Source organism: Porphyromonas crevioricanis (genome assembly GCF_900476255.1).
GTDB classification, from domain to species: domain Bacteria; phylum Bacteroidota; class Bacteroidia; order Bacteroidales; family Porphyromonadaceae; genus Porphyromonas; species Porphyromonas crevioricanis.
Window position 1 is genome coordinate 1,410,758 of record NZ_LS483447.1, and the last position, 57,671, is coordinate 1,468,428.

Below are 57,671 nucleotides of genomic sequence, written 5' to 3' on the forward strand. Positions count from 1 at the left end.
GTGTAGGCTTCGATCATGTATTGGGCTATCTTGGCAGAGGCTTTGAGAGCTGGCTTGCTTCTGGCAAGCAGATCGATAGGGTAGAGCGTATCTCTGCCGAGCAGTTTGCCCACACAGTTGATTTAGGCATTGATCTTGTGATAGATGTACGCAAAGAGAGCGAGTTCCTTTCTGAGCACGTAGAGGGAGCTGACAATAAGCCTCTGGATTACATCAATGACTGGATTGGCAAGTTACCACGAGACAGACACTTCTATCTGCATTGTGCCGGTGGTTATCGCAGTATGATTGCTGCAAGCATTTTGCAAGCACGAGGTTATCGCAATTTTACGGACATAATCGGAGGCTTTTCCGCTATTGCTCAGACCAATATTTCTAAAACTGATTTTGTATGTCAAAGCAGAGTATCAAAAAAATAGTATTAACCATCGTATATATATCAATCGTATTTATCATGTTCGGATTATTCAAGAATCTTTTCGGCCAGCCAGATAACAATCGTTTGGCACAGGCTATACAAGAAGGTGCTTATCTCGTAGATGTTCGTACTCCTGGAGAATTTGCCTCTGGCAGTGTGCGGGGAGCTGTAAATATCCCATTGGATCAGATTCAGGCCCAGATCGACAAATTCAAAGACAAGAAGACTATTGTTGTTTTCTGTCGTAGTGGAGGTCGAAGTTCGCAGGCCAAGAGCATACTTGAGCGAAATGGATTTGACAATGTGATCAATGGAGGAACTTGGGAGAATGTAGCCTCTGTCAAACAAATCTGTAGAAGCCAATAAGGAGGCCTTGTTTCTTGATGTGAGGAACAAAAAGGGAGGTCATAGAGAAGTGCACCCTGAAAGTTTTTCGTCCAATTTTTAGGGTTCACTTCGTAGTCCGAAAACTTAAAGTTTGAGTAGTGCTCTCGAATATGAAGATGCTCAAAGTAAATGTCTGATGCAGTTGCGAGTTAGATCATTGCTAAATTTTTTCGATCAAAATAGAGGATCTTCTTTTATGCTTTTACTTTTTCGAGAGGGGGTAGTCCAATTTTCTATATATTTGTCTCGGCTGAGGAATCAAACTCTCTGATGAATAGGGGTGGATTGTTTACGAGAGCGGTCTCTCGTAATATGGTTTAATTCTCGTTATCCTTGTTGTCGAGAGAGGTTGCTTTCTCTTCTTTTGTCTTATCGCCTCGCAATTATCTGAGAAATAGAGGAGCTCTGAGAATTGAGCAGAGGTGGTGATATAATTATCCTTTTGAGTGTGGACTCCTCTATCTAGTGATCGAAGAAAAACTATTCTAAAAATTGAAGTGAGATGAGCAAATCTACAATTTCTCTTGCCAAGTTTTTTGGCATACTGTTGTCAGGCCTGTTCCTGATGACAACTTATTCTTATGCAGTAGAACCAGTAGTAACTTTGACGGTGAACGATACGTCCGGTGAATGGGCATTCAGTATATCTGCTCGAGATGAAGATAAGAAAGATTGTTGGATCGACTGGAACAACAATGGTCAAAAAGATGGTGGTGAGGAAATTGATCAACAAGAATGGGAGGATATTATTAGACGTCCTATTACAAAGACAACAATTAAGCTGCATGGTAAGCTTTCTACTTTTGAATGCACCAGAGTCAATCAACTTTCTGCAGTATCTTTTTCCGAAAGTGAAGATCTGTATGAAGTTCTGATAGAAAATGGACAGCTGACAAGTTTAGATGTCAGTCCTCTAAAAAGACTTCAGGCTTTGCACTGCACGAACAATAACCTTTCTTCATTAGATGTTTCTTCTAATGAGTCTCTGGAGACACTTATGTGTCGAAAGAATCAAATAACCTCATTGAAGCTCCCTTCTTCGGATGACTTTACTACACTTACTTGTTCTGAGAATTATCTTGAGTCGATAGATCTGTCAACAGTTCCTTATCTGGAAATTTTTGGCTGCTCCGACAATAGAATATCTGAGATAATTATAGATGGTTTTGAGAGTATGGAGGAACTGGACTTGAGTAATAACAATCTTAGTAAAATAACTCTGAGTAATCTCCCTTCCTTGACAGCTCTGCATATAAGCAAGAATGGACTCGAAAAAATAGATCTTTCCTCCCTTAGCAAGTTGGAGAAGCTTGAGTGTGATAACAATAAGTTGAGTGAGATTGATTTGACTAAGAACCCACAGTGTCGAATCCTTAAATGCTACGGAAACCGAATTGGAGATGAATCTAAGATGGAAAAGTTGATATCTTCTCTTGGAGCTAAAACAGATGATCTTCCCGGTCTTTTTGCAGTTGTGGATACGAAGAATGCCAACGAAGGCAACAGAATTACTCCCACACAGGTACAGGGAATGAAAGCAAAGAAATGGAGAGTATTTGATCATAAGGGAGGCGCAAATGATGGTAAAAATGAATATGATGGAGATGGGACGGAAACACCTAAGTTTAGTGTAACTCTGGATTTTGATCCACAGTTTGCTACAATGCGTATCGAACAGGATGTTGATTTGAAATCAGTTGAGAGAGACACTGAGTTGAGTGTAATTATTGACTATAAGTTCCAAGGTATATATCTGTCCGAACTTACTGCCAATGGTGTGGATATTCGTGATAAAAAGAAATTTGTAGTGAGAGAAAATACGGTTGTAAAAGCAACTTTTGGAAGATTGGTTTACCCTGTAACAACTAAGGTTATAGGAGAGGGGGATGTTGTTGTAAAAGGATTTCATGATCTAAGCAAAGTCCCAGTAGGAGAAAAACTTACCGTTGAGGCCACACCTAAGGCTGGTTGGGCTTTGCAGAGTATCAAAGTCGGTAAAGAGGATATTACCGAGAATAAGGAGTTTCATCTAAAGGAAAAGAGCGAAGTGGTAGTGACATTCGTACAAGGTGGGGCTGCTGAAATCGTAGAAAATCCTTCTTTGAAACTCTATCCCAATCCCGTTGCAAGCTACATAACTCTTACTGGAGCGCGAGCACAAGCTGAGATACGTATCTTCTCGATTGATGGTAGCCCTGTATATACAGGACTGGCAGATACTCAGGGGCACGCTCTTATTGACTTGTCTGGCTTGTTGAATGGATTTTACTTAGTACAGGTGGGTAAAGATATTCAGACCATAGAGGTGCGTCATTGATCTTCCTTCCAATTTTTTAATACTAAATTCAGATAGAGAGTTCCCTTCCCGAGGAGATTAACCTTGGGGAGGGAACTTTTTTATTGTCTCTGTCTTGAGGCTTCTGATTCTTTTGAGACTGTTGCGTTAATGAGCATATGTAATGATCTCTTTTGTTTTTGATTTTCTCTCATGAAACTGCTTGAGAAAGCTGTTTCAACACTCTTTTCTGAGACTAAAGAATAAGTCTTAATAAGAGTCCATGAGTCGAAATAAAAGGCTACTTTTGCGAAGCAAAGGCCGATACAACGTGCCTTAAAACCTAAAACAACAATATGTTATGAAGCTTCCTTTTTCCGAATCTTACCGCATCAAAATGGTAGAGCACATTCGCAGAAGTACCCGTGAGGAACGTGAAGAATGGATCAAAGATGCGCATTACAATCTTTTCCAACTCAAAAGTGAGCAAGTATTTATCGATTTGCTTACTGACTCCGGTACCGGAGCGATGAGTGATCGTCAGTGGTCTGCCATGATGTTAGGTGATGAAAGCTATGCAGGAGCCAGTTCATATTACAATATGAAGTCGGCAATCAAAGATATTTTGGGGTTTGATTACTTCTTGCCTACTCACCAAGGGCGTGCGGCTGAGAATGTCCTATTCTCCACTATATTGAAGGAGGGAGATGTGGTGCCCGGTAATTCTCACTTTGATACGACTAAGGGACATATCGAATTCAGGCGTTGTGCTGCGCCGGACTGCACGATAGATGAAGCTGCAGATACTCAGTTGGAAATCCCTTTCAAAGGAAATATGGATCCTGCCAAATTGGAGAAAATCCTCAAAGAAACTCCACATGACAAGCTCCCCTGTGTGGTATTGACCGTTACAAACAATACGGCTGGAGGGCAACCTGTTTCTATGAAGAATATCAAAGAGGTTGCTGCTTTATGTAAGCAGTACGATGTACCTCTTTTGATGGACTCCGCTCGATTTGCCGAGAATGCATATTTCATCAAACAAAGAGAAGAAGGCTATGCGGATAAGACAATAAAGGAAATCGTAAGGGAGATGTACCAATACGCTGATATAATGACGATGTCCAGCAAGAAAGATGCGATCGTAAATATGGGCGGATTTGTTGCTTTCAAGAGCAAAGACTTATGGCATAGGTGCCAAATGTTCTGCATTATGAATGAGGGCTATATCACCTACGGTGGAATGAGCGGACGTGACATGAACGCTTTGGCTCAAGGATTGGATGAGGGGACCGAGTTCGATACTTTGGATTCTCGCATTCATCAGGTTGCTTATTTGGGTGCCAAATTGGATGAATATGGCATCCCTTACCAGCGACCAGCAGGTGGACATGCCATATTTCTCGATGCAAAAAAGATCCTTACGAATGTCCCCAAGGAAGAATTTATTGCTCAAACATTGGCTGTAGAGCTTTATCTCGAAGCTGGCATCCGAGGCGTGGAGATTGGTTCTATTTTGGCAGACCGTGATCCGGTTACAAGAGAGAACCGTTATCCTCGTTTGGAATTGTTGCGCTTGGCCATCCCGAGACGCACCTATACGGACAACCACATGGACGTAGTGGCTGCTGCCGTGAAGAATGTATATGACAGACGAGACAGCATCAAGAGAGGATATGTGATTACAGCAGAATTGCCAGTGATGCGTCATTTTACGGTGGAGCTGGACAAGGCCAAATAAGTGCGAACTTATCAGTATTACTACATAAAAATAACAGATTAAGTACAATGAAGAAGGACAATGTAATCTTCGACCTGATTGAGAAAGAGCATCAGCGCCAACTCAAAGGTATTGAGCTAATCGCTTCGGAGAACTTTGTAAGTGATCAGGTGATGGCTGCGATGGGTAGCTACATGACCAATAAATATGCTGAAGGATACCCTGGTAAACGGTATTATGGAGGTTGCGAAGTGGTGGACCAAAGCGAACAAATCGCCATAGATCGTATCAAGCAACTCTACAACGCCGAATGGGCGAATGTGCAGCCTCACTCGGGAGCTCAAGCCAATATGGCAGTGTTGCTTGCTTGTTTGGAGCCGGGGGATACTTTTATGGGGCTCAATTTGGCGCATGGCGGACACCTTTCGCATGGAGCTCCAGTCAATAGCTCTGGTTTGATTTATCGTCCTTGTGAGTATAACGTAGGCGAAGAGGATGGCCGTGTAGACTACGATATGATGGAACGTGTGGCTTTGGAGAAAAAGCCTAAACTGATCATTGGTGGTGGTTCGGCTTATTGTCGTGAGTGGGACTACAAGCGTATGCGTGAGATAGCAGACAAGATTGGTGCAATCCTCATGGTAGATATGGCACACCCTGCCGGGCTGATTGCTGCGGGTCTGCTTGAGAATCCGCTCAAATATGCCCACGTTGTAACTTCTACTACACACAAAACACTCCGTGGCCCTCGTGGTGGAATTATTTTGCTTGGCAAAGACTTTGAAAACCCATGGGATAAGAAAACACCTAAGGGGGAAATCAAGAAAATGTCTGCACTTTTGGATTCTGCTGTATTCCCAGGCGTGCAGGGAGGTCCTTTGGAACACGTGATTGCAGCCAAGGCTGTTGCTTTTGGAGAAGCTTTGCAGCCTGAGTTCAAGGCTTACCAACAGCAGGTTAAGCTCAATGCTTCTACCATGGCCCAAGCTCTCGTAGATAAGGGTTATAAACTCGTTTCTGGCGGAACGGATAACCACTGTATACTGGTAGACTTGAGGACTAAGTTCCCCGAGCTGACAGGAAAGGTGGCAGAGAAAGCTCTTGTGGCAGCCGATATTACTTGCAACAAGAATATGGTACCCTTCGACACACGTTCTCCTTTCCAGACCTCTGGGATCCGTCTGGGTACACCGGCGATCACTACCCGTGGGGTGAAAGAAGACCAAATGGGAGTAATTGTAGAAATGATCGACCGTGTGTTGTCTTCTCCAGAGGATGAGAAAGTCATAGCAGCCGTACGAGCAGAGGTGAACAAGATGATGTCGGCCTACGAATTGTATGCCTGGTAATTCTCTCGCAGTAAAGTTATTGCTCAATGAATGATTAAAAGCCCTCGCAAATCGTTTGATTTGACGAGGGCTTTTGGGTATATGAAATCTGTAGATTCTCTATATCTGACCTACAATTTAGAATTAAAGACAGAGGCTTGGCCGAACGAGACTTTGCCTCAAAACATCGAAGCGATATGATGAAAAATGAAGAGCTGAAAAAAAGCGGCTTTGCTACCCGCGCCATCCATGCCGGATCTGTAGAAAATGAGTTTGGTACATTGGCTGCTCCTATCTACCAAACTTCCACTTTCGTGTTTGAGAATGCTGCCCAAGGAGGTAGACGTTTTGCATTGGAAGAAGAAGGTTATATCTATACCAGACTCGGCAATCCCACTTGTACCATGGTGGAAGAAAAGTTGGCCATGCTGGAAGGTGGAGAGGCTGCGTGCAGTATGTCTTCTGGAATAGGAGCTATTAGCTCCGCTATCTGGGTCCTGGTTAAGGCTGGAGATCACATTGTAGCAGGCAAGACCCTCTATGGTTGTACCTTCTCTTTCCTGGAGCATGGTCTTAGTCGCTATGGAGTAGAGGTCACATTTGTAGATATGCGCGATCCAGAAAACGTGCGTAAGGCCATGAGACCCAATACTAAACTTGTGTACATAGAGACTCCTGCCAACCCCAATATGTACATCACGGACATTGATGCGGTAGCTAAGATCGCCCACAGTCAAGAAGGCGTGCAAGTAATGGTGGATAATACCTACGCCACTCCTTATCTCACTCGCCCATTAGAGCATGGCGCAGATATGGTAGTTCATTCGGCAACAAAATATCTCAATGGGCATGGTGATGTAATCGCCGGATTTGCAGTGGGGAAAAAGGAGTATATCGATCAAGTGCGTTTGTTGGGAGTAAAAGACCTGACTGGAGCTTCCATGAGCCCGTTCGATGCTTGGCTTATCAACCGAGGAATGAAGACTCTTGAGGTTCGCATGGATCGTCATTGCAGTAATGCTCAAAAAGTGGCCGAGTTCCTTGAGCAGCATCCCGCTGTGCAAAATATCGCCTATCCGGGTCTGAAGAGCTTCCCTCAATATGACTTGGCTAAAAGGCTTATGGATCAGCCCGGTGCGATGATTGCTTTTGAAGTCAAAGGCGGACGAGAAGCCGGTATTACTCTTATGGATAGCGTGCAACTTTGTTCTCTTGCTGTCAGTCTTGGAGATACTGAAACATTGATACAGCACCCGGCCTCTATGACTCACTCTCCTTATACTCCCGAAGAGCGTGCCGCCAGTGATATTTCCGAAGGTCTTGTGCGGCTTTCCGTCGGTTTGGAAAATCCGGAAGATATCATAGCTGACCTTAAACAAGGGTTAGACAAACTGATCTGATTATATCCCTATTTTCCCAAGCCTCTTTAGGCAGGATTTTTTTAGGACATTTATGTTGCCCCCCAATCGTGCTCGGTTGGGGGGCTTGTGTTTGGGAAAGTGCTCAAAGCAAATTTGTTATCTTCGCAGACAATAGTAATTCCTTTCTGTCTCACTAATCAAAACAACAAGTATGAAAAAAACGCTTTTAGCTTTAGCTCTGTTAGTTATGGTATCATCATGTACACAACGGGCAAAGCAGGGCGAAGAAAATCCCTTGCTCCGACCTTCCGAGCTGTTCATGGGTGCGCCCGACTTTGCCAGTATCAAAAATTCCGATTTTAAGCCGGCTTTCGAAGTGGCCATGAATGAGCAATTGGCCAAAATTGACTCTATTGTAAACAACGGTGAAAAACCAAGTTTCGACAATACGGTATTGGCTTTGGAACTTTCCGGTAAGTCTTTGCGCAGAGTATCGGCTGTCTTTTTTGGCTTGGTCTCGGCTCATACCAATGATGAGTTGAAAGCCATTGAATCTGAAATGATGCCCAAACTCTCTGATCATAGCGATGCGATCTTTCTGAATGAGGCTCTTTTTGCTCGTATCAAGAAAGTCTATGAAACACGCTCTGAGGCATTGGAGGGAGAAGACAAACGCTTAGTTGAGTATTATTACAATGATTTTGTCCGTGCCGGGGCTAATTTGTCGGCTCAGGATAAAGCAGAGTTGAAAAAGATCAATGCTCAATTGGCTTCTCTTTCTACTGAGTTCGGGCAGAAGCTGACTGACGCAACTTATGCCAATTATATTTTGGTTTCAGACAAAGATTCATTGGCTGGACTTACGGACATAGAGATTTCCTCTGCAGCTGAAGAAGCCAAGAAAAAGGGGCATGAAGGGAAATATCTGCTCCAGCTCACTAATACAACACAGCAACCTCAGATGGCTTTCCTCGAAAACCGAGAGGTGAGGCGTCGTTTCTACGAAGCTTCGGTAAATCGTTGCTCCAAAGGGGATGTCAATGATACAAGAGATATTATTCGTCGTATTGCCAAATTGAGAGCACAAAAAGCAAAGTTGCTTGGGTACAACTCTTTTGCCGCATGGAAAGTAGAAGACCAAATGGCTAAGACTCCTGAGCATATCTATGATTTGCTTGGTACCCTTGCAGCCGGTTATAGCAAAAAAGTTAAGACCGATGCAAATGAGCTTCAGAGCTATATGCAGAAGCTCACCGGAGATAAGAGTATGAAGCTCGAAGCCTGGGATTGGGCTTATTATGCCGAGAAGCTACGTAAGGAAAAGTACGATCTGGACGAAAATACACTGAAGTCGTATTTTGTGCTTGACAGCGTATTGCACAATGGTGTTTTCTATGCAGCCAATGCCCTCTATGGATTGAGCTTCAAGGAGAGAGATGACTTGCCTGTATATCAAGAAGATGTGAGAGTTTTTGATGTGTTTGACAAAGGTGGCGAACAGATAGCTTTGCTCTACACTGACTTCTATAAACGTCCATCTAAGAGTGGCGGAGCATGGATGAGCAACTGGCAAGAACAAAGTACAGTGGAGGGAACCAAGCCCATCATATACAATGTCTGCAACTACACCAAGCCGGAGCCAGGCAAACCTTGTCTATTGACTTTTGATGAAGTAGGTACTCTTTTCCATGAGTTTGGACACACCCTGCATGGGTTGTTTGCCTCGCAGAAGTATGTATCTCTGTCCGGTACAGCCGTACCTCGTGATTTTGTGGAAATGCCTTCGCAGTTTAATGAACACTGGGCCGTTGAGCCTTCTGTGCTGACTCATTATGCCAAGCATTATCAGACGGGAGAAGTTGTGCCAGATTCTCTATTGACAAAAATGGAAGAGGCTTCTCATTTCAATCAGGCATATAGCTTGGGTGAAAATCTTTCTGCTGTGACTATCGATATGGCTTGGCATAGCATTTCGGCTGATACGGACATAAACGATATAGAGGCTTTTGAAGCCGAAGCATTGAAGAAAATGGGGATATTGAATGCCCAGGTTCCTCCTCGCTACAAGTCTCCTTATTTCCGCCATATTTTCTCCATTGGCTACGCTGCCGGCTATTATGCTTATTTGTGGTCGGAAGTTTTGGATCAAAACATCTACACATGGTTCAAGGCTAACGGAGGAATGACAGCTGAGGGAGGGCAGCGTTTCCGTGAAATGATTTTGTCTAAAGGACATACGGAAGATCTAGCCAAGTTGTTCTCTCTTTTCACTGGTCTGGAAAAGCCTAAAGTGGAAGATCTGTTGAAATCGAGAGGGGTGATGTAGTCAGTCCTTTTCTTGAGCTCAACAAAAACGACTCAAAAAGATAGAGAGAGTCTGCCCGAGAAGAAGGCAGGCACTCTCTATCTTTTTGATAGGAAAGGATTTGTTGGTTCAGCTTTTGGAGTCCGTCGTATGGGCATTCAAAATCTCTTTGCCTCGACTGTTTGATTGTATATGTTTTGTAAACTCTTGTGCCCTGTAAGAATTGGAAAAAGAGAAAAAAGAGAGACCTTTTTTAGGAAGTAAACAGCAGCCTTTTTTATGCATTATATCGACCTCTCAAAACCCCGATGAATAGGGTGTTCTGAGAGGGTCAAAATTCTCTCCTGAGAGAAATTTTGCTAACACAGGAGAAAAAGTTTGCTCTCACGGGAGAGAATTTTCGTTCTCTCCCGTGTTAGCAAAAAACGGCTCCCATGCACATCAAAAAAAGAGCAGAAAAACTCAATGAAGGACCTCTGATTTGAGTAGAGAAAACCTCTCAGATAGGAAACAATAGAATATAAAAATAAACAGAAGGAAGCATCTTGGAAAGAGCCTTGTGGAATGCAGATGAGACGAGAAAAATGCAGCCGAAAATCCGCATATAAAAGATTGCACAATCCGGAAGAGAGTGGATTGTGCAATACTCTCAAAGAGCTATGCGACTTTGAGACTGGAATGCTTAAGCGAATTTCCTTAGTATTTCTTTTTTCGCGAAAGGGTATAAGAGGATTTGTGTAGGATAAACACCGGCAAAATAGAGCCAACTCCCAAGGTGAAAAGTACTGTTACAGCAATAATCATATTCGTTTGGAAGTCTTGCATATACTGAATAGCCAATGCGCCCTCTTTGTGGTGTATCACAAAGCGTACCAAACTCAACACGGCATTGTAGGCATACATACCGGGTATCATGGGTAGAAGAGCTGGAATGTAGAGTACTGTCATGGGGCAGTGGGTCCACCAACGGCCAAATACATAACTACCAAACCCGATAAGGATAGAGGCTAAGAGAGAGGCTCCTACAATATCCACTCCCAAACGGTTCATTAGGAACCAGCGGAGTCCGTGCCCCAAAGCTGCTAATATGATAATTGGAGGAAAAGATCGGCGGGGAGGAACGGATACGGCTGCAAATCCAACTGCAGCCATGCCGGCAAAGAAAGCATCGAGTAAAAGAGGGGTGAGGAAGTCCATAAGCGATTATATTTGGGCTATAGTTCCCGTGGTGATTAGTAGGGTGATGGCCATACCGCAGGCTATACTTAGGATGATGAGAGCACTGTGAATGAGTCGAGAGGTTCCCGAGAGAGTATGCCCCTCCACAATATCTATAATACCATTGATCAGGGGAACTCCGGGGATAATGTATAGGACAGAGGTTGCGAGAGCTGTGCCAGGAGTCGTTGTCGGATATCCGAGATAAAGGGCCAGAGCCGGCAATCCGGAGGAGATCGCAGCGGCTATTGTTATGGCTACATAGGCATTCAAGCCTCGTTTCTCAATCAAATACTTACGAACATAGAAGCCCGCTGCTGTTGCGAAAGCAACCAGTATGCAGGCAAAAAAATCTCCACCGAAAAGAGCACAAAAACATGCATTGGATAGAGAGATCAATAGCCAGGCTTGCCAGAATTTTTGCCTGTTCGACTTGAGCAGCACTTCTTCATACCGCTCCTGCGCCTGATCTATAGAGAGCTTTTTGTCGTGTATTTCCCAGCTGAGTGCACTTAGTTCGGAGTTTAGTACGAATTTTATTGGGAGTGTGGGTATATCGATCACTTCAGTGATAATATCTCCGCTCTCTTGATCACAGACCGTGAGAGTCATGGTTTTCATCGAGAGGTTTAGGTGAACTTCCGCTCCGAGGGCATTCCCTATGCGTTTCGTATTGCGGACTGTCCGTGAAGTATGAACACCGGAGCCAATGAGTCTGGCAGAATATTCAGCCAAAAAAGTGGCGATTTGTTTGAGGTGGTTAATAGTCATTTTGCTATCTGTGCGGTAATTCCATAAAACAGGGCAGGATGTATATAAAATCGTATTACATAGACAAATAAATCCATATGAGGGTTGTTTTGTCGATTATCCTTTTGTAATCTTGGCAGAATAGCTTCCAGACAGGAATTTCTATCACCCAACTCTGAACATCAACACTGACCAATACAACCTCAATTTTACCTACACCCTTCCCAGCCTTGCCCGGGAAATTGATAAAGATTGTTAGGTCTCTTCCCAACTACCCCGACATACTTGTTTGGTGCAGCAAAGATAGCTCCTTTAGTTGTTTGGCAAGCGATCAAATGGAGGACATTTCTCGCACGGAACAGTTCAGACACTGTGAGGTTTTGCTTACTTTTGTAGTGCTCAAAACGAACAGTTAAAAGCAAATACATCTTAATAAACATATCCATAATGAACGTATTACAAGAAATTATCAACCGGGCAAAGGCCATGCCTCAGCGCATTGTCCTACCGGAGGGTAATGAATCCCGTACATTGCAGGCGGCTGACAAACTGTTGGCTGACGGCGTAGTGAAAGTAATATTACTGGGCAAATCAGCCGAGATAAAAGTCAAGGCTGATGAGTTGGGCCTGAAACATATCGGGCAAGCTGAAATCATAGACCCACAGAATAATCCTCACAAACAGACCTACATAGATCTTCTGGTTGAATTGCGCAAATCAAAAGGGATGACCCCCGAACAGGCTGCTAAGCTGGTCGAGGATCCTTTGTATATGGCTTGTTTGATGATCAAGAATGGAGATGCAGATGGAGAAGTAGCCGGTGCCATCAACACTACTGGTAATGTACTTCGTCCTGCCCTACAGATTATCAAGACAGCTCCGGGCTTTAGCTGTGTGAGTGGTTTCTTTATGCTCTTTACCAAGGCCGAAGATTTGGGCGAAAAGGGTATGATCTGCTGTGCTGACTGTGCAGTGATCCCCAACCCCAGTGCCGAGGAGTTGGCACAGATAGCAGTAGCTTCTGCTCAGTCTGCTCGCGTTCTGGCCGGCATCGAGCCTCGTGTGGCTATGTTGAGCTTCTCCACAAAGGGAAGTGCCAAACACGAATTTGTAGATAAGGTGGTAGAAGCAACCAAACTTGCTCAGCAGAAAGCCCCTAATGAAATGATTGACGGAGAATTACAGGCCGATGCGGCTTTGATCAAAGAGGTGGGTGAGCTGAAAGCTCCAGGCAGCCCGGTGGCAGGTAAGGCCAATGTGCTGGTTTTCCCGAGTCTGGAAGTCGGAAATATCGGATACAAGTTGGTGCAACGGTTGGGTCATGCCGAAGCGATTGGCCCGGTACTTCAGGGAATGGGGGCTCCGGTGAACGATCTCAGCCGTGGATGTTCTGTGGATGATATATACAAGCTCGTGGCTATCACGGCTAATCAAGCTATTGCTTTGAAAAAATAATTGATTGAATTTTCTTTAGACAGATATGAAGATATTGGTTCTTAACTGTGGTAGCTCCTCAGTAAAATATAAGCTTATAGATATGCCTCAGGGCAGTGTGTTGGCCGAAGGTGGAGTGGAGAAATTGGGCTTGCCCGATAGCTTCCTAAAGCTCAAACTTCCCAATGGAGAGAAGGTTGTGCTGGAGAAGAATATGCCTGAACATACTGTGGCTGTAGGATTTATTCTTGAGACATTGCGCAGTGAGAAATATGGCTGTATCAAGGATTACAACGAGATAGAAGCTGTTGGCCACCGTTTGGTACATGGCGGTAGCAAATACGCCAATAGTGTGGAGATCGATGTGAATGTGATTACGACTCTCCAAGAGTGTACAGATTTGGCTCCAGCACATAATCCTGCCAATATCAAAGGGATAGAGGCTATTAAGGCCATCCTCCCCAATATCCGCCAGGTAGGGGTATTTGATACGGCTTTTCATCAGACGATGCCGGACTATGCCTACATGAGTACTTTGCCATACGAGATGTATGAGAAACATGGAGTACGTCGCTATGGCTTTCACGGAACCAGCCACCGCTATGTAAGTCAGAGAGCTTGCGAGATACTCAACTTGGATATCAACAAAGTGAATATCATTACGGCTCACATTGGTAATGGAGCTTCTATCGCCGCTATCAAGCAGGGCAAGGTTATTGATGTATCATTGGGTATGAGTACAGTGTCCGGTCTGATGATGGGAACTCGCTGTGGAGATGTAGACCCGGGTGCCTTGACTTTTGTTATGGAGAAAGAAAACATGACTCTGGCTCAGCTCTCCGAGATGATCAATAAAAAGAGCGGTGTCTTGGGTGTAAGTGGTGTATCAAGCGATATGCGTGACATAGAAGGAGCCATCAAGGCCGGTAATCCTCGTGCGATATTGGCAATGAAGATGTATGACTATCGTATTAAGAAATACATCGGCTCCTACGCTGCTGCTCTCGGTGGTGTGGACGTGATTGTCTTCACCGGAGGGGTAGGCGAAAACCAATGGACAACTCGTGAAATAGCTTGCGAAGGGCTTGAGTTTATGGGAGTCAAGATTGACAAGTCCGTCAATACCAATATGCGTGGTGAGGAGAAAGTGATCAGCTCTTCTGACAGTCGAGTGAAAGTGATTGTCGTTCCTACAGACGAAGAATTCTTGATAGCTAAAGATACAATGGAGATATTGGGGTAATGTAAGCCCCTTCCTCTCGAATTTATAGATAAGAGGCGCGCCAAAATATGATTTTTTGGCGCGCCTCTTATTTTTTTGTTTTTATGGAGGACAGTCTTGCAGAAACTGTTGCTCCTTTTTTATGCAAATCATATTCTATGAAAAAAATCTCTCACTACCGAAATACCAGAGATGAGAGACTTTTTGTGGATTGCAGAGCCGATTGCAAACTCACTTATTCCATTCGTACTCCCATTCGTTGTGCAGCCCCATCTGTTCTATCATAGCCATATCATGAGCTACCTGTTCTCCGTCTGTGGTGAGCATATCTCCAGTGATAGCAGCATTGATCCCTATGTATATAGCCTTGCGTTGCTCCTCATCGGAGAGCCTTTTTCGGCCACCTGAGAAGCGTAAATAAGCTGTAGGATTGACAAATCGGAAGTAGGCAATGGTGCAGAAAATCTCATCTACAGACAGAGGGGGTGCTGAGCCAAGAGGAGTACCGGGTATAGGTTGTAGAATGTTTATTGGGATAGAGAGAGACCCGATGGAACGCAAATAGAGAGCCAGCTCGATGCGTTGCCGGGCGGTTTCGCCCATACCGATAATGCCACCTGAGCATATTTGCATTCCTACCCGGCGAGCGGCCTCTATCGTTGCAAGTTTGTCTTGCTGAGTATGAGTGGTGCAGAGTTGTCGGAAAAAGGATGGAGCCGTTTCCATATTGCAGTGATAAGTCTTCACTCCAGCCAAATAGAGCTTGGATAACTGTTCTTCATTAAGCAGTCCGAGCGAAGCACAGCACTTGATATCAGTAACTTGGGCAATGGCTTTGTATGTTGCCGATAGATGTTCGATTTCCCTGTTTGAGGCTTTTCGTCCACTGCCAACAAGGGAAAAACGGCTGATGCCGTTTTGTCGATTGTAGCGGGCTAGTTTGACTGATGGCTCGTCGGACAGTAGAGCATAAGCCTCTGCTTGAGTGCTGTAGTGGGCACTCTGTGCACACCATTTACAGTCTTCCGGACAATTACCGCTTTTGCAGTTGATGATGGAACAGGTGTCAAATCGCACTCCATTAAGACTCCGGGTGATGCGGTGAGAGGCCTCGTAAAGCCTTTCCCGAGCTGCTTCTTTACCTTGCTCCACATAGTCGAGTAGTGCGTAAGCTTCTGACTCTGATATAAGGCCGCCTTCTATAATTCTCGAGGCTAAAAAATCGATCATGTTATTCAGAAGGTATATGAGTTGTATCCTCGATTAATGAGGGTGGGTAATGAATTTGAGTTGATGGGAATTTCATTACCCTTCTCAACTCTCATTGCCCTCTATACGTCGGATACTTCCTGTTTCCGGGTCGAAATAGATCTGTATGGATCCTCCCTTTCGAGGTTTGAACATACGAGGAGCCAGAGCTTCCCTATGGCCGAATTGGACTATCGGAAGTCTTGTCTTGGCTATTTCTTTCCCATCCAGACTGAGTCGAACAATAGCTAAGCCTGGTACATTGTAAACAACCCCTTTGAGCTTTCGGTCGTGTTTGATTTCCTCTTCTGCCCGTGCAAAGGAGGAGTTTTCGACGATTTCCAGATCCAATCGTACCGGTCTGCCACTCAAATCGTCTGAGGTTGTGAGTCCCCATTCTTCGGAATAGCGGAAAAGAACTCTGTTGGAGATTGCATCTCCCGGCTGTATTCTTGCACGGAAATGTTTGTATTCTTTTTTCTCTTGGCCATAGAATAGCTGCATCGATGCTTCTTCTTGCTCGCTAAGGGCGTCTATGGCCAACTTGAGAGATGCTCCGTCTTTGGGCATGCTCTCCACATTCCCTTTCATCAAGTCTATCTTGGCTTCTCGTATCTCATAGAGATACCGGGCTGCAATCTCAGCCTGTCTGGATTGCGAACCTGCAATTGCAAATTCTTGAGGGAGAGAAGGTTGTATGGGGTTTTGTCTTTCTTGATGATTGAGTGAGTTCAAGTCGAAAGGTTCAGATTCTCTCAGAGGCCAATTGTGAATTTCGGAACTGCCGGCGTTGATGGCGCAGATGAGCCCACGATCGTTGAGAATTACGTAGGGGGCGAGTGTTCCCGATCGAAACTCCACCTTGTAGCTGTGGTTCGGGTCGGGTACCCCTTTGGAGGATATTTTGATGTCTTTAATATGGTATTGTTGCAAAGGCTGGGCCTTGGCTTCAGATCCGAGTAAGGATGATGCATAGATTGCCAAAGGACCTGGCTGATAGCTGGTGTGTTCGACTAAGACATCTACCACAATCTCCGATTGAGGCAAGGTATATGTCACTCCGTAGTCGTTGTCCTTTTCTGCTGTTACTTTGCTGACATGAGTTTGAGCCTGCATGGATAAATCCCCACATAGAGACAGGAAAGACAAGCAGAGCCAACTCCATATGATTATGGTTCGTTGCATATCGGTAGAAGTCTTGTTCCAAGTGTCGCAAAGCTAATACAATCTTTTTGGCCTGATTACCCTCTGTCTTTTCAAAGTCCGATTTTGAGAGATCGAGGTATAGGGATTGAGCCTATTTGATTCAAAGGTTTGGGTGAAATTAAACATTCATACCCTTTTGTGATCTGAGGAATAGGCGAGCGATCGTAGTGCTTATTATTTTTCGCTCTATTTGATTGTTTGATAATTGCGATAGATAAAAACTGTAAGTATGAAAGTAAACTTTTGGACACTTCTTATCCTCCTCCTTTGTGCCTTTTCCCCCTGGGGAAATGTATCTGCCCAAAATGACCTGCATACAGCTACCGGTTTGGTGTTGGATATGCAAGGTGAAGCCATTATCGGAGCACACGTACAGCTCAAGAATGATCAGAAAACATACGGTGCTGCCACCAATACTAACGGTTTTTTTTCGGTCAAGAATGTGCCGGCCGGCAAATATCGGCTTTCGGTTTCCTACATAGGGTACGCAACCGTGGACAAAGAGGTTAGGTTGAGCCGGACAAAAGATTGGCAACTGGGAAATATAAATTTGCGGGAAGATGCTTTGCATTTGCAAACTCTGACTGTGAAGGCCTTAGCTGCGGATATGCAGGTGCGAGGAGATACGCTGGAGTTTAGTGCAGCTAATTATGGCCTTTCCGAAGGATCTGTGCTTGAAGATCTCATCAAGAAACTTCCTGGAGCGGAAGTGGATGAGTCGGGGAAGATTAAGATAAACGGGAAAGAAATCTCCAAAATCTTGATAGACGGCAAGGAGTTTTTTGCCGGGGATCCCAAGGTAGCCGGCAAGAATCTGCCGACAAATATGATTGATAAGTTGCAAGTATTGGAGAGACTCTCCGACATGGCTCGTATGAGCGGATTTGATGACGGAGAAGAAGAAACGGTGATCAACCTGACCACAAAGAAAAGTCTCAGGAAAGGGCTTTTCGGGTCTGCTTATGGGAGCTATGGAACGGTCTCCAGATATGAGGCTGGTACTATGATTAATCGTTTCAGCGGAGACAGTCAATTCACTTTCATTGCTGCTGCCAATAATACCAATAATCAAGGCTTTTCTGACCTTGATTTGGATATGTCACAAGCATCCTTTATTAATCCAAATTCTGGAATGGGGCGTCAGAGAGGGGCTGTTGCTTCTCCAATGCAGGTACCTCGGATTGATCCGAGTAAGGGGCTTACTGAGTCTGTGGTTGCAGGAGTCAATGCTGCGACTGATCTGTTTTCCCAACTCTCTCTCAACGGGAATGGTCAGTATGGATATGCAGATCAGTTTGTACGTACAGATCGGTCTATTATCAACATCTTGCCAGACGGAAAGAACACTCATCAGACGGAGCACAGCTTAGATCGGAGTTACAGGCACAATGCTGGGGTTGAGTTACGCTTGGTGTGGAAACCCGATTCGCTCACCGAGCTTATATACAGACCCTCTTTGCGCATGAATATCGGGCGACGGCTTTATGATGTCGATTATCGTACAACCCCCGAGGGTAGTGAGACCTTGATCAATGAGGGACATTACGCAATGAAGGAGGACAGCCGTCTGTGGTCCACATTCCATTTTCTCAATTTCAGTCGCCGGCTCAATAGCCGAGGACGCACGATTTCTTCGATGCTTAGTTTCAATTATAGGGGAGAAGATCGTGAAGCTGATCACCAATCGGAAGGAATGCCTTTCAGGAAAGACAACAATGATATTTCCAGATATGGTTATCGTTTGTGGTTATCCTATGTAGAGCCTGTTTGGAGTAGCTTTTTTCTGCAAGGAACGTATTCGTTGAGGCAGCAGCAACAGGAAAACAATAGAAGTTGGGATCGATTTGTATCCAACGATGTGAAAACATCGAATGGGGAGTTCAGCAACCGTTTCACAAGCCAAAAATTGGGTGTCAATCTGAAGTACATCCGTAAGTTCAGTGATTTTACATTGGGTTTTAGTGTCGATCCGAGCCAGACCCATAGCAAAAGAGTCGGTAGCTCAGAGATTTCTGCTTTGGACACAACTATTAGGGCTCTCAATTTTGCTCCGATAATGAGCTTTACTTATAACCCTCGGAAGCAAACCTCCGTGCGCTTGACCTATAGAGGACGGAGCTTGCAGCCCGGACTTGAGCAGTTGATCCCAATACCTGATGACACCAACCCTTTGCTTGAGATTGTAGGTAACCCGACTCTTAAACCCGGATTTGCTCATAACTTATTTGCTCGCATACAGCACTATAATAGTGCTTCTAAATCTTCTATCCGGAGTTCTCTTTTTGCTTCATACTTTATGAATGCCATTGTCCCTTATTCTCAGTATGATCCTAAGACTGGTAAGCGAACATTGAGCTATACAAATGAAAGTGGTGGCTATATGCTCCATGGCAATGCTTCTTACACCAGACCTTTGGGAAATCGTGGGCTTAGCTTGAGGATGAGTTTGAGTGGTGCCTATTCGCAAAATCCCAGCTTTGTAAACGGACAAAAGAATACATCCAAAGGGTTGAGAACAAATAATCGTCTGACTCTCGCCTATCAAAACAGCTTCCTCTATACATCATTGAACGGTAGACTTGGATGGAGCTATGTGACGAATACGACAGCCGGGAAAAATGAGATCAATACACAAGACTACACATTCAATCACGAAATCACTCTTAATATACCTTGGGGATTGAGTTTAGGTTCGGACATGAATTATAATGCCAACTCCGGATTTAGTCAGGACTTCAGAAATAGAGCTGTTAATTGGGATACGTTTGTGTCTTATAGCTTCCTCGCAGAGAAGAGAGCTACACTTCGTCTCAAGATATATGATATGTTGGATCAGGGAGCAGCTGTTTCCTCAGTCAGCACCCCTTTGACACTTTCCGAGGAAAAAGTGAACTCGATGGGACGGCATGTAATGTTGCATTTTATATATAAGTTCGACTCGTTTAGTGGCGGAGCTTCCCATAAGGATATGAAGCTTCCGGCTTCGACGATGCCCGGTCCTCGTCGTCATTGATTTACCTCCAATAGATTATCTTTGCGAGTGGAGGGTACTAAGTTCGGTACTGCAATGTTGTAATATTTATAAACACAGGAAAAATGGGAAAAGTCTTGATAATAGGCGCCGGAGGAGTCGGTACTGTAGTCGCTAAGAAGGTGGCAATGAACTCCGATATATTCACTGAGATTATGCTTGCCAGTCGCACCAAATCGAAGTGCGATAAGATAGTCGCAGAGATCAAAAATGTACACATACGAACTGCTGCTGTAGATGCAGATAACGTTGATGAACTTTGCCGACTGTTCGATGATTTCAAGCCCGAGCTCGTTATCAATGTGGCTTTGCCATATCAAGATCTCAGTATCATGGAGGCCTGTCTCAGGTCGGGAGTAAATTATTTGGATACTGCTAATTATGAGCCTTTGGACGAGGCCAAATATGAGTATAGCTGGCAGTGGGCATACCACGATAGATTCCGTGAAGCCGGCCTTACGGCTATTTTGGGATGTGGTTTCGACCCTGGATGTACCAGCGTGTACACGGCTTATGCAGCCAAGCACCATTTCGATGAGATTCATTACTTGGATATTGTGGATTGCAATGGTGGCGATCATCACAAGGCTTTTGCAACGAACTTCAACCCTGAAATTAACATCAGAGAAATTACCCAGCGAGGAAAATATTATGAGGATGGAAATTGGCATGAGACAGACCCTCTGTCCGTACACAAGACTTTGAATTATCCCAATATCGGGCCTCGGGAGTCTTATCTGATGTATCACGAAGAATTGGAGAGTCTGGTCAAGAATTTCCCCTCTATCAAGCGTGCTCGTTTTTGGATGACTTTCGGGCAGGAATATCTTACTCACCTCAGAGTATTGCAAAATGTTGGGATGACGAGAATCGATCCTGTGTTGTACAATGGAATGGAGATTGTTCCCATCCAATTCTTAAAGGCCGTATTGCCAGATCCTGGAGAGTTGGGAGAGAATTACAGTGGAGAGACCTCTATTGGCTGTCGTATCCGAGGAGTGAAAGATGGTAAGGAACGTACCTACTACATTTGGAATAACTGTAGTCACCAGGCCGCTTACCAAGAAACTGGAGCTCAAGGAGTGAGCTATACGACGGGAGTCCCGGCTACAACCGGGGCTATGATGTTCTTCCGTGGATTGTGGCGCAAGCCGGGTGTGTTCAATGTGGAGGATTTCGATCCGGATCCCTTTATGCAAGAAGTTGCAAAACAGGGTCTGCCTTGGCATGAGGCTCATGATCTGGATTTGGAGCTATGAGCAAACAGCATACAGTGCTGATCGTAGATCCACAGATTGATTTTGTAAGTGGTTCACTCGCTGTGCCCGGAGGGGACAAAGCACTTGATTGGCTAGCTGTCTATCTCCGGGAGCATTGGGCGGATATAACCCAAGTGGTAGTAACCCTTGACGAGCATACCGCCGATCATTGCAGTTTTTTGTCCCAAGGAGGGGAATGGCCGCCTCATTGCATCCGATATACCGTGGGGGCAGCTATTTATCCTCCTATATCCGATGTCTTGGCTTTCTTTGTTTCCAAGGGAATCCCGATTCTTTATTTGGAGAAGGCGACAGATAAAGATGTTGATGCATACAGTGCTTTTGAAGAGGTTGTCCCGGAATGTCTTCGTCAAGCAAATCGCATTTGTGTAGCCGGATTGGCTGGAGACTTTTGCGTGAAGAAGTCGGTAGAAGACCTGAAAAAGTATGGGCTTGGAGATAAGATAGAGCTACTGCAGCGTGGGATTGCTTATATCAATTCAACAATATTGTAATTATATATGAGAAAGAGACTGTGTCGTAATTGATTTATGGCACAGTCTCTTTTTTTGTTTTCTCGAAGGAATAATATGCTTGATATCAAGACTGATACGGAGGAGAAGATCCTCACCCCGGTTTGTGTGGTTCCACTTGGTCCCGGAAATCCCGAGGATTTAACCTTGGGTTGTTGGCATAAATTGCAGGCAGCCGATCTGATATTCTGTCCCTCTACGCTTTCCGGAGAGAGCAAAGCTCGGCAGATCATGCTTGCTGTAGGTATCAAACCGGAGCAAATACGGGCTTATCCTTTGCCGATGTCGAAGGATAGGACAGCTGCTCTGCGTGCATACGACAAGGTTACAGAGGAGGCTGCCGAAAACTATCGTCTTGGACTTCGAGTGGTAATTACAGCGGAGGGAGACGCCGGCTTGTATAGTAGCTCGGGCTATATCTTTAGCCGACTGGATCAATTAGGGGTGCAGACAGAACGGAAGGCTGGCATCCCAGCTTTTGTGGCTGCAGCAGCCTTGTCGAAGGTAATTCTTACAGAGGGGGATGAATCTTTGTTGATTCTCCCGATTGTGAAATCTGCCGAGAGTTTACTCAATCAAATAGATCAGGGTGCCACTGTTGTTTTGATGAAATGTTCGCAATCAGTGGAAACCATAAAGTCAGCCATTCGAAAAAGACCGGATTTGAATTGGCACTATTTTGAATCTGTCGGATATGCACAGGAGTACTGCACCTCTTCTGTCGAGGAGATAATAGAGAGATCTTTCCCCTATTTTTCTCTTATCATTGTTCGGAGGTGAAGCCTTCTTGAGTGGCTGCAATTTGTTTCTTCTCGGTTTCATAATGGGAGCCGTGTAGTGCTCTTCTCGAGGTTGGTAATACACTTTCTTAAGGGTGTTTACATCCAAATCGCAGGAAAATCCTCCATCGACTCTCTGGCACAAACTGACTACCGCAAGAGAACTATTAGAGATAAAGCATTCGCTTGAGGGGGATGTTTCTGCTCCATTTAGGTGCCACGCAAAAGAAGTTGCCGAATGGTGGCCCAAAAGATACCGGGCGATCGCAAGATCGCTCGGTATCTTTTTATTGATTGCTCAGTATCCTTTCTGGGAAACTTCTAATTAGTGCATCAAAAACTCCGAACCTTTTGATTGATTGCTTGGCACATTTTTTTAGAAAGCACCTGATGAGAGTATCAAAAGCAATAAAGCTTTCAGACAAAAGCAATAAAGCTTTCAGACAAAAGCAGCTAAGCTTTCGAGCAAAAGCAACTAAGCTTTCAGACAAAAGCAACTAAGCTTTCAGACAAAAGCAGCTAAGCTCTCACGCAAAAGCAATAAAGCTTTTGATTGATTGCTTGCCGGCTTTCTCCAAATTGGTAATACGCTTTCTCGAGATTGGCAATACATAATCTTAAGGCTGCTTACATCTAAATCACAGGAAAATCCTCTATTGACTCTCCGACAGACATCAACTGACTACTGCAGAAGAGCTATTGGAGATAAAGCTTTCGTTCGGGGGATATTTCTGCCCCATTTAGGTGTCGCTCAAAAGAACTTGCCAAATGGGCAACTTGTCCAAATCCTTAGTCCTTCCGTTACAGTTTGGATAACATTTCTAAATTCTTCCCTCAAGAGCTGAGAGCATACCGCAAGCCGCAGCTATGTCTTCTCCTCGTGATTGACGGATCGTTACGGTATGTCCCTTTCGCTCCAACATCTCTTTGAATTGGATTAGTCTGTCTTCATCGGTGGAGGGCAGGTCGACATTCGGTATTCGGTGGTATCGGATCAAGTTGATCAAGGCCGGCAGTCCCTTGAGGAGAGCGGATAATCTGTTTGCGTGGTTGAGAGTGTCATTGAGTTTGCCAAAGACGATATACTCAAAGCTTAATTTTCGTTGCCCTCCAAAGTTGTGCTGTCTTAGCAGTTCTATTGTTCGTTCAATAGGGAAAGCCTTTTCGGTGGGCATTATTTGTGCTCGCTCTTCCGGAATTGCATTGTGAATGCTGATAGCCAAATGACAGTTGCATTCTTTGAGGAATGTCTCCAAGGCCTTTGTCACTCCAATTGTGCTGAGAGTTATTCGTTTGGGACTCCAAGCAATTCCCCAATTAGAAGTCAATATGCTTATGGATTTCATAACAGCCGAAAGGTTGTCAAGCGGTTCGCCCATACCCATGTAGACGATATTGGTTAGCAGTGAAGCTTCTTCTACTGAGAAGATTTGGTTGATAATTTCTGCAGCCGAGAGATGACCACTGAACCCCTGTTTCCCTGTCATGCAGAATAGACAATTCATTTTGCAACCGACTTGAGTGGAAATACAGAGGGTATATCGCCCTTTATCCGGTATCATTACGGATTCTACATATTGTCCCTCCTTGATGCGAAACAGATATTTACGAGTACCATCTGCGGATTGCTGTACGTATTGGGGAGCATATCGTCCTACTGTGTATTCTTGGGATAGTTTCTCTCTATTACTCAAGCTCAAATTAGTCATTTCCTCTATCTGAGAAATTCGTTTTACATAAAGCCAATCGGCTATCTGTTTGGCAGTGAATTTGGGCATTCCTGACCGGATAACGATCTCTTGTAATTCTTGTAGAGAAAGGCCTAAAAGAGGTTTCTTATTCTGCTCCATATGGCTCTTGGTGAGAAAGACTTTGTTGTAACCAATGAAAAGATTGAGATGTATATTCTTTACTTGCTTGCTTTGAGACGAGCTTCCAGCTTGTGCAGCTCATCTCTAAGCCTTGCTGCCTCCAGAAAATCCAGCTCGGCTGCTGCATCGAGCATCTTCTTACGTGTGAGCTCTATCAGATCTTTCAGTTTATCAGAGGTCAGCTTGTCTACTATCGGATCGGTAACTCGTCCTGCTGCGGGCTCTACATAGGCATGAAGCCCTCCCATATCTTTGTCATCTAAATCTCTGTTATCCAGTATGGATTTGAGGTTCTTGACAACTTGTTTGGGCGTGATACCATTAGCTCGATTGTATGCCATTTGCTTCTCTCTCCTGCGCTCCGTCTCGTCAATGGTGCGCTGCATACTTTCTGTGATTTTATCTGCATAGAAGATTACTCTGCCGTTGATATGTCTTGCAGCACGTCCGGCTGTTTGTGTCAGAGAGCGATGAGAGCGAAGAAAACCTTCTTTGTCTGCGTCAAGTATTACTACAAGAGAGACTTCCGGCAGATCCAACCCTTCGCGGAGCAGGTTTACCCCGACAAGCACATCGTACACTCCTCTGCGAAGATCTTCCATGATACGTATTCGCTCCAGAGTATCCACATCGCTGTGAATATAGGCTGTGTTGTAGTTGTGTTCGGATAGATAGTCGGACAGCTCTTCTGCCATGCGTTTGGTCAGGGTTGTTACCAATACGCGTTCTTTCCGTTCGATGCAACAGCTTATTTCCTCTTCCAAGTCGTCTATCTGATGCTCTGTGGGACGAACTTCGATGATCGGATCAAGCAAACCAGTGGGTCGAATCACTTGCTCCACCACTATGCCTTCGGATTCTCCCAGCTCATAATCTGCCGGAGTGGCACTGATATAAATTGTCTGATGAGTGAGGGTACAAAACTCTTCAAAGGTCAAAGGCCTGTTGTCCAGAGCTGCCGGAAGACGGAAACCATAGTGTACCAAGTTTTCTTTTCGAGAACGGTCCCCTCCGTACATGGCTCGTACTTGAGGGATCGTCACGTGGCTTTCATCTATCACCATGAGGAAGTCTTTTGGGAAATAGTCGAGTAAGCAAAATGGGCGTTCCCCGGCTTTCCTGCCGTCGAAGTAGCGAGAATAGTTCTCTATTCCCGAACAGTAACCCAGCTCTCGGATCATCTCAAGATCATAGGTTACTCGCTCATACAGACGCTGAGCTTCGAGAGCTTTGCCTTCTTTTTCGAGGAATGCCTTTTGAGTGCCCAAGTCTACGTCTATCAGGCTTACAGCTCTGTCTACCTGCTCTTTGGTTGTGACAAAGAGGTTAGCTGGATGTATTTGCAGACTGCTCATCGGGCCGTATTCCTCTCCACTGATCGGATTGAATGAGGCTATATGCTCTATTTCGTTGTCCCAAAATTCTATTCTATAGGCCATTCCCTCGTATCCCTCAATAGCCGGAAATACGTCTATCGTATCTCCTCGTACACGAAAGTCCCCACTGTTGAATTCTATTTTGTTGTTTGTGTAGTAGCTCTCTACCAGTTGTCTCATCAATATATTTCGAGAGAGCTTCTGACCGATCCTCAGATGAATAACTTTTTCTTCAAAAGCCTTTGGATCGGCCATTCCATACAAACAGCTTACAGAAGATACCACTATCACATCTTGTCTGCCACTCAATAAAGCGGCAGTAGCTTTCAAGCGAAGTTTCTCTATTTCAGCATTGATTGCCATATCCTTCTCTATGTAAGTATCACTTACAGGTATATAGGCTTCCGGTTGGTAATAGTCGTAGTAAGAAACAAAATACTCGACAGCATTGTCGGGGAAGAAGGATTTGAATTCACCATAGAGTTGTGCTGCCAAAGTTTTGTTGTGACTGAGCACTAAGGTTGGTTTATTGATTTGAGCTATTACGTTCGCCACAGTGAATGTTTTGCCCGATCCCGTTACCCCCAGCAAGGTCTGTGCAGCGTCTCCATTCCGCACACCTGCTACTAGTTGAGAGATGGCCTGAGGTTGATCCCCGGTCGGGACAAAAGAAGATTTGAGTTCGAATTTCATTTGTATGTAGGGAGGTGTTTATATGGCATCGACATCGAAGTGTATCTTGCACTTTTTGGAGTCTGGAACGGAGATGGAAAGCTCATTGTAAGCTGCGATAATCGCTTGACGCTCGGCATTTGAGTTCATGAAAGTAGGCCTGCGAAGTATAATTTGCCGGATGTAGTAGCGATCTATACGCTCAATGTCGGGAGTATGGATGTCGGTGATCAGTTCATGTGGAAGGTTTCGATTGATAATGGTTGCAAATTGTCTTGCAACATTGGATACAACAGACCTATCCAAGGCTCTTATAACTACTGTTGTGAGTCTGGTAAAGGGAGGAAATTGACAGGCTTGACGTTCTTGAAGTTGCTCCTCAATGAAAAGCCTGTAATCCCCGAGAGACAAGGCCTCTATAAAAGGGTTTTGAGGATCATTCGTTTGCAATATCATTCTTGTATTTCCCTCCTTTACTCCGAAGGAAGAACGGATAGCAAGTTGATACAGAAGTTGATAGGCTTTTTCGTCTGCTCTAAAGTCTGGAAAGGCTAAAATGCTGTCCAAGTTTATCACTCCAATGAGATCGATATCGTGCCAGATCGGGAGAGCAGCCATCATCTGTGTTCCTACTATAATGTTGACATTGCCAGTTTCTATCTGGTTGAGCAGAGTTTCCAGCCGCTTCTTGCTTTTCGCAATATCGGAGTCTATGCGGAGTATTTGGGCCTGAGGGAACAGCTTCTTTATTTCTTCGGCCACCCTCTCTGTGCCAAAACCATATGGCTGCAACTCTTCTCTATTGGGGTTTCCACAGCTCGGACAAATGTAAGGAAGCAGCTGTTCGTACCCGCAGTAGTGGCAGCAAAGTTTTTCACTCTGTTTGTGGTATGTAAGGCTTACGGAGCAACGAGGGCAACAGAGACTATTGTTGCACTTCTTGCATTTGACATACATTCCGTATCCTCGCCTGTTTTGTATCAATACTACGCGCCGCCCTTTTTCCAAGATTGATTTTACAGCAGTTTCAAGCTGTGGAGAGATCGTTTCGTCCGATTGAAGACGTCTTTGACGGTAGAGTGTTTTCATGTTTACCGTTTCTATGTCTATCGGTCTGGGCTGGGGTTGTTCTTCTCCTTGTAGGAGATTTTTCCATTTCCCTATTGACATATTGTATAGCGTCTCGGCAGATGGAGTCTCGGAGGTGATGAGCACCTTTGCCCCTTTCAGTTGTCCTAACATGATAGCGGCATCTCGGGCATGGTATCGAGGTGCCAGGAGTTGTTGTTTATAGGCATATTCTTGTTCCTCATCGATAATGATTAACCCCAGACGTTTCATTGGCAGAAAGAGAGCAGAGCGATTTCCAATCACAACAACTGGTATATCTTGTTGAGCAAGTTGCTGAAAAAGAGTGATACGTTGGCTGGCTGTTTGTCGAGAGGAATAGAGCTGACATCTATCTCCATAACGTAGACAGAGTCTTTCGGTAAGACTGTCAGCCGATGGAGGGTATTGAGATTCAGGACTAAGAAGTAACACTTGTTTGCCCTCTGCATATGTTTGGCTTATCTGCTGCTCCAAAAAAAACTCCTTACGCTTAATACTCTCTTGATAGTGGACAGATACGCCCTCCGGCAGGATTATTTTCTCTTTTGGATTTAGTGGAGAAGTAGGAAAGACCGATCCAACAGTTTTAGTCAGTTTTCTTAGTCTTTCTTTTCGGATCAGAATACCTTTCCTGATCAGAGCTCTCAGGGTAGTAGCTTCATTCGCATTATTGCCACAGAGAAGTCGCAAAGGAATTTCTCCATGAGGGAATATGTCTTGAGAATCTAATAGAGCAATCAGTTTTTGCAATAGCTTTTGTTGTTTTGGTGCTCGGTGCAGGAGGTCTATTTGCTTCATCAGAAGCATTTCATCCTCAGCTAACGAGTCTGCTAAGGCAACCGTTTGTTCGTGTTTCCCTTTTGTTCTAATGTTAAGCTCTTCTTTCAGCTGTATGGCTCCTGATTTTACCAAACGTAAAAAAGAAGGTAGGGCAGGGCGACCGATACTTTTCTGTATTTCGGCTATGGATAAGGATTCTTTCCCTCTTTTGATAATGAGATCTAAGATGTTTAAGTCTGCACAAGGGAGAGGCTCCGAAGCTTCGTATTCAGGGTTTGCGATAACTTCTGTATGACTTTCAGGTAAGAGGGCAGAGGGCAGAGCTGTCCGGAGGACTTCTCCTTCAGTACACAAATAGTATTTGGCTATCCATGTCCAAAAAGCAATGTCATCACTACTGACCAGCGGAACTTCATCCACGACAAAAAGGATCGGCTTGATTTCTTTGACTCCCTCAGGTGGTAGTTGATCGATCCTTATAACAACAGCCGTATAAAAGCGTTTGCTGCCCAAGGGCACTGCTACTCGCATACCTACCTTTATCTTTTCTTCCAAATCCTGTGGTATGGAGTAGTGATAGCTCCCGGGGATAGCCAAAGGGATGAGGACGTTGGCGTACATTGTTCTTTGGCTGATCATAGAATGACTCTTTCCCCCAAAGCTTGGGCGAAGGACGCTTTTGTGTTGTTTAGGTCTTTTAACTCAGAGAGAAGGTCCAGTATTTGCTCGGATTCGTTATTTCGTTGGGCGATTACTATTTCTCGTTGCACTTCGTGAATCCGTTTTATTACAAATGCGTTTTGGAAAATCTGTATCGCTCGCACACACTGATCTGCCAAGCGTTTTTGTTCTTTCAAGGCTTCTGCTTCTTGCTCTTTTTCCATATCCTCATCCGATTTAAGCAGGTCACTCAGTCGATAACGATCGGAAATTAGATCCATAGCCAGGCAGTTGATTTCCTCTTGTGGATGGTGAATGAAGTAGGATTGACTGTTGAAGTCTCTATTTTCACGAGTCTTCATTGCGGCCTCCTCCAGTATTTGTCGGACAAGAGGCGTGGTAAAATCCAAAATTCCATCAGAGGCAAGTTCTTCATAGACAAAAGAAGCCAATACGATGCGATTTGCCGGTTTCCCATCCCTATCCAGAAAGAGGATATCTTCTCCTCCATGCTTTACCACAAGTCTGATAAGCTCCAGTTCTTCCTTTTTGGGAGGTTCTTTTTGTTTTGTCTCTTCCCGAGTTTGGAGAAGGGTTTCTTTTTCATTTGTCGTATTCTCTCTCGGAGTATTGTGAGCGGTGTATTTGCTATTTCTATGTTTCTGGACTTCGATCAGTAGCAGCTCTTCTGATATTTCAAGTTTTTGAGAAGTAGCTTGCACATAGACGGACCGATTGATGGCATCCGGTATTATGGATATGCTGTGCACAATGTCCGAAATGACTTTGGCTCGTTGCATCGGATCACTTCCCGAGTCATGCAACAGAAGATTGGTTTTGAAGCTGATGAAGTCTTGTTCGTTTCTCTGCAAATAGGTTTGAAACTCCTCCGCAGTATGAGATTTGGCGTAAGAGTCTGGGTCTTCCCCCTCCGGAAGCAGTACAACCTTTATGTTCATCCCTTCGGCCAGAAGCAGATCTATTCCTCTTAATGCAGCTTTAATACCTGGTGCATCACCATCGTACAAAACAGTGACGTTCGATGTAAACCTCTGTATTAGACGAATTTGAGGGATTGTAAGAGCTGTGCCGGAGGAGGAGACTACATTCTCAACGCCGGATTGTGTCATTTGGAGCACATCGAGGTAGCCCTCCACCAGATAGCATTTATCCAGCTTTGATATGGCTCGCTTGGCTTGGTGTAAACCATAGAGCTGGTAACTTTTGTCGTATATGATGCTCTGTGGAGAGTTGACATATTTGGCCAGTTTGTCGGACTTTTTGAGAATGCGTCCTCCAAAGCCCACTGGCTTGCCACTGACCGTGTATATCGGGAATATTATGCGCCCTCTGAACCGGTCTGTAAGGAGTTTCCCAGCCTGCGTTTGGGAAGACAGCCCAGTAGTGATCAGAAGTTCGGTTGAGAATCCTTTGTGTATGGCAGTTTCTGAGAAAAGATTCCATTCGTCCGGAGCATACCCCAGGCCGAAACGTTCTATTGTATCCGGTCGGATTCCCCGTTCTTGGAAATAGGACAGACCGATGCGTTTCCCCTCATCACTTTCCAATAGATATTTATGGAAATATTTAGCAGCAAATTCGTTGAGGATAAAAAGACTTTGTCGTTTGTCAGCCTCTCTTTTTTCCTCGTCGGTGAGTTCTCTCTCTTCTATGGGAATGCCATACTTGCGAGCCAGATACTTGAGAGCCTCTGTATAGCTCATTTGCTCCAGCTTCATCAGAAAGTTGATAGGATTTCCTCCCTCTCCGCAAGAAAAGCATTTGCAGAAGTTTTTCCCTGGAGTGACATAAAAAGAAGGGTTGCGATCGGCATGGAAAGGGCATAGTCCCACGTAGCTTGCTCCGCGTTTTCGTAAGGACACGAAGTCGCTCACCACATCTAATATTTGTGCGGCATCTGTGATTTTCTGTATGGTAACAGGATCTATCACGATTATTGCTCTGCTTTCAATTTTTCTATAGCAAGAGAGAGGTCTTCTGCTGTGTCTATGCCTATTGTCTCTTCTTCGGCCTGCAGCACACGTATGCAGTAGCCTGCTTCTAACCAGCGGAGTTGTTCCAAACTCTCCGCTTGCTCTAATGGGCTGACGGGCAGGTCTGTCAGTTCTCTCAGTATATTAGCACGAAAGGCGTACAGCCCTATGTGTTTGAAAAAGACATGAGAACTGGACCACTGTGTCGGGTCTACATTCCTTAGATATGGAATGACCGATCGGCTAAAGTAGATAGCATTACCAAATGAATTGACAATCAACTTTGGGGAGTTGGGATTAGACAGATTCGCAAAGCCACAGTCAGCAGGGAATGGTATAGCAGTAGTAGCTATATCTACCTTGTTGTCCTCAAAAGAAGAGGCCAGTCTTCGTATGAGTTTGGGGTCGATGAAGGGTTCATCTCCCTGCAAGTTGATTACGATATCTGCTTCTTCTCCCAATTTGTCGAGAGCTTCCCGACAGCGGTCCGTGCCAGACTTACAGCTCTCGGATGTGAGTATTGCTGTCCCTCCAAAACTCTCTACTGCGGAGATTATACGCTCGTCATCGGTAGCAACGATTACTCGTTCTACAGCTTTGCTTGCTTGCTCTACAACTCGCTGTATCATGGGCTTCCCAAGCATGTCTATCAGAGGTTTCCCAGGCAATCGAGTCGAAGCATACCGGGCCGGGATGATGGCTATTACCTTATCCATATGTGCAAAGGTACTATCTTTGGGTCACCAAGTTATTAAGTAACCGTCCTTTCTGAATATGAAGAAGACTTTGATCATAGTAGCTCATCCCTCTTTGAGAAAAAAATCAGTTATCAATAGCGCATGGTGTAATGCACTTAGTGGTCATGAATCCATAACAATTAGGGATCTCTATGCCGAATACCCTGACGGGAAGATAAACATTGCAAAAGAACAAGCTCTGGTAGAGGCACATGAGCGCATCATATTTCAGTTCCCCCTATGGTGGTATGCTGCTCCGGCTTTGCTCAAAGTTTGGTTAGACGAGGTTCTTACAGAGGGTTGGGCCTATGGAGCCGGAGGAGATAAAATGTTGCCCAAGGAAATCGGTGCAGCTGTTAGTTGCGGTGGGAAAATAACAGATTTTCAAGAAGGAGCCGCTCAGCGTCATACATTGGCCCACTATCTCGATGTCTTTGATGGTGTGGCTGCTTTCACTCGTTGTAAATACATTGGTTTCCACGCTGTGTATGACACTTACAATCCCGAAACCGTTGCTCATATTGATGAGAATTGCCGTGATTATCTCTCTTTTTTGGAGCGCTGATGTCCCCCCATTATGATATTCTTACCACGTATCTTTTTTTGCTTATACGCTGAGGCGTGGTTGAGACTTGTGTAGAATTTTGCTCATAGCGAATCTAAGATATGAATTCCACCAAAAAGAAGTTTATTTCCAAGCATCCTATTTTGTCTAGCTTGCTGCTCATGCTCGTATTATCTCTTTTGATTGTATTTGTATTGGGTTCGTTCACGGACATTTATACCTCTCATGGACAGGAGAGAGAGGTTCCCATGCTGAAAGGATTGACACAACAGCAAGCTGTCGAAAAGCTTGAGACTCTGGACCTGAAATGTGAGGTTGTTGATTCGGTTCATTTGGGTTATAATCGGAATGTCCTACCGGGTGCCATTGTTGAGAGTGTACCCGAGGCCGGATCAAAGGTGAAACCCGGGCGTATCATATTTCTCACGGTTAATGCCTTTTCTCCCCAAAAGGGGACTATCCCGGACCTCAAAGATTTGTCTTTGAGACAAGCAGTATCTGTCCTGAAGTCTATTGGATTTACCAATGTAAGGCAGAGGTATATTAGTGGAGATTTCTTAGATCTGGTTTCTGCGGTGGAGACAGCAGATGGGCGTGAGATACGCCCGGGAGATCGAATAGCCCTTTCGGATCCTCTTGTATTGGTCGTAATACGAGGAGGTTTTTCTCTTGTTGATTCTCTACAGCCTGAGCTAGAATCTGTTCCCGATTCTATGACCGTTGAGGAGGAAGGACCACGCAAGAACGATCGGGAAGAAAATGAATCTTGGTGGTAATTCATATTCAGATTTGGAGGAATGTTTGTAGAAGAATCTGAAAGAGTCAGTGTTCCGGATTCGGATTTGGATGAAGATCTGGATTGGGATTCCGAGCAACTAGCCGATACATCTACCCCTCTCTACGAGCATTACCGGTTTGTTGCCGACCCAGGACAGACTCCTGTCCGTGCCGACAAATTTTTGTTCGATAGGATAGGGCGTATTTCCCGCAATCGTATACAGTTAGCAGCCGAAGCAGGCTGCGTATTTGCTGGTGATAATCCTATCCGTAGCAGTTATAAGGTAAAGCCAGGGGATGTGCTGACTATCCGGATGGAACGCCCTCGGAATGAACTGGAGATACTTCCGGAAGATATATCTCTGGATATAGTATATGAAGACGATTCGCTTTTGGTGGTAAATAAGGCAGCCGGGATGGTGGTGCATCCGGGACACGGCAATTTTACCGGGACTTTGCTCAATGCCTTGGCTTATTATCTGCGTCATGATAACAATTTCGATCCTACCGATCCCAGGTTAGGCTTAGTACACCGTATAGACAAGGATACATCCGGATTGCTTGTTATTGCCAAAAATCCAGATACCAAAACACATCTGTCGAGGCAGTTTTTCAACAAAACGACACAACGAACTTACCGAGCTCTTGCTTGGGGACGATTTGAGGAGAAAGAGGGAACCATAGAGGGAAATATCGGTCGAGACTTGCGTAACAGAACCGTTATGGCTGTTTATCCCCCGAATTCAGAAGAAGGAAAACCGGCTGTCACACATTATAGTGTGTTGGAGGAAATGGCCTTTGTCAGCTGGATAGAATGTCGTTTGGAAACTGGTCGTACGCATCAGATACGCGCTCACATGAGTCATATAGGACACCCTCTATTTTCAGACGAAAAATATGGCGGTACTTGTATATTGAGAGGGAATAATACACCTAAGTATCGCCAATTCATCAATAATTGTTTCGATATTTGTCCTCGTCAGGCTTTGCATGCCAAGACTTTGGGTTTTGAACATCCGATTACAGGCCAATGGATGAGTTTCGACTCGGAATTACCTACGGATTTAGAAAAACTCCTCTTGCGTTGGCAGGCCTATACACAAACTCTTTTTGATAAATGAAACCTCATGTTATTGCTGTTGTAGCCGGTGGTTACTCCGGGGAGGCAGAAGTATCGCTTCGCTCTGCACAGTCTTTGATGGGCTGGATCGACAGAGATTACTGTAGCCCTTATTTGTTGAAGGTAGACCGGGAAAGCTGGACCGTATTGAATGGTCCTGATGGAGAGCCGGTGGATAAGCCGGTGGATAGAAATCTTTTTGGTTTTGAGGATGCAGACGGCAATTCAATTAAGTTCAAGTATGCGTTCATCACAATACATGGTACTCCCGGAGAGAATGGGCTGCTCCAAGGATATTTGGATATGATGGCTGTGCCATACAATACCGGAGGGGTGCTTACTGAGGCTCTCACTTCGGACAAGTATACTTGCAATAGATATTTATCCACTTTTCCCGATATTCATACAGCGCAGTCTGTCCGAATATCTTGTGAGGAACATCCGTTGGAAATAGAAGACTTGGTTTCCCAATTGGGGCTTCCTCTTTTTGTCAAGCCTAATACGGGGGGGTCGAGTATTGCTACATCTCGTGTAGATAAACTGCAGGATTTGTCGCCGGCTATTGATAAAGCCTTTGAAGAAACACCAGATGTTTTGGTGGAATCATTGCTCTCCGGTACGGAGCTTACTTGTGGCTGCTATATGTCATCCGAGGGTCTGCGGGCTCTTCCTGTGACAGAAGTTGTAAGCAAGAACGAGTTTTTTGACTACGAGGCTAAATATCAGGGAGCGGTGGAAGAAATTACCCCTGCTCGCATATCTCCAGAGTTGACTCTGCATATACAGGATCTTACGAAGAAGATATACAAATATGTTTCGGCGCACGGGATTATACGTGTAGATTACATCGTCTCTCCAGAAGGAGTTCCTTTTTTGTTGGAAGTAAATACAACCCCGGGGATGACCTCTACAAGTTTTATCCCCCAGCAGGTGACAGCTGCCGGTCTTTGTATGAAACAGGTGCTCACTGATATTATATCCCAAGATTTGGGCCGGAAAGAAAATTAAGCATAGGAAGATACTTATGGTAGACTGTAATTTCGATGATATTCGCCCCTTTAGTGATGAAGAGGTCCCTTCAGCAATGGATGGCTTGCTCAAGGATCCTGAGTTTGAAAAATTCCGTTCGGTAGTTTTGTCTGGGTTGTCCTCTGAGGAGTTTTCTTCCTATTGTCGCCAGTTTGTTACGGGCAAAGGCTTTAAGGAAAATGTAGGATACATGGTGGTAAACCATATTGTTGAACAGTCGGCTTTTTCCTTGGATGCTTCTGGGCGCAGTCGATTGAAAGAAGACAAGCCGTTTACCTACATCAGTAATCATCGGGATATCATTCTTGACTCAGCGTTTCTTAATGTTTGCCTGAAAAACATTGGTCATCGTATGTGCCAAATAGCAATTGGAGACAACTTGCTCAAACGGCCTTGGATCAAGACTTTAGTAAAACTCCTGGGGAGTTTTATTGTTAAGCGAAAACCTGATATTAGAGAGATGCTGCACGAGAGCAATAAGCTCTCCTCCTACATCCGAGCTTGTATCACGGAGCTGGATGAGTCTGTTTGGATTGCGCAAAGAGAAGGACGTGCCAAGGATTCAGACGACCGGACCCAGACGGCTCTTCTCAAGATGCTTGCCATGTCCGGCGAAGGTGATTTGCTTGATCGTTTCAGAGAACTAAACATAGTCCCTGTTTCGTTGAGTTACGAATACGATCCCTGCGACTACCTCAAAGCCCGAGAGCTTCAGGCCAAGCGAGATAATCCGCAATATGCCAAGTCTCCCATGGAGGATTTACTCAACATGTCCACCGGATTGAGAGGCTACAAAGGGCGAGTACATATCACATTCGGTTCTCCTTTGAACAATGTTTTGGACGGTGTAAATAAGAGCTTACCCAACAAACAGCAATTGGAAGCTGTAGCCGACTTGATCGATAGAGAAATACATAGGCATTACAGGCTATATCCTGGAAATTATGTTGCCTTGGATTTGTTGCACGGTGATGCGAAATACAGTGCCCATTACAGCGAGGACGAGAAAAGTAGATTTATCGAATACGTATTGCGACAGGTACATAAAATAGTTTTTGAAGACGGAATGGCCAAAGACGAAGCCTTTTTACATCAAGCCATCCTCAGAATGTATGCCAATCCTGTCATCAACCAGTTAGTTAGTCAAGGAGTAGATTGAAGAAACCAGATGGATACTCTTGCACGATATATTGATTAAGATCCGTTATTGTCAAACAAGGGAGGAAAGCAGATACTGTTTCCCTCTCTTTTTTTTGTCCTTGTGTCTCTTCTCTTTTGTATCGACCATTCTCATATTGATAAATGCCGTCATTTTGGGGTAATTGTGGATCATGGAGGACGAAACGGGGCGGAATCTTTTCAGATAGATTGTTTGTTTCGTTCAAGGCTCGCAGAGGATCTAATATCCGGATCATTGATGTGGCTTTGTAATCGTTGTTTTGTTGACCCCAAGGAGCCACTGCCTCTATTTGGGAAAATGACGATTTGTACTTGCACAATAGATTTAACAGAAGATCTTTGTCTGGCTTTCCTGTGCAGCCTTTTATCTCCATGATATTATTACGTAAGAGATAGTATATCCTACTGTTTCTATTTTGTGATATTACACACCCTCCAACCCCAGCCAGAGACAGATCTTTAGCTACTATTTGTGCTTGTTTTTCATTGTGTAGCACGATTGGCCCTTTGCAAGCAGCATATTTCTTTGAGATTATTTCGGCCACTTGTTCGTGGGAATACTCGTTGGAGAAATGGAGTGTATCTCGGGTAAAAGCGGGCGAATAACTACTACTTTTTTGATAGAAGTCAAAAAGCCAAGGCTCTGCCGGAATGAGGAAGCTGTATATGTCTCCCTTTGCGTACATCATTTGTAAGGCCTCCTGCATCAACTGTGACATAAACCCACGGTTTCGATATTCAGGATGGGTGCAGGCTCCTGATATGTAGGAGGCTTGCATTGGCTCTTTGCTAGAGAAATGTAATTGATATGGAATCATTTGTACGTGGGCAACAGCTTTCTCTCCCTTCTCTTCATACAGCAAAAGAGTATTGTCATCTTTATAAACCTCGCTGAAGTATAGATTGACAAAGACTGCTGGATCATTGAAGCAAATCTCCCAAAGAGATCTGGCCGAAAGACCCTTGTCTGACAGGTGTAGCATACTGGGAAATTATTTCATAACAGAGTTATTCCCTGTTCTTAGTATTGCTGTTTCTTTGCACAATAGGATGTCCGGTTTGTACTGTAGCTTGGCCTTACGAAGGCCTTCGATACCCAAGTCTTCTTCCCTATTTATATAGGTGTACTGCTCTGGGATATGTTTGGCCATTTCGTTGTTGATGATGGCAAATGTACCTGGTATTGAGGCGTCTGCTTTTTCTATAGATACACCAAACGTATCCTTGTTGATTGGCATTCCGAGAGAGAAAGCTACGACCCGACCATCTACTCGTATAGCCCCCCCATATAACCCGATTGCTTCTCGCTGCTCCATGGCTCGTTGTATCATGGTCAGTTCATGCTTAGCCTTGTCGGCTTCAGACTTCGATTCGTTCCAGTCCTGAGCCAATTGTAGGCATTCTTGTTCATTTGCACTATTTATTTCTTCAAAGCTGTAGTCCGGGTATGTGCTCTTAAATCGATTGACAAAGTTTCTTCTTGATTGCAGTTTCTTACCAGCCAGAGTTGCGAGTTTTTCGCGGGTGTAGATATAGTCGCACCAATCTCGATCGGTGAAGAAAGTGAACTGTTCCGGATAAACCTCCTCCAAAAGTTGATGACACCGAGATGTAATACCCATGAGAGTGAGCGGATAATCACCTTTTTCGGCTTCTTCTGCCAACAGTTCGATTACTTCCCTCAATGCTTGAGGGGACTCATCCCTGCCTATAGGGAACAAATACAAGGGGTGGGAGGTATTATGCGTGCGATAGAATCTTATAACTAAGTGTTCGGCTATCACGGCCCAAGAGGTGTGATATAAAAAACCCCACGAGTATAAATTGCAGAAAGATAAATCGCAGATCGAGATATTTGCCTCATTGGTATAGTGCGCAATGATATCCTTGTCTTTGCATTCGATAGGTCTAAATTCCATAGTATAGATTTGTCTCGATTGTTTTCTTGCTTGCTAAACACTTTCTGGATTGAAACACATTTTCTCTAGGGCTTGTTTAGGTTTTTAACTTCAAATTTTTGATAGCATCTTTTAGACTGGAGAATACCATTTATTTCCTTGTGGTTCCATCTTTTTTATTGAGGGGTTTTCTCTGTTCGGATTGAGTGGCTTTTCAGGCTGTATTCGGTGTTTCTAAAAAAGCTACTGAGTAATCTCTTAAAAGCTTTATTGCTTTTGCTCGAAAGCTTAGTTGCTTTTGTCTGAAAGCTTAGTTGCTTTTGCGTGAAAGCTTAGTTGCTTTTGTCTGAAAGCTTAGTTGCTTTTGCGTGAAAGCTTAGTTGCTTTTGCGTGAAAGCTTAGTTGCTTTTGTCTGAAAGCTTAGTTGCTTTTGCTCGAAAGCTTTATTGCTTTTGATACTCTCATCAGCTGTTTCCTGAAAAAGGTGCCAAGCAATCAATCAAAAGGTTCGGAGTTTTTGATGTACTAATTAGAAGTTTCCCAGAAAGGATACTGAGCAATCGAAAAAAAGATACCGAGCGATCTTGCGATCGCCCGGTATCTTTTGGGCCACCATTCGGCAACTTCTTTTGCGTGGCACCTAAATGGAGCAGAAACATCCCCTCAAGCGAATGCTTTATCTCTAATAGTTCTCTTTTAGGAAGAGGTGTTTGTTTGCTTTTCTTTTTTCGAATAATTAGAGGTTAGCCAACGGCCTCCCTGAGAGAGGAAGCCATACCTCACACCTCTAATTGTCCTTTTCCTGTATTAAACCGTATCGGTATGCCTCGAGCAAATCCTTCAAGTCTTTTACCTGCTCAATCAACTCTTTCCCCTTATCGGTATCGCGTACCAAAATGCGGTGAGAGGTATGCTCTCGTACCACACTTACACTCTTTATATCTCTCATGTTCTCCACCGCTTCTCGTTTGCTGGTGAAAGGCTCATGTTGTACCAATTGCAAGCCTTGAGAATTGAATATAAGCGTATATCCGGCGATACCCGTAGATGATTGATAAGCTCGGCTAAAACCTCCATCGATGAGCATCAACTTTCCTCCCGCAAGTAGCGGCTTCTCTCCTTTCTTTGCTTTTACCGGTACGTGCCCATTTACGATGTGTGTGTCAGGGCCTTCCAAGCCAAACTCCTTGAGAATCATTTCACAAACTTCCTGCTCTTGACGGTAGACAAAGTACCACCCCTTTTGCTCATGGTGGGTTGTTTTGTCTTCGATGAAATATCGTTCAAAAGTTGTCATGGCAGATTTATCGAAAAGAGGAGAGTCAGGGCCACACCAGAGGTACCACATATAGTCTAAAGCCTCAAGTTGTTCAGGGCTTCCCACTTGCCCATTGTGGGCTCTTCGCACCAATTCATCGATTTTGTCGTAGAGAGCCTTACCCTTATACGTCTTTCCCTCAACGGTTACTTCTTTGAGGGTCTTGTCTTCGTTTAGAGGTACGGATGCGTGGTAGAGCAGGGTCATATTGTAGGGCAAATACATAGAGCCTTTGCGGTAGAAACACTCCATGTGTCTATTGAGGCGTTCACTCTCACGGAAGCTCCTCATTAGTTTATTTACCACTATGCTTTCTTCCTCGGTCATTCGGTATGGATCTTTTGGATCTATTGTTGGGAAATGAGTGTCCAGCATTGGGTAAGTTTCTCCAGAGGGTAGGGTAATACTTCCGGATTTGAAATCAATGCGATGCAGTAAGTCTCTATCTGCCATCTTGTATTCTGGATGCCGTACAATCAGTTCGTGTTCGAGCTTGAATTGTATTACAGACATCGCTTTGTGCATTTGGCTGATCAGATAGACGCTTTTTTCATCATACAACTCGTCGGCCCCCGACAATTTGGGTTGAAATACAGCACAGGGATCATTGGCGTAGGTCTCCATGGCAAATCTTGCCAATGGCAGGATATTGATCCCATATCCATTCTCCATCGTGTCAAGGTTGGCATACCTGAGAGCGATACGAACAGTATTGGCCATGCTGGCGGCATTCCCGGCTGCAGCTCCCATCCAAAGCATATCATGGTTTCCCCATTGAATGTCGAATTGGTGATAATTCATCAAAGTGTCCATGATATGCTGAGGGCCAGGGCCTCTATCATATATGTCTCCGACAATGTGTAGGTGATCTACTACTAGACGTTGGATGGTATTGCAAATGGCGATGATGAAGTCTTCAGCCTTACCTATCTGCAATATGGTAGAGAATATACTGCTGAAATAGGCTGACTTCTGAGGGTTAGCTCCATCCTCGTGCAGAAGTTCTTGTATGATATAGCTATACTTGGGTGGCAAGGCTTTTCGCACTTTGGATCTGGTGTATTTCTCTCCTACCTTTCGGCAGAGTTTGACCAATTGATTAAGTGTAACCATGTACCAATCGTCATTGAGAGCTCCTTTTTCGTGCAACTCTGCCAATTTCTCTTGTGGATAATAGATGAGCGTGCATAGCTCACGCTTTTCCTCCTGCCTGATCTGGCCACCAAACAAGTTCTCCACCTTGCGAGCAATGGAGCCACTGGCATTTTTAAGCACATGGTTAAAGGCTTCGTACTCTCCGTGCACATCAGCCAAAAAATGTTCTGTGCCCTTCGGAAGGCTGAGTATTGCTTCCAGATTGATGATCTCAGTAGCTGCTTCTGCTGCTGTTGGAAAGCTTTTAGCAAGCTGATGTAGGAATTTTAGGTCTTTATTTTGCATTTCCTTGATACGGGTTAGGTTTCTGTTACAGCCGAATTAGAACCAAAAGTCTCACAAACCCCTTGGAACAAGCCAAATTCAGCGTGTATCTTAAATATCCGGATAAAACTACGAAAGTTTCCTATTGTTGCCAAAATGAATGTAATGTAAGACTGTTGTAGCAGTTTCATAATTGGTGTGATTTTACGGCAACTCTCAGTATATCGCAGTGAAAACAGACCAACGAATAGTAAAAAGAGTTGCTATTTTCATTCAGAAAGAGTACAAAGAGTTGCCGAATAAGAGCCGTCGAATCCTTTATTGCACACCCAAGAGCATTTGTGTATCTTTGCCCAAGACCAGATAATAACGAACTAAGTCAGAGCCTCATGCCCAACAATGCCGCCAGTCGCACCAAGGAGTTGATGATAGATGTAGCTAGACAGCTCTTTGCCAAGATTGGAATTTCTAATACAACGATGAATGACATAGCCGATAAATCAAAAAAAGGCCGTCGTACCATCTACACGTATTTTAGAAACAAGGCCGACATTCTCACCGCTATAATCCAAAAAGAGCTGGATACTTTGGCTGAAAACCTCAGGGCAGCAAAATCTGCACGTTTGAGGCCGGAGAATAAACTGATACACTTCATTTATATCCATTTGGAGTCCATGAAAGACATTGTAAATCGCAATGGCTCTCTACAAGCGGAGTTTTTCAGTGATATTCACATGGTGGAGCGTACCAGAAGGTCTCTGGATAGAGAAGAACGGGCAATGATCAAGGAAATACTGGATGAAGGGGTAGCCAATGGTCATTTCTCTATTACTAATACTCAGATAGCCGCTTCAATCATCTTGGGCTCGATCAAAGGGCTCGAAGTGCCTTATATTGCGGGGCGTATCAGGAACAAGAATGGAGAGATTTTCGATGAGTTTCGCTGTACAGTGGAGCAAATGCTCCTCAATGGAATTCGTCCGAAGCACCCCAGATCAGCATCATAATGGACAGATAATCAGAAAACATAAATACACGGAATAGTAGTATGAAACTTTTAGAAGGAAAAGTAGCTTTGATCACTGGGGCTGGGCGAGGTATCGGCAAAGCCATAGCACACAAATTTGCGACAGAAGGAGCTTCGGTAATTATTACTGATCTCAATATCGACAATCATGTACAAGATTTTGTTGCTGAGATAGAATCTATGGGCGTGAAAGCCAAAGCTTATGCCTCAAATGCAGCCGACTTCGAGGCTGCACACAAACTTGTGGAAGAGGCTGTGGCAGATTTCGGGCGAATTGATATTTTGGTAAATAATGCTGGTATCACTCGTGATGGCTTGATGATGCGCATGAGCGAACAACAATGGGATATGGTCATCAATGTCAATTTGAAATCGGCCTTCAATCTCACACATGCAGTTACTCCTGTGATGCTTAAACAGCGTTCTGGCAGCATTATCAACATGGCTTCCGTTGTAGGTGTATCGGGGAATGCTGGTCAGGCAAACTATTCAGCCTCTAAGGCCGGTATGATAGGTCTTGCTAAAAGTATAGCTAAGGAGTTAGGTTCCAGAGGCGTGCGTGCCAATGCTATCGCTCCAGGCTTTATTATCACGGATATGACAAACGAATTGAGTGAAGAAGTGCGCAAACAATGGGCCGCACAAATACCTTTGCGTCGAGGAGGTACACCAGAAGATGTGGCTAATGTGGCTACTTTCCTGGCCTCGGATCTGTCGTCCTATGTGACCGGGCAGGTAATTCATGTTTGTGGAGGGATGAACTGCTAAGAAAATTTCTTTGTTTTGTTTTCGAGCCATGGCTGCTCTGCTCTTTGTCAGCGCAGCCGTGGCTCGTGTATGTTGATAGGACTAAAGAGGCTCCAACAACAGGGAAGATCAGTAGGTAGACATTGTGCAAGTTTTCAAAGACCTGTTACAGCCATATATATTCATCAGCAAGTAATGCAAATAGTTTACGAAGACAATCATTTGATTGTGGTATCTAAAGCTGTGGGCGAAATCGTACAAGGCGATAAAACAGGAGATCAGCCTTTGGTAGAGAAGCTCAAAATCTATCTCAAGGAAAAATATCACAAGCCTGGAAACGTCTTTGTTGGCTTGGTACACCGCCTGGATAGACCTGTGGCTGGATTGGTGATTTTTGCTAAGACAAGTAAAGCTCTAAGTCGGATGAATAAACTCGTAAAAGAAGGAGGTGTACGCAAAGCCTATTGGGCTCTGGTGGAAGCAAAACCGACTCAAGTATCCGGAAGATTAGTGAACTACCTGCTCAAGAATGAAAAACAAAACAAAAGCTATGTAGTGGCAAGAAATCACCCTGGAGCCAAAAAGGCGTCGTTATACTATCGTCTGTTGGGGAGTGGTGAGCGATACCATTTGCTGAAGGTGTTGTTGGAGACTGGTCGGCATCACCAAATCCGATGTCAACTTTCTCACATAGGTTGTACGATCAAGGGTGATCTTAAGTATGGAGCTCGCAGATCCAACCCCGATGGAGGAATATCTCTACTAGCACATCAATTGAGCTTTGAACATCCGGTTTCTCATCAGACTATTGATTTAGTAGTTCCTCCAGAACTTATCGATCCTTTATTCACTTCCATTTCCCAGAATACGAGGGGATAAAGCCCTAGATACAGAAATCTCACCAGTGAACATTATTTTGTTATTTTACCTGCCAAAACGTAAGATTATACAATGAAAGACGCAATTATATTGGGGATTGAAAGTTCTTGTGATGATACTTCCGCCTCTGTTGTCGCCGGGTGTAAACTATTGAGCAACGTAATAGCTTCTCAAGCCGTACATAGTGCCTATGGTGGGGTAGTACCGGAGCTTGCCTCTCGTGCTCATCAGCAGAATATCGTTCCGGTAGTAAAGCAAGCAATAGAGAAAGCTGGTATAGGCATGAAAGATATAGATGCGATAGGCTTTACTCGTGGGCCAGGTTTGTTGGGTTCTTTACTTGTAGGTAATGGTTTTGCCAAAGGTTTGAGTATTTCTCTTGGCATCCCCCTTGTAGAAGTCAATCATTTGCAGGCTCACGTCCTTGCTCACTTCCTGTACGAAGAGGGGGAATCTCATGAGTCTCCAAATTTTCCCTATCTCTGTCTTTTGGTATCTGGGGGAAACTCTCAGATTATTGTTGTTCGTTCGCCTTTCGATATGGAAGTTATGGGTCAGACGATAGACGATGCCGCAGGGGAGGCTTTCGACAAATGTGCCAAAGTTATGGGTTTAGGCTATCCCGGAGGGCCGGTGATCAATCGATTGGCAACAGAAGGAAATCCTAAAGCTTTTTCTTTTGCCCGCCCCAGAGTGCCGGGTTTGGACTACAGCTTCAGCGGATTAAAAACGAGTTTCCTATATACTTTGCGAGATGAGTTGGCTAAGAATCCCAATTTCGTGGAAGAGCGAAGGGCTGATTTGGCGGCCTCTCTACAGTACACTGTGATCGAGATTTTAATGTCAAAGCTACGATTAGCCAGCAAACAACTTGGAGTCAAACGTGTAGCTCTGGCAGGCGGGGTCTCTGCCAATACCGGATTGCGGGCGGCATTTGAGGCCCATAGAGATCGTTACGGCTGGCAAATATTTATCCCCAAATTTGCCTACACTACGGATAATGCAGCGATGGTAGCCGTGACTGCTTATTTCAAATACAAAGCCGGTGATTTTTGTCCTCTTAATCTCCCTCCATTTGCAAGAGTTACGGTTTAACAATGGAAAACACGACTACGTTAGTCAAGGCCATAGCCAGCAGTTTGATCGCAGCCAGAGAAACTCTCTCTACGGCAGAAAGCTGTAGTGGTGGAGTTTTGGCTTCCTCAATCACTTCTCAGAGTGGAGCTTCGGCTTATTTCGAGGGAGGAGTGGTAGCCTATTCGTATGCAATTAAAACATCCTTTTTAGGCGTTTCAAGATCAGATCTTTTGACTTATGGAGCCGTTTGCGAGACTGTGGCTGTACAAATGGCAGAAGGGATCAGAAGACGTTGTGGTAGTACTTATGGCTTGGCAACCACTGGCATTGCTGGTCCTGAAGGAGGTAGTCCGGACAAACCTGTCGGCACCGTATGGATAGCTGTAGCTACTCCTGATGGGACCTACACAGAGTGCTTGCATTTGGATGGATCACGACGTGACATAATGGGATTGACAGTCAATCATGTTTTAGATAGGCTTTATAAGCTCATATCGGAAGATAAATCCTGCTAATTACACAGAACACACAGCTTACTTAACTAAGAAAATTATGAAACGTAACTCCTTGTACTTCTCTCTTGCACTTTTGCTCTTCATTGCAGGACAGTTCCCCTCTCAGGCTCAGAAAAATGCAGATAGATATTGCCGTGTGGGAATGTCTTATGAAATAAGCTCCTCCAACAATTGGGGAAAAGGAAAGCCCGTACTTATAGGGGTACAGCCCGGAACCCCTGCTGCTGAAGCTGGTCTCAGAGCTGGCGATATCATTGAGAAAATCAATGGGATTCCTTCCTCTCAGATGAATGCAGAGCAGATCGATGCTGTTCTCCGTAAGAGTGCCGACAATATATTGTTGGAAGTCAGCAATTATAAATATCGAGGAAGACAAATGCCAATGGGGCGTGACTGCTATTCCAGAAATGAGTTTTCCGAAGCTGATATGGCTCAGGCTTTTGCCCATTATAGCTTAGAGGATGAATCGGAGAGACGTCTGGTATATCCTTTTGCATACACTGTTGATTCTCTTTTCTCTTTCGAACATTTCAAGACTTTTGCATTTGCTGTTTCTCAAAACAAAGCAACAGCTGAAGTAGATAAGGCTATCTATGAACTGGTGGCCCAATCTTTCTATGCAAAAGGATTGAGAGAAGACAGTAGCCAGCCCGACATCGTGGTAGATTGCTTCTACGCATTGGCCGTCAATCGATCCTATGATGCCAACTACGCAAAAGAAATTCCCCAACGTACATGGCGCTATGAACCTGCACTGAAAGATATGGTACAAAAACCTTTCTTACCAGTAGGAGCTCCTCGTGAAGCGGCAGAGCATACTCTTTCTTTCGGCTTGAGACTGCTGGATGGTAAGAATACAAATCACTTACTGTGGCAATGTCGAGCAGAAGAATATCTATCCGATCCAATGTCTATTTTCGACTACGCTCAGCTAAGCATTCCTATGATGCTCATGCAATTCCCTTTCGTTCGCTACTACAAAAAGCCGATATATACCATTGCACGTCATAGGTTTCTCTATACGGGGGTTCGTTATCGTGCTGATATGCCCTCGGAAGTATTCTCTGTAGATTTTAATTCCCCGGCAGCAAAGGCAGGGATATTGGCTCATGATAGGATCATAGCGATCAATGGACAAGAATTAGGAGCTAAATCTGCCACACAACATTCCAGTGAATACAAAGATTTTCTAAGCCATACACTCCATTACCGAGATGTGGCAACCTCTTTCACGGATAGTCGAGGAATTGAGCACTGCCGTTATTGGCACAAAGAGCACTACGACAAACTTGCCAAAATATTCAGTGGGAAAAAATTCAATACTCCTTTTGCCTATCTCTTTTTCTTTCGTCCTTATATTAATTCAGAGCAGATGTCTTCTATTGTGTTTGAAGTCGCTAACGAATTTGGGCGTCGAGCTGTAATCGTTTCACCAAGCCCGATAGACAATTCATATGTATCTCTTTACTAATCAAGATCTTATTTTGGAAGAACAACAATTGAATGAATCATTAAAACCTATTTGTCCTTGTCTGGGGATAACCTCCTCTCTCAGGATAAACAGATTGGTTGAAATAGGGGCTTATGTCGATGCTGCAGGTGTAGAGGTACTATTGCCTCGTAGGTATTTGCCCACAGGTGCTGCAGAAGGCCAAATGATCGATGCCTTTGTCTATCACGACAATGAGGGGCGACTAATTGCGACTACTCTGCATCCTTTAGTCGAAGTAGGGCAGGTGGCTACCCTTACGGCCGTTAATGTGACCCGGCATGGAGCCTTTATGCAATGGGGAATCCATCGAGATTTGTTTGTGCCTTATGCTGAACAAAGCGATGAAATTCGAGAGGGGTACACTTATTTGGTTTATGCCTACATAGATGAATTGAGCGGGAAGATAGTTGGCTCGACAAAATTGTCCAAACATTTGGGAAATGTTCCTCCTTTGTACAAGCCGGGAGACAAAGTTGAAATTCAAGTTTATGGGCGGAATGACTATGGCTATAGGGTTGTGGTGGATCACCAACATTGGGGGATGATATACTATTCGGATATCTCGACTCACCTCTCTCATGGGGATAAGTCTGAGGCTTATGTTATCCGAGTGAGAGAAGATGGTCGTCTGGATCTCTCTCTTTCTGCTGTAGGCTATGGTAAAATAGCCTCTGAAGCAGAATGGCTGATGCAATTGCTCCACAAACACAATGGACATTTGCCGATAGGGGACAAAAGCAGCCCAGAAAAGATTCGATCTGTCTGCAAAATGAGTAAGAAGACCTTCAAGACAGCAGTCGGGATGCTGTACAAAGAGGGCAGGATCGTAATAGATGCAAACTTTATAGCATTAAAAGAGAAGTAGGATTGAGGGAGAATTCTTTCTATAGTATATGTCAGAGAATGTATTCGTATCTCAGAGGATGTGAGATATATGGAATATTTTTTTTGGTGCAATCTGACGGAAATATCAATCGAAATATGTATATTTGCGCGGTATAGGTAATAAAAGATGACAGAAAATATATAAAGCGAATTAGTCAACTATGAAAAAGACAGCTACATTTTTATGTGCATTAGCCCTTGTCATGGGTTCAATGAGTGCACAAGAGGAGCGTTTGATAACCACCGACATTACTCCTTTCTCCCTACAGACTCCCTCGAACTCTTTTGGAGCGGGAAAATACCAGTGGAAGCCCTTGAGGACTACTAATGTTGAGCTCAAAGATGTTCTTCACAATAGAACCTATAACATGGATGCTATCCTGAAGGAAGGAAAGTCTGTTTTGATAGACTTCTCTGCTGTTTGGTGTGGCCCATGTTGGACGCTTCACCAGTCTGGGAACTTGGATAAGATTTTGAGGGAATTGGGTCCTGAAGGAAAGAATAAACTCGAACTCTTTTGGGTTGATATAGAGGGCTCCAGTATGGAAGTTTGGAAAGGTAAAAAACCTAGTTTAGGAGACTGGACTCATAATGAGACATGGATTGTCCCGATGGTTTCTGATGCTGATCTTTCCGGTAAGATTGGGGTTCCTGTAAAATTTGTTCCTACGCTAGTCTTGATTGGACCTGATGGCAAGTATATAGACGTCGCTGGTCCGGTCAGAAGTGGAAATATAACGGCTTTAGAGGATATCATGAGTGATAACATTACTCCCAATGACAAGCCTCAGGTGGTAGTAAAACCTTCTCGCTCTGTTTTGACTAAGGAGAGTATTGTGCTCTCTGTCAAAGTTGTTTCTATCCCAGAAGTTACCTATCAATGGACAATAGCAGGAGCAACTCCGAATTCTTCTACAGAGGCAACTCCCACTTGTGTATGGGCTACACCGGGAGAATATGAAGTGAAACTTGTTGTTACCAACAAGAATGGTTCTACAGAAGAGAAATTTATAGTGAAGGCAGAAGACAAAATACTTGTCAAGACATTCCCTTACAAGGAGGGGTTCAATGATGTAGATTTGTCTCCTCAATGGAAAACGATTGATGCTAATGGCGATGGAAGTACTTGGGAGACGACCATCAATGCTGTGGCTCCTTTTGGTGTTTCTGCTGATTTTGCCCAGAGTATTTCTCCGGACAAAAGCAGGAACAATATGCTCAATTGGTCTTTTCTGCCAAGTAGTATTGATGGAGGGGGTATACAGGGAAAATCTGTGTTCCCAAAGGATTATCTAATATCTCCTCAGATTGAGATTCCCAATGACGAAGATGCCAAGCCGGGATGTGTAATCTATGCATTAGAGTTGAGTCAAGAGAATAATACGATTGGTACAACGTCTATGTATGTGTCTACGACAGGACTGAAGCTGGATGACTTTACTGAGCAGGTACTGAGTCCTTCTGTACTGATAGGCAGCAATGGTTGGAAGAGCTATGCCGTTGATCTGAGTAAATTCAAAGGTCAAAAGATTTATGTAGCCATCGTACACGAGGATAAAGGAGACAAAGGACTTGCTCGAGTATTGGATAACTTCACAGTTACTATGGATGGGACCATTTCTACCAAGCCTATCGCTTCTGTAGCAGCGATTGTTACGAACTACGATGCTGCTGCGGCTGTACTTACAGTGGAGGCAGAAGGCTTACGTAGCGTGAGACTGTTTGACACGAATGGACGTGTTGTTGCTTTTGCCGAGGGAACCGATTGTCTGGAATTGAGCTTAGGGGATTTGGCACCTGATGTGTATGTAGTACAGATCAATACAAAGGACGGTGTTGAGGTTCGCAAGTTGATGATTCAGTAAATCGAATAAATAGACATGTATCTGAGAGAGGGGAGCACTTTCAAGTGCTCCCCTCTTTTTTTGATTTCATTTCATCAAAGTCTGGAGCTTTTTTCTTGAGTTCCAGTGTAGAGATACCAAACAAGAGACTTGCTTGTGTTGATTGTTATGTATCTTTGCGACTGAGGCTTCCGGTTCTTGCTCTGAACTTATCGAAAGTGATCTTGAGAATAGAGGACTTCAAGAGAAGAACAGAAGGGAGGACCTAAGATGAAACAAAGGATACAATCAGCATAGCAATTATGTGTGGAATAGTTGGATATATAGGACGCAGAGATGCTTATCCCTTTCTTATTTCCGGACTTAAACGTCTTGAATACAGAGGGTATGACAGTGCAGGTATTGCCCTGCATTCCCAAAACAAGAAACTCAATGTGTACAAGACCAAAGGGAAGGTAGAAAACCTCGAAAATTGTATGCAAAATGAGGACAAATCTGGCTATATAGGCATTGCACATACTCGTTGGGCAACACACGGAGAACCATCCGATTTGAATGCACACCCACACTATTCCTCCAATGGTCAACTCGCATTGGTGCATAATGGCATCATAGAGAACTATCGTGATATTAAGAGCGATCTGGAGGAGAAGGGCTATACATTCCGTAGCGATACGGATACAGAGGTCTTGGTGCAATTGATTTCCTATGTCAAATCCGCTTACAAGTTGAACACATTCGAGGCCACACAGCTTGCCCTAAAACAAGTGATCGGAGCTTATGCTATTGCTGTATTGAGTTTAGATGAGCCAGATCGTATCGTGGCTGCTCGCAAGAGCAGCCCTTTGGTAATTGGCATAGGGCAAGATGAGTTTTATTTGGCATCTGATGCTTCGCCCATCGTAGCCTACACCAAAGATGTAGTTTATCCGGAGGACAATGAAGTAATAGAGCTGATGCTCGGCCGTTCTATCCGAATAGAAAACTTGGAAAAACAAGCTGTATTTCACGAGGAGCAAAAAATCACCTTGGATATTGGCATGATAGAGAAAGGAGGTTACCCTCATTTTATGCTCAAAGAGATATTCGATCAGCCAAGAGTTTTGAGAGACTGTATGAGGGGGCGCATAAATGCCGATGCAAGTTTGGTAACCCTGTCTTCCATCATAGACTATCGTGAACGATTGTTGGCTGCACAGCGTTTTATTATCACAGCCTGCGGTACTTCTTGGCATGCTGCTCTGATTGGCAAACAGTTGATTGAGTCTATTGCTCGGATTCCGGTAGAAGTGGAGTACGCCTCGGAATTTAGATACCGAGACCCGGTGATTATGTCGAACGATGTCGTGATCGCCATTTCACAATCGGGAGAGACAGCTGATACCTTGGCCGCAGTCAAACTAGCTAAGAGCTATGGTGCATACGTATATGGTATATGCAACTCTATAGGTTCCTCTATTGCACGAGAGTCTGATACAGGCACTTATATACACGTGGGGCCCGAGATTGGAGTTGCTTCGACAAAGGCTTTTACTGGACAAGTCTGTGTACTGGTGATGTTAGCTTTGTGTCTGGCTCGTGAAAAAGGTACAATAGAGCCAATGAGATATAAGGAATTAGTGCAACAGTTAGCCGGTGTTCCCGATGACATAGAGGAGATATTGGCTTCAGCATCACAAATAGAGAAGCTGGCACCTATTTTTACCTATGCGCGTAACTTCCTTTACTTGGGGCGTGGGTATAACTACCCAGTGGCATTGGAAGGGGCTCTCAAATTGAAAGAGATATCCTACATACACGCTGAAGGATATCCAGCTGCTGAAATGAAGCACGGTCCTATAGCTTTGATAGACGAAGAGATGCCGGTTGTATTTATCGCCTCACACAATAGCCTATACGAAAAAGTATTGAGCAATATCCAAGAGGTCAAGGCTCGTAAGGGACGTATATTGGCCATCGTAAGCAAGGGGGATACAGACATATGTCAGATGGCAGATTATGTAATTGAGTTGCCCTCTATCGATCCTGCTCTTGAGCCGTTGCTGACTGTAATCCCACTGCAGCTTTTATCTTATTACATAGCTGTAACCAAAGGTAGAGATGTAGACCAACCTCGCAATTTGGCGAAGAGTGTCACGGTAGAATAAAGGATATGAGAGCTTCTCCTTATTGTTCTATAGCCGAACTTTTTTCTCTCCCTTGTTCGGATTCTTCCGCATTCGTACTCATTCAGATGCCCGGCAGTGTAGCCCAGTATTGGCATTGCCCGACTTACTCAGCAGTGCAAAAGCTTCAAGATCTTACTTCTGAGGAGGGGTTTGTGTTCGCCCCTTTCTGTGCTACGGCACAAACCCCGATTTATTTTCTTCCTCCATTAGATGTAAGGGAATTTCCTCTCTCTACTTCTATTTCATTTCCATCCCATTCTACCGTTTCTTCTAAAGAGTCCGTTTTTGGTAAAAGAGATTACAAACCCAATGACACATACCAATCGGCATTTACCTCTTTCCACTCAGCAGTATGCTCAGGGCAATTCTCCAAGTTAGTCCTTAGCCGAGAGGAGGTATTGTCTCTTCAGGATACAATTACCCCGATAGATCTTTTTGCTGATCTTTTGAACTTGCAACAACCGGGAGCCAAATACCTGATTTTTATTCCTGAGATAGGGTTTTGGCTGGGTGCTACTCCGGAAGTTTTGCTCTGTAGCTCTCCACAAGAAACATATACCATGGCATTGGCCGGTACCAAAGCCCTTGGAAGAGAGTTTGAGATCGGTCAAGACTGTGAAGATTTTTTTGGTGCAAAAAACAATTCCGAACATGAGGTCGTGGTCGACCATATACGTACTGTCCTATGCTCGGAAGGTATCAAACTTGGTAAGACAGAAAAACGGGCACTGAAATCCTATAATGTGCAGCATCTTTGTACCAGATTCGATTTTGACAATTCGGATCATCTTGTTATAGCACGCTTAGTGGATAAGCTCCATCCAACTCCTGCCGTCTGTGGTATTCCCACAGAAAAAGCAAAGGATTTTATCCGAAAATATGAAGGCTATGAGCGTAGGTATTATGCTGGTTATCTTGGTTATTGGCAATACAGGCAACAAACCGAACTGTATGTCAATCTCCGTTCCGCATCCATAGACAAAGAAGGGAGTCTGCAAGCCCATTTGTATGCTGGAGGAGGGATTATGCCAGACTCTGACTATCTCTCCGAATGGGAGGAAACGAAGCTGAAAATGCAGCCTATGCACGCTCTCCTATCCCCATATATTACCCACTATTGTTTGCAATGAGAGGAAACGCATTCTATTCCTACAAATCTCTCTGTATTTTGCTATGAGTTTTTCTGCCAAGCCTCATGTACAACTATTGATAGGCCTACTAAGAGATTATAATATCCAACATTTGGTTGTTTGTCCGGGATCTCGAAATTCACCTATAATAGAGACTGCATATGAGCTACAGGCTTTTCATCTGCATTCCGTTGTTGATGAACGTTCTGCCGGATATGTGGCATTGGGGTTATCTGAGGTTTTGAATCAACCGGTAGCTGTCTGTTGCACTTCCGGAACAGCCCTGCACAACTTGGGCTCATCCATTGCAGAAGCCTATTTCAGAAGGATTCCATTACTCGTCATATCTGCTGATAGACCAAGCCGGGAGCTTTTTCAGCTTGATGGGCAGACAATCCCTCAAACCAATATATTTAGACGAATCACGCTACACTCTCTGGATGTAGAGGAGACGTACAACGATGATGATTTGGGAGCTTTGGCAAGAGATCTCAGCATGGCACTACTTTCTCTATCCCAACTTCCTAAAGGGCCTGTACATATAAACATACACATTCAAGATCCTGTACACGAGAGTGGCGATTGGTTGTACCAAACTGGGAGAAGAGTTAGGAGAGTAGGTCGATCTATAAATCCTCGATTTGAAGAGGTGAATTGGGAGAGCCTCCCGCGCAAAAGGGTGATGCTCCTGTTAGGACAAGAGGGTTTTGATCCTAATACAAGTCTGGCTATACGAAGGTTGAAAAGTCTTGGCTGTGTAGTCTTGGCCGAGCATACGGCTAATTTGAAGCCTGAGGATGATGTCATTAAGTTTTTCGATACGATCCTGTACGTAACAGACAAAAAAGAGTTCCCGTCTTTGGCTCCTGACCTGTTGATCACAGCAGGTGGGCATATCATTTCCAAGCGAATCAAACAGTTGCTCCGCCAATACAAACCTTGCGAACATTGGCATGTTGGGATAGACAGCTCGACTCCCATCCCTGATCCATACTTAAGTCTTACGCATATCTTTGATGTAGACCTGCCAACCTTTGCCATAAGTTTGGAACAGTATTTAAGAGAGAACTCTATCCCCAGCTTAGGTTCTGAAGAATACTTACAGAAATGGGAAGGTCTTCAGCTGCAGGTTCCTATGCCTCCTATCAATAATATCAAAAATGGACTGTCTGCCATTGGTCTGTTCCTTTCTCGTTGCAAGGCCGGAAATCATCTCTTATTAGGTAATAGCTCCATCATCAGGCTGGCTCAGCTTTATCCCTTGCCTTTCTTTTGTCACATCTATGCTAATAGAGGAACATCGGGTATAGATGGCCTTCTTTCAACGGCCGTAGGTATTGCTTTAGGCACTGCCGAAGAAGTTTGGGCTATCGTTGGAGACTTGAGTGCTTTCTACGACATGAACATCCTACGACATGATTTGCCCTCCAATCTGCGTATTATTGTCCTCAATAATGGAGGAGGTGGGATTTTCTTTCAGTTGCCTTCTCTGCAAGACAAGTCCTCTTTGAAGCAATACATTGGAGCAAGCCATAGTTGTTCCATGCAAGGCTGGGCAGAAGAAGCCGGGTTGGACTATTTCCAACCACAAACAGTACAGCAATTTCTGAAAGCCCTTGACAGAAAACATCCGACCAAAGCCTCTTTGATAGAAATATTCACGGATATCCGGAAGGATACCGAAGCTATACAAGACTATCGAGCACACGTATTCGATGCACTAAAACAAACTAAATCCTAATTACATGTAAGTCTATGCAAACTCAATGGACAAGTATCAAGCAATACGAAGACATTTTATTCGATTTTTTTGAAGGGATCGCCAAAATCACGATCAACAGACCTCATGTGCGCAATGCCTTTACTCCGCTCACGACAAGCGAAATATCCGATGCTTTGAGGATTTGCAGGGAAGACCCGAAGATAAGGGTTGTTGTATTGACAGGGGCCGGAGACAAAGCTTTTTGTAGCGGAGGTGATCAAAATGCCAAAGGCAAAGGTGGTTATGTGGGGCAGGATGGCGTTCCTCGACTAAATGTATTGGATGTCCAGAAGCAAATCCGTTCATTACCTAAGCCCGTAATTGCCATGGTCAATGGCTATGCTATTGGAGGAGGTCATGTCCTTCATGTTGTGTGCGACCTGAGTATCGCAAGTGAAAATGCTCGTTTTGGGCAAACCGGACCCAAAGTTGGTAGTTTCGACGCCGGATTTGGAGCCTCTTTTTTAGCCCGATGTGTGGGACAAAAGAAAGCACGTGAGATTTGGTTCCTGTGTCGGCAATACTCTGCCCAAGAAGCGTTGGATATGGGACTGGTCAATGCTGTAGTGCCATTTGATAAGTTAGAAGAGGAAGTGATTAAGTGGGCAAAAGAAATCATGGTACATAGTCCTCTGGCTATAAGGTTACTCAAAGCCGGCTTCAATGCCGAGTTGGACGGGCAAGCCGGTATTCAAGAATTGGCGGGAGATGCCACTTTGCTCTATTACCTTACAGACGAAGCTCAAGAAGGTCGGGATGCTTTTCTGGAGAAACGCTCACCGGACTTTGACCAATATCCCATGTTCCCATAAATGAGGTGGCAAAGGTAAAGGTCTTTAGACAAGAGCTGAAGTTTGCTCACCCGGCTATTACATCCAGAGGGATTTACCGTAGCCGGAATGTTTGGTTTTTGGTTTATTATCCGCAAGATGACAGTGCTGTTCATCATATTGGTGAAATAGCTCCGCTCTATGATCTCTCTCCGGAGTATCACCCGGGGTTTGAGGAGGAAATCATATCCTGTGCACAGTCAATGGAAGAAATATCGCCCGCCACTCTTCTGCAGGATTGTAGAGCCTCCTCCATTCGTTTCGCTTTGGACTGTATATCGAGACAAAATCAAAGCCTCCCTCACGCACCTTTCGATGAAGTACCTATCCCGGTCAATGGCCTCATTTGGATGGGAACTAAGGAACAGATGACTGCTCGAATGAAGGAGAAACTCCAAGCTGGCTTTCGCTGCATCAAACTCAAAATTGGAGGGATCGATTTTGAGGAGGAGTTATCTATACTACAAGAGCTCCGCAATCTGGCCGGCACAGATATCACAATCCGGCTGGATGCCAATGGAGCTTGGCAAGACTACGATACTGCCATGAAACGCTTGGAAGCTTTGGCTCCCTTCGGGATTCACTCCATAGAACAACCAGTATTGGCCGGTCTTACTGAGACAAGTGCAAAAGTGTGTCGACAAAGTCCTGTTCCAATTGCACTGGATGAAGAGCTTATTGGTATTTGGTCAAAGCAGGAGCGAGAGGTTTTGTTAGCCACCATTCGTCCTCAGTATTTGGTACTCAAACCAACCTTACATGGAGGATTGAGTGGAGCGGAAGAATGGATTCGATTAGCAAAGCAATATGCAGCTGGTTATTGGGTGACCTCTGCTCTGGAGAGCAATGTGGGATTGCGAGCCTTGGCCGAATGGATTTTACCTACACGACCCCTCTTGGCACAAGGCCTTGGCACAGGAGATCTCTACCTGAACAATATGCCCCGTAACCATCGGTTACATAAGGGATATTTCTATCTTGTGAGTCATTCTCCCTATTCTGTTTCTGATTTGAAAGGATCTCTCCCTGTATATGGATAGTTGCTTTATGTATAATAGATTGGGTATGTGTTAATGTGGTTTGTCTCTTTGAAAATGCCGATGAATAGGCTGTTCTGAGGGGGGCAAAATTCTCTCCTGAGAAAAATTTTGCTCTCTCCTGTGTTAGCGAAAATTCTCTCAGGAGAGAATTTTTATTTCCTCCTATGGTAATATTTTGCCCATGTATAGCTTCCTTTTTATAACAAGCTTTAACGATGGACTGTGCTAAAAATAGAGATAATCAGAATAAACAAAAACAGTAGGACCTTTGAACTATGAGCTTTAATTCTTTCGATGTTTGACGTGCGTTGTTTTTACAAAATAATGCTCTTTCAACCGATTCTCTATTTCGCTGTCTATATTGATACTTTCGAGCTGCATCATTAAGAGTTACATTGGTCATTCAAATCGATTGAGTTTCTAAATCGGAAAACTTTAGTCTAAATCATGATTACATAGAACCTCATTGATGAAATCATAATATGCTGTTTTCCATATTATTATAATATACTCTGTTGGATGCTTAATTTTCATTTTGGAAAACTTTAGTTGTCTGATCTGGAAGTTTATTATCCAATTTGATTTGTTTTAGTTCCCAAATCTAATTGTTTTCTATCCGTTTTTGTGTAGTTTTGTGGCATCTATAGAGAGGTTCTTCTTTCAATCTTTAAGAGAAAAAGAGCTAAATCCTTGGATGCTAATAGAAAAACAGATAAACGCATAAAACGAACAATGGAAAATTCACAATCTCCAGAGCTATACATCGTCAAGCGCGATGGAAAGGTTCAGATTTTCGACCCCAATAAGATCCGACAGGCGATCATCAAGGCTTATAGAGCTGGTGGTATCAATGAAGACGGCAATAAAGTAGATCGGATTGTAGCCCACATCACCGATCTGGCCAAACAAAGTCCCGAAAGGAAGTTGGCAGTGGAGGAGATACAGGATTTAGTAGAGCAACAACTGATGAGCTGCGACCCTTATATCGCCAAAAAGTACATCATATATAGGGAGTGGCGTAATGTGGAGCGCGATAGAAAAACTTCTCTGAAGCAGACCATGGATGGAATCGTGAAAATAGAAAAGAACGATACCAATTTGGGGAATGCCAACATGAGTGCTCACACCCCATCTGGACAAATGATGACTTTTGCTTCAGAAATCACCAAGGACTATACACGCAAATATTTACTATCTCCTATTTATAGCCGAGCGCATAACAATGGGGACATACACATCCATGACCTCGACTATTACCCCACTAAGACAACCACTTGTGTGCAATATGACTTGGAA

The 57,671-nt window shown here is 44.2% G+C and carries 44 protein-coding genes (2 of these 44 running past the window's edge); 32 read left to right on the forward strand and 12 right to left on the reverse strand.

Going from position 1 to position 57,671, the window contains the following annotated elements; genetic code table 11:
* The 7 genes from DQN70_RS06165 to DQN70_RS06195 form a co-directional block, all read left to right on the forward strand.
* On the forward strand, positions 1-419 hold the end of the coding sequence (locus DQN70_RS06165; protein ID WP_023940971.1) for an MBL fold metallo-hydrolase. The gene continues 997 nt to the left of window position 1, outside the view; only the last 419 of its 1,416 coding nucleotides appear in the window; its start codon lies beyond the left edge, outside the window; its stop codon occupies positions 417-419.
* Positions 392-784 (forward strand): rhodanese-like domain-containing protein, encoded by a 393-nt coding sequence (locus DQN70_RS06170; RefSeq protein WP_036887626.1) that lies wholly within the window; start codon positions 392-394, stop codon positions 782-784. The genes DQN70_RS06165 and DQN70_RS06170 overlap by 28 nt, the downstream gene beginning before the upstream one ends.
* Before the next feature lie 523 nt (positions 785-1,307).
* Complete coding sequence (locus DQN70_RS06175; RefSeq protein WP_023940974.1) at positions 1,308-3,122, forward strand: T9SS type A sorting domain-containing protein; 1,815 nt, start codon at positions 1,308-1,310, stop codon at positions 3,120-3,122.
* 319 nt (positions 3,123-3,441) lie between these two features.
* Positions 3,442-4,821: a tryptophanase gene (locus tag DQN70_RS06180; protein ID WP_023937469.1), complete on the forward strand. Its 1,380-nt coding sequence runs from the start codon at positions 3,442-3,444 to the stop codon at positions 4,819-4,821.
* Positions 4,822-4,868: 47 nt separating this feature from the next.
* Positions 4,869-6,149 carry a serine hydroxymethyltransferase gene (glyA, locus tag DQN70_RS06185; RefSeq protein WP_023940976.1) on the forward strand — a complete coding sequence of 427 codons (1,281 nt, stop codon included), beginning with the start codon at positions 4,869-4,871 and terminating at the stop codon, positions 6,147-6,149.
* A 179-nt stretch (positions 6,150-6,328) separates the two neighbouring features.
* On the forward strand, positions 6,329-7,528 hold the full coding sequence (megL, locus tag DQN70_RS06190) for a methionine gamma-lyase (RefSeq protein WP_197711762.1): 1,200 nt from the start codon (positions 6,329-6,331) through the stop codon (positions 7,526-7,528).
* Between the two features lie 172 nt (positions 7,529-7,700).
* Positions 7,701-9,815 (forward strand): M3 family metallopeptidase, encoded by a 2,115-nt coding sequence (locus DQN70_RS06195; RefSeq protein ID WP_023937463.1) that lies wholly within the window; start codon positions 7,701-7,703, stop codon positions 9,813-9,815.
* A gap of 675 nt (positions 9,816-10,490) precedes the next feature.
* Here the strand turns inward: DQN70_RS06195 and DQN70_RS06200 are convergent.
* Positions 10,491-10,991, reverse strand: a complete 501-nt coding sequence (locus tag DQN70_RS06200) for a threonine/serine exporter family protein (protein WP_023937460.1) — start codon at positions 10,989-10,991, stop codon at positions 10,491-10,493.
* A gap of 6 nt (positions 10,992-10,997) precedes the next feature.
* Positions 10,998-11,783 carry a threonine/serine exporter family protein gene (locus DQN70_RS06205; protein ID WP_023937459.1) on the reverse strand — a complete coding sequence of 262 codons (786 nt, stop codon included), beginning with the start codon at positions 11,781-11,783 and terminating at the stop codon, positions 10,998-11,000.
* Between the two features lie 426 nt (positions 11,784-12,209).
* Between DQN70_RS06205 and pta the strand changes: the two genes are divergently transcribed.
* Positions 12,210-13,217, forward strand: coding sequence for a phosphate acetyltransferase (gene pta, locus DQN70_RS06215; protein WP_023940984.1), 1,008 nt, complete (start codon positions 12,210-12,212; stop codon positions 13,215-13,217).
* 25 nt (positions 13,218-13,242) lie between these two features.
* Positions 13,243-14,439, forward strand: a complete 1,197-nt coding sequence (locus tag DQN70_RS06220; RefSeq protein ID WP_023937456.1) for an acetate kinase — start codon at positions 13,243-13,245, stop codon at positions 14,437-14,439.
* A 210-nt stretch (positions 14,440-14,649) separates the two neighbouring features.
* On the opposite strand, the gene bioB is transcribed toward DQN70_RS06220, so the two are convergent.
* Positions 14,650-15,648 carry a biotin synthase BioB gene (gene bioB, locus DQN70_RS06225; RefSeq protein ID WP_023937749.1) on the reverse strand — a complete coding sequence of 333 codons (999 nt, stop codon included), beginning with the start codon at positions 15,646-15,648 and terminating at the stop codon, positions 14,650-14,652.
* Positions 15,649-15,732: 84 nt separating this feature from the next.
* The gene (locus DQN70_RS06230) at positions 15,733-16,851 is read right to left on the reverse strand and encodes a DUF4831 family protein (RefSeq protein ID WP_042120319.1); all 1,119 of its coding nucleotides are present in this window, start codon (positions 16,849-16,851) and stop codon (positions 15,733-15,735) included.
* A gap of 250 nt (positions 16,852-17,101) precedes the next feature.
* On the opposite strand from DQN70_RS06230, the gene DQN70_RS06235 reads away from it, so the two are divergent.
* The 4 genes from DQN70_RS06235 to DQN70_RS06250 all read left to right on the forward strand — a co-directional run bounded on the left by DQN70_RS06235 (position 17,102) and on the right by DQN70_RS06250 (position 22,475).
* A complete protein-coding gene (locus DQN70_RS06235) occupies positions 17,102-19,885 on the forward strand; it encodes a TonB-dependent receptor (RefSeq protein WP_023937747.1) in 2,784 nt (927 codons plus the stop codon).
* Between the two features lie 83 nt (positions 19,886-19,968).
* A complete protein-coding gene (locus tag DQN70_RS06240; RefSeq protein ID WP_036887635.1) occupies positions 19,969-21,162 on the forward strand; it encodes a saccharopine dehydrogenase family protein in 1,194 nt (397 codons plus the stop codon).
* Positions 21,159-21,677, forward strand: coding sequence for a cysteine hydrolase family protein (locus DQN70_RS06245; RefSeq protein WP_042120317.1), 519 nt, complete (start codon positions 21,159-21,161; stop codon positions 21,675-21,677). Before DQN70_RS06240 ends, DQN70_RS06245 begins: the two co-directional genes overlap by 4 nt.
* A 75-nt stretch (positions 21,678-21,752) precedes the next feature.
* Complete coding sequence (locus DQN70_RS06250) at positions 21,753-22,475, forward strand: precorrin-2 C(20)-methyltransferase (protein WP_023937743.1); 723 nt, start codon at positions 21,753-21,755, stop codon at positions 22,473-22,475.
* Between the two features lie 820 nt (positions 22,476-23,295).
* Here DQN70_RS06250 and rlmN read toward each other — a convergent pair.
* The 5 genes from rlmN to kdsB are packed head-to-tail and all read right to left on the reverse strand — an operon-like array spanning position 23,296 to position 31,653.
* Positions 23,296-24,324 (reverse strand): 23S rRNA (adenine(2503)-C(2))-methyltransferase RlmN, encoded by a 1,029-nt coding sequence (rlmN, locus tag DQN70_RS06255; protein WP_023940837.1) that lies wholly within the window; start codon positions 24,322-24,324, stop codon positions 23,296-23,298.
* Between the two features lie 59 nt (positions 24,325-24,383).
* A complete protein-coding gene (uvrB, locus tag DQN70_RS06260; RefSeq protein ID WP_023940839.1) occupies positions 24,384-26,414 on the reverse strand; it encodes an excinuclease ABC subunit UvrB in 2,031 nt (676 codons plus the stop codon).
* An 18-nt stretch (positions 26,415-26,432) separates the two neighbouring features.
* Positions 26,433-28,904: a replication restart helicase PriA gene (gene priA / locus DQN70_RS06265; protein WP_042226073.1), complete on the reverse strand. Its 2,472-nt coding sequence runs from the start codon at positions 28,902-28,904 to the stop codon at positions 26,433-26,435.
* Between the two features lie 14 nt (positions 28,905-28,918).
* Entirely contained in the window at positions 28,919-30,895 is a 1,977-nt protein-coding gene (gene dnaG, locus DQN70_RS06270) for a DNA primase (protein WP_023937495.1), read from the reverse strand.
* A 2-nt stretch (positions 30,896-30,897) separates the two neighbouring features.
* Positions 30,898-31,653, reverse strand: a complete 756-nt coding sequence (gene kdsB, locus DQN70_RS06275; protein WP_023937494.1) for a 3-deoxy-manno-octulosonate cytidylyltransferase — start codon at positions 31,651-31,653, stop codon at positions 30,898-30,900.
* 58 nt (positions 31,654-31,711) lie between these two features.
* On the opposite strand from kdsB, the gene DQN70_RS06280 reads away from it, so the two are divergent.
* The 5 genes from DQN70_RS06280 (at position 31,712) to DQN70_RS06300 (ending at position 36,324) form a co-directional block, all read left to right on the forward strand.
* Positions 31,712-32,239: an NAD(P)H-dependent oxidoreductase gene (locus DQN70_RS06280; RefSeq protein ID WP_023937493.1), complete on the forward strand. Its 528-nt coding sequence runs from the start codon at positions 31,712-31,714 to the stop codon at positions 32,237-32,239.
* A 101-nt stretch (positions 32,240-32,340) separates the two neighbouring features.
* Positions 32,341-33,015 carry a PASTA domain-containing protein gene (locus DQN70_RS06285; RefSeq protein ID WP_023937492.1) on the forward strand — a complete coding sequence of 225 codons (675 nt, stop codon included), beginning with the start codon at positions 32,341-32,343 and terminating at the stop codon, positions 33,013-33,015.
* Between the two features lie 21 nt (positions 33,016-33,036).
* The gene (locus DQN70_RS06290) at positions 33,037-34,137 is read left to right on the forward strand and encodes an RluA family pseudouridine synthase (protein ID WP_023937490.1); all 1,101 of its coding nucleotides are present in this window, start codon (positions 33,037-33,039) and stop codon (positions 34,135-34,137) included.
* Complete coding sequence (locus DQN70_RS06295; protein WP_023937488.1) at positions 34,134-35,144, forward strand: D-alanine--D-alanine ligase; 1,011 nt, start codon at positions 34,134-34,136, stop codon at positions 35,142-35,144. The genes DQN70_RS06290 and DQN70_RS06295 overlap by 4 nt, the downstream gene beginning before the upstream one ends.
* A gap of 16 nt (positions 35,145-35,160) precedes the next feature.
* Positions 35,161-36,324 (forward strand): 1-acyl-sn-glycerol-3-phosphate acyltransferase, encoded by a 1,164-nt coding sequence (locus DQN70_RS06300; RefSeq protein WP_023940845.1) that lies wholly within the window; start codon positions 35,161-35,163, stop codon positions 36,322-36,324.
* Here the strand turns inward: DQN70_RS06300 and DQN70_RS06305 are convergent.
* The 3 genes from DQN70_RS06305 to DQN70_RS06320 form a co-directional block, all read right to left on the reverse strand.
* On the reverse strand, positions 36,305-37,327 hold the full coding sequence (locus DQN70_RS06305; protein ID WP_023940847.1) for a GNAT family N-acetyltransferase: 1,023 nt from the start codon (positions 37,325-37,327) through the stop codon (positions 36,305-36,307). The genes DQN70_RS06300 and DQN70_RS06305 overlap by 20 nt on opposite strands.
* Positions 37,328-37,336: 9 nt before the next feature.
* Entirely contained in the window at positions 37,337-38,263 is a 927-nt protein-coding gene (locus DQN70_RS06310; RefSeq protein ID WP_023940849.1) for a DUF2156 domain-containing protein, read from the reverse strand.
* A gap of 766 nt (positions 38,264-39,029) precedes the next feature.
* Positions 39,030-41,000 carry a fructose-bisphosphatase class III gene (locus DQN70_RS06320; protein WP_023939207.1) on the reverse strand — a complete coding sequence of 657 codons (1,971 nt, stop codon included), beginning with the start codon at positions 40,998-41,000 and terminating at the stop codon, positions 39,030-39,032.
* Between the two features lie 368 nt (positions 41,001-41,368).
* Between DQN70_RS06320 and DQN70_RS06325 the strand changes: the two genes are divergently transcribed.
* The 14 genes from DQN70_RS06325 to DQN70_RS06395 all read left to right on the forward strand — a co-directional run.
* A complete protein-coding gene (locus tag DQN70_RS06325) occupies positions 41,369-41,986 on the forward strand; it encodes a TetR/AcrR family transcriptional regulator (protein ID WP_023938392.1) in 618 nt (205 codons plus the stop codon).
* A gap of 41 nt (positions 41,987-42,027) precedes the next feature.
* Complete coding sequence (gene fabG / locus DQN70_RS06330; protein ID WP_023938391.1) at positions 42,028-42,774, forward strand: 3-oxoacyl-[acyl-carrier-protein] reductase; 747 nt, start codon at positions 42,028-42,030, stop codon at positions 42,772-42,774.
* Positions 42,775-42,948: 174 nt separating this feature from the next.
* On the forward strand, positions 42,949-43,632 hold the full coding sequence (locus DQN70_RS06335; protein WP_023938390.1) for an RluA family pseudouridine synthase: 684 nt from the start codon (positions 42,949-42,951) through the stop codon (positions 43,630-43,632).
* 72 nt (positions 43,633-43,704) lie between these two features.
* Positions 43,705-44,727, forward strand: a complete 1,023-nt coding sequence (gene tsaD, locus DQN70_RS06340) for a tRNA (adenosine(37)-N6)-threonylcarbamoyltransferase complex transferase subunit TsaD (protein ID WP_023939205.1) — start codon at positions 43,705-43,707, stop codon at positions 44,725-44,727.
* 2 nt (positions 44,728-44,729) lie between these two features.
* Complete coding sequence (locus tag DQN70_RS06345; protein WP_023938388.1) at positions 44,730-45,224, forward strand: CinA family protein; 495 nt, start codon at positions 44,730-44,732, stop codon at positions 45,222-45,224.
* A 37-nt stretch (positions 45,225-45,261) separates the two neighbouring features.
* On the forward strand, positions 45,262-46,695 hold the full coding sequence (locus DQN70_RS06350) for a PDZ domain-containing protein (RefSeq protein WP_023939204.1): 1,434 nt from the start codon (positions 45,262-45,264) through the stop codon (positions 46,693-46,695).
* On the forward strand, positions 46,679-47,581 hold the full coding sequence (locus DQN70_RS06355; RefSeq protein WP_023939203.1) for a CvfB family protein: 903 nt from the start codon (positions 46,679-46,681) through the stop codon (positions 47,579-47,581). The genes DQN70_RS06350 and DQN70_RS06355 overlap by 17 nt, the downstream gene beginning before the upstream one ends.
* Positions 47,582-47,762: 181 nt before the next feature.
* On the forward strand, positions 47,763-49,466 hold the full coding sequence (locus tag DQN70_RS06360; protein ID WP_023938385.1) for a T9SS-dependent choice-of-anchor J family protein: 1,704 nt from the start codon (positions 47,763-47,765) through the stop codon (positions 49,464-49,466).
* A 281-nt stretch (positions 49,467-49,747) separates the two neighbouring features.
* Positions 49,748-51,592, forward strand: a complete 1,845-nt coding sequence (glmS, locus tag DQN70_RS06370; protein WP_023938240.1) for a glutamine--fructose-6-phosphate transaminase (isomerizing) — start codon at positions 49,748-49,750, stop codon at positions 51,590-51,592.
* A 5-nt stretch (positions 51,593-51,597) separates the two neighbouring features.
* Positions 51,598-52,743, forward strand: coding sequence for an isochorismate synthase (locus DQN70_RS06375; protein ID WP_023939202.1), 1,146 nt, complete (start codon positions 51,598-51,600; stop codon positions 52,741-52,743).
* 43 nt (positions 52,744-52,786) lie between these two features.
* A complete protein-coding gene (gene menD / locus DQN70_RS06380) occupies positions 52,787-54,484 on the forward strand; it encodes a 2-succinyl-5-enolpyruvyl-6-hydroxy-3-cyclohexene-1-carboxylic-acid synthase (RefSeq protein WP_023939200.1) in 1,698 nt (565 codons plus the stop codon).
* 14 nt (positions 54,485-54,498) lie between these two features.
* Positions 54,499-55,317 carry a 1,4-dihydroxy-2-naphthoyl-CoA synthase gene (menB, locus tag DQN70_RS06385; RefSeq protein ID WP_023938243.1) on the forward strand — a complete coding sequence of 273 codons (819 nt, stop codon included), beginning with the start codon at positions 54,499-54,501 and terminating at the stop codon, positions 55,315-55,317.
* A gap of 5 nt (positions 55,318-55,322) precedes the next feature.
* The gene (locus tag DQN70_RS06390) at positions 55,323-56,375 is read left to right on the forward strand and encodes an o-succinylbenzoate synthase (protein ID WP_023938244.1); all 1,053 of its coding nucleotides are present in this window, start codon (positions 55,323-55,325) and stop codon (positions 56,373-56,375) included.
* Between the two features lie 732 nt (positions 56,376-57,107).
* On the forward strand, positions 57,108-57,671 hold the 5' portion of the coding sequence (locus DQN70_RS06395) for an anaerobic ribonucleoside triphosphate reductase (protein ID WP_036887651.1). 1,836 nt of this gene lie beyond the right edge of the window; the window shows 564 of its 2,400 coding nt (coding positions 1-564); its start codon is at positions 57,108-57,110; the stop codon falls past the right edge of the window.

Excerpts from the sequence above, each read along its gene's own strand:
- DQN70_RS06335 (WP_023938390.1), top strand. The coding sequence starts at position 42,949 with ATGCAAATAGTTTACGAAGACAATCATTTGATTGTGGTATCTAAAGCT.
- priA (WP_042226073.1), bottom strand. The coding sequence starts at position 28,904 with ATGTACGCCAACGTCCTCATCCCTTTGGCTATCCCCGGGAGCTATCAC.
- DQN70_RS06305 (WP_023940847.1), bottom strand. The coding sequence starts at position 37,327 with ATGCTACACCTGTCAGACAAGGGTCTTTCGGCCAGATCTCTTTGGGAG.
- uvrB (WP_023940839.1), bottom strand. The coding sequence starts at position 26,414 with ATGAAATTCGAACTCAAATCTTCTTTTGTCCCGACCGGGGATCAACCT.
- DQN70_RS06300 (WP_023940845.1), top strand. The coding sequence starts at position 35,161 with ATGGTAGACTGTAATTTCGATGATATTCGCCCCTTTAGTGATGAAGAG.
- DQN70_RS06195 (WP_023937463.1), top strand. The coding sequence starts at position 7,701 with ATGAAAAAAACGCTTTTAGCTTTAGCTCTGTTAGTTATGGTATCATCA.
- glyA (WP_023940976.1), top strand. The coding sequence starts at position 4,869 with ATGAAGAAGGACAATGTAATCTTCGACCTGATTGAGAAAGAGCATCAG.
- DQN70_RS06355 (WP_023939203.1), top strand. The coding sequence starts at position 46,679 with ATGTATCTCTTTACTAATCAAGATCTTATTTTGGAAGAACAACAATTG.
- DQN70_RS06375 (WP_023939202.1), top strand. The coding sequence starts at position 51,598 with ATGAGAGCTTCTCCTTATTGTTCTATAGCCGAACTTTTTTCTCTCCCT.
- DQN70_RS06250 (WP_023937743.1), top strand. The coding sequence starts at position 21,753 with ATGCTTGATATCAAGACTGATACGGAGGAGAAGATCCTCACCCCGGTT.
- DQN70_RS06245 (WP_042120317.1), top strand. The coding sequence starts at position 21,159 with ATGAGCAAACAGCATACAGTGCTGATCGTAGATCCACAGATTGATTTT.
- bioB (WP_023937749.1), bottom strand. The coding sequence starts at position 15,648 with ATGATCGATTTTTTAGCCTCGAGAATTATAGAAGGCGGCCTTATATCA.
- DQN70_RS06350 (WP_023939204.1), top strand. The coding sequence starts at position 45,262 with ATGAAACGTAACTCCTTGTACTTCTCTCTTGCACTTTTGCTCTTCATT.
- DQN70_RS06180 (WP_023937469.1), top strand. The coding sequence starts at position 3,442 with ATGAAGCTTCCTTTTTCCGAATCTTACCGCATCAAAATGGTAGAGCAC.
- DQN70_RS06280 (WP_023937493.1), top strand. The coding sequence starts at position 31,712 with ATGAAGAAGACTTTGATCATAGTAGCTCATCCCTCTTTGAGAAAAAAA.
- DQN70_RS06320 (WP_023939207.1), bottom strand. The coding sequence starts at position 41,000 with ATGCAAAATAAAGACCTAAAATTCCTACATCAGCTTGCTAAAAGCTTT.
- DQN70_RS06235 (WP_023937747.1), top strand. The coding sequence starts at position 17,102 with ATGAAAGTAAACTTTTGGACACTTCTTATCCTCCTCCTTTGTGCCTTT.
- DQN70_RS06240 (WP_036887635.1), top strand. The coding sequence starts at position 19,969 with ATGGGAAAAGTCTTGATAATAGGCGCCGGAGGAGTCGGTACTGTAGTC.
- DQN70_RS06290 (WP_023937490.1), top strand. The coding sequence starts at position 33,037 with ATGTTTGTAGAAGAATCTGAAAGAGTCAGTGTTCCGGATTCGGATTTG.
- DQN70_RS06200 (WP_023937460.1), bottom strand. The coding sequence starts at position 10,991 with ATGGACTTCCTCACCCCTCTTTTACTCGATGCTTTCTTTGCCGGCATG.
- DQN70_RS06205 (WP_023937459.1), bottom strand. The coding sequence starts at position 11,783 with ATGACTATTAACCACCTCAAACAAATCGCCACTTTTTTGGCTGAATAT.
- DQN70_RS06220 (WP_023937456.1), top strand. The coding sequence starts at position 13,243 with ATGAAGATATTGGTTCTTAACTGTGGTAGCTCCTCAGTAAAATATAAG.
- DQN70_RS06295 (WP_023937488.1), top strand. The coding sequence starts at position 34,134 with ATGAAACCTCATGTTATTGCTGTTGTAGCCGGTGGTTACTCCGGGGAG.
- DQN70_RS06310 (WP_023940849.1), bottom strand. The coding sequence starts at position 38,263 with ATGGAATTTAGACCTATCGAATGCAAAGACAAGGATATCATTGCGCAC.
- DQN70_RS06325 (WP_023938392.1), top strand. The coding sequence starts at position 41,369 with ATGCCCAACAATGCCGCCAGTCGCACCAAGGAGTTGATGATAGATGTA.
- menB (WP_023938243.1), top strand. The coding sequence starts at position 54,499 with ATGCAAACTCAATGGACAAGTATCAAGCAATACGAAGACATTTTATTC.
- DQN70_RS06360 (WP_023938385.1), top strand. The coding sequence starts at position 47,763 with ATGAAAAAGACAGCTACATTTTTATGTGCATTAGCCCTTGTCATGGGT.
- rlmN (WP_023940837.1), bottom strand. The coding sequence starts at position 24,324 with ATGGAGCAGAATAAGAAACCTCTTTTAGGCCTTTCTCTACAAGAATTA.
- DQN70_RS06175 (WP_023940974.1), top strand. The coding sequence starts at position 1,308 with ATGAGCAAATCTACAATTTCTCTTGCCAAGTTTTTTGGCATACTGTTG.
- menD (WP_023939200.1), top strand. The coding sequence starts at position 52,787 with ATGAGTTTTTCTGCCAAGCCTCATGTACAACTATTGATAGGCCTACTA.
- megL (WP_197711762.1), top strand. The coding sequence starts at position 6,329 with ATGAAAAATGAAGAGCTGAAAAAAAGCGGCTTTGCTACCCGCGCCATC.
- DQN70_RS06285 (WP_023937492.1), top strand. The coding sequence starts at position 32,341 with ATGAATTCCACCAAAAAGAAGTTTATTTCCAAGCATCCTATTTTGTCT.
- kdsB (WP_023937494.1), bottom strand. The coding sequence starts at position 31,653 with ATGGATAAGGTAATAGCCATCATCCCGGCCCGGTATGCTTCGACTCGA.
- fabG (WP_023938391.1), top strand. The coding sequence starts at position 42,028 with ATGAAACTTTTAGAAGGAAAAGTAGCTTTGATCACTGGGGCTGGGCGA.
- DQN70_RS06230 (WP_042120319.1), bottom strand. The coding sequence starts at position 16,851 with ATGCAACGAACCATAATCATATGGAGTTGGCTCTGCTTGTCTTTCCTG.
- tsaD (WP_023939205.1), top strand. The coding sequence starts at position 43,705 with ATGAAAGACGCAATTATATTGGGGATTGAAAGTTCTTGTGATGATACT.
- pta (WP_023940984.1), top strand. The coding sequence starts at position 12,210 with ATGAACGTATTACAAGAAATTATCAACCGGGCAAAGGCCATGCCTCAG.
- DQN70_RS06170 (WP_036887626.1), top strand. The coding sequence starts at position 392 with ATGTCAAAGCAGAGTATCAAAAAAATAGTATTAACCATCGTATATATA.
- DQN70_RS06345 (WP_023938388.1), top strand. The coding sequence starts at position 44,730 with ATGGAAAACACGACTACGTTAGTCAAGGCCATAGCCAGCAGTTTGATC.
- glmS (WP_023938240.1), top strand. The coding sequence starts at position 49,748 with ATGTGTGGAATAGTTGGATATATAGGACGCAGAGATGCTTATCCCTTT.